Annotated in this window: 50 protein-coding genes and 2 pseudogenes (2 of these 52 only partly in view); 33 read left to right on the forward strand and 19 right to left on the reverse strand. The window is 71.6% G+C overall.

Features of this window, described 5'->3' with window-relative positions; translation table 11 throughout:
• The 3 genes in view from CRYAR_RS13015 to CRYAR_RS13025 are tightly spaced (each overlapping or abutting the next) and all read right to left on the reverse strand, a layout consistent with a single transcriptional unit that may run on beyond the window.
• On the reverse strand, window positions 1-705 hold the 5' portion of the coding sequence (locus CRYAR_RS13015) for an SDR family oxidoreductase (RefSeq protein ID WP_035850887.1). It extends 78 nt beyond the left edge of the window; only the first 705 of its 783 coding nucleotides appear in the window; its start codon is at window positions 703-705; its stop codon lies off the left edge, out of view.
• Window positions 702-1,901: a hypothetical protein gene (locus CRYAR_RS13020; RefSeq protein WP_051570101.1), complete on the reverse strand. Its 1,200-nt coding sequence runs from the start codon at window positions 1,899-1,901 to the stop codon at window positions 702-704. The genes CRYAR_RS13015 and CRYAR_RS13020 overlap by 4 nt, the downstream gene beginning before the upstream one ends.
• On the reverse strand, window positions 1,894-2,388 hold the full coding sequence (locus CRYAR_RS13025) for a nuclear transport factor 2 family protein (RefSeq protein WP_035850892.1): 495 nt from the start codon (window positions 2,386-2,388) through the stop codon (window positions 1,894-1,896). Before CRYAR_RS13025 ends, CRYAR_RS13020 begins: the two co-directional genes overlap by 8 nt.
• A gap of 57 nt (window positions 2,389-2,445) precedes the next feature.
• Between CRYAR_RS13025 and cysD the strand changes: the two genes are divergently transcribed.
• Complete coding sequence (gene cysD / locus CRYAR_RS13030) at window positions 2,446-3,357, forward strand: sulfate adenylyltransferase subunit CysD (RefSeq protein WP_035850895.1); 912 nt, start codon at window positions 2,446-2,448, stop codon at window positions 3,355-3,357.
• Entirely contained in the window at window positions 3,358-5,217 is a 1,860-nt protein-coding gene (gene cysC, locus CRYAR_RS13035; protein WP_051570102.1) for an adenylyl-sulfate kinase, read from the forward strand.
• Here the strand turns inward: cysC and CRYAR_RS13040 are convergent.
• On the reverse strand, window positions 5,146-7,149 hold the full coding sequence (locus CRYAR_RS13040) for a hypothetical protein (protein WP_157017624.1): 2,004 nt from the start codon (window positions 7,147-7,149) through the stop codon (window positions 5,146-5,148). The genes cysC and CRYAR_RS13040 overlap by 72 nt on opposite strands.
• 184 nt (window positions 7,150-7,333) lie before the next feature.
• Here CRYAR_RS13040 and CRYAR_RS13045 point away from each other — a divergent pair, with 184 nt between their 5' ends.
• From CRYAR_RS13045 to CRYAR_RS13090, 10 genes are all read left to right on the forward strand, one after another.
• Window positions 7,334-8,611: an MFS transporter gene (locus tag CRYAR_RS13045; protein WP_035850901.1), complete on the forward strand. Its 1,278-nt coding sequence runs from the start codon at window positions 7,334-7,336 to the stop codon at window positions 8,609-8,611.
• 135 nt (window positions 8,612-8,746) lie between these two features.
• The gene (gene frc / locus CRYAR_RS13050) at window positions 8,747-9,973 is read left to right on the forward strand and encodes a formyl-CoA transferase (protein WP_035850903.1); all 1,227 of its coding nucleotides are present in this window, start codon (window positions 8,747-8,749) and stop codon (window positions 9,971-9,973) included.
• Between the two features lie 11 nt (window positions 9,974-9,984).
• Window positions 9,985-12,108: an acetate--CoA ligase family protein gene (locus CRYAR_RS13055; RefSeq protein WP_035850907.1), complete on the forward strand. Its 2,124-nt coding sequence runs from the start codon at window positions 9,985-9,987 to the stop codon at window positions 12,106-12,108.
• 90 nt (window positions 12,109-12,198) lie between these two features.
• Complete coding sequence (locus tag CRYAR_RS13060) at window positions 12,199-13,575, forward strand: MFS transporter (RefSeq protein ID WP_051570103.1); 1,377 nt, start codon at window positions 12,199-12,201, stop codon at window positions 13,573-13,575.
• Between the two features lie 66 nt (window positions 13,576-13,641).
• On the forward strand, window positions 13,642-14,631 hold the full coding sequence (locus CRYAR_RS13065; RefSeq protein ID WP_035850908.1) for a 2-dehydropantoate 2-reductase: 990 nt from the start codon (window positions 13,642-13,644) through the stop codon (window positions 14,629-14,631).
• Between the two features lie 28 nt (window positions 14,632-14,659).
• Window positions 14,660-15,157, forward strand: a complete 498-nt coding sequence (locus tag CRYAR_RS13070) for an NAD(P)H-dependent oxidoreductase subunit E (RefSeq protein WP_084700427.1) — start codon at window positions 14,660-14,662, stop codon at window positions 15,155-15,157.
• On the forward strand, window positions 15,154-16,734 hold the full coding sequence (locus tag CRYAR_RS13075) for a formate dehydrogenase beta subunit (protein WP_035850910.1): 1,581 nt from the start codon (window positions 15,154-15,156) through the stop codon (window positions 16,732-16,734). Before CRYAR_RS13070 ends, CRYAR_RS13075 begins: the two co-directional genes overlap by 4 nt.
• Window positions 16,731-19,508: a formate dehydrogenase subunit alpha gene (gene fdhF / locus CRYAR_RS13080; protein ID WP_035850911.1), complete on the forward strand. Its 2,778-nt coding sequence runs from the start codon at window positions 16,731-16,733 to the stop codon at window positions 19,506-19,508. The genes CRYAR_RS13075 and fdhF overlap by 4 nt, the downstream gene beginning before the upstream one ends.
• Window positions 19,508-19,711, forward strand: a complete 204-nt coding sequence (locus CRYAR_RS13085; protein ID WP_035850912.1) for a formate dehydrogenase subunit delta — start codon at window positions 19,508-19,510, stop codon at window positions 19,709-19,711. Before fdhF ends, CRYAR_RS13085 begins: the two co-directional genes overlap by 1 nt.
• Before the next feature lie 116 nt (window positions 19,712-19,827).
• Complete coding sequence (locus CRYAR_RS13090) at window positions 19,828-20,544, forward strand: GntR family transcriptional regulator (RefSeq protein WP_051570104.1); 717 nt, start codon at window positions 19,828-19,830, stop codon at window positions 20,542-20,544.
• 15 nt (window positions 20,545-20,559) lie between these two features.
• Here CRYAR_RS13090 and CRYAR_RS13095 read toward each other — a convergent pair whose 3' ends face one another.
• Entirely contained in the window at window positions 20,560-23,505 is a 2,946-nt protein-coding gene (locus CRYAR_RS13095; RefSeq protein WP_035850913.1) for a DUF4062 domain-containing protein, read from the reverse strand.
• Window positions 23,506-23,576: 71 nt separating this feature from the next.
• On the reverse strand, window positions 23,577-23,816 hold the full coding sequence (locus tag CRYAR_RS45215) for a cold-shock protein (RefSeq protein WP_084701874.1): 240 nt from the start codon (window positions 23,814-23,816) through the stop codon (window positions 23,577-23,579).
• Between the two features lie 115 nt (window positions 23,817-23,931).
• Here CRYAR_RS45215 and CRYAR_RS13100 point away from each other — a divergent pair.
• Window positions 23,932-24,167: pseudogene (locus CRYAR_RS13100) on the forward strand (cold-shock protein).
• A gap of 51 nt (window positions 24,168-24,218) precedes the next feature.
• Here CRYAR_RS13100 and CRYAR_RS13105 read toward each other — a convergent pair.
• A complete protein-coding gene (locus CRYAR_RS13105; RefSeq protein WP_084700431.1) occupies window positions 24,219-25,988 on the reverse strand; it encodes a thiamine pyrophosphate-binding protein in 1,770 nt (589 codons plus the stop codon).
• A 172-nt stretch (window positions 25,989-26,160) separates the two neighbouring features.
• On the opposite strand from CRYAR_RS13105, the gene sucC reads away from it, so the two are divergent.
• The 6 genes and pseudogenes from sucC (at window position 26,161) to gcl (ending at window position 31,869) form a co-directional block, all read left to right on the forward strand.
• A complete protein-coding gene (sucC, locus tag CRYAR_RS13110) occupies window positions 26,161-27,312 on the forward strand; it encodes an ADP-forming succinate--CoA ligase subunit beta (protein WP_035850914.1) in 1,152 nt (383 codons plus the stop codon).
• A gap of 1 nt (window position 27,313) precedes the next feature.
• Entirely contained in the window at window positions 27,314-28,192 is an 879-nt protein-coding gene (sucD, locus tag CRYAR_RS13115; protein ID WP_035850915.1) for a succinate--CoA ligase subunit alpha, read from the forward strand.
• Window positions 28,193-28,234: 42 nt separating this feature from the next.
• Window positions 28,235-28,447: pseudogene (locus CRYAR_RS13120) on the forward strand (helix-turn-helix domain-containing protein); the annotation flags it as partial.
• Between the two features lie 64 nt (window positions 28,448-28,511).
• On the forward strand, window positions 28,512-29,309 hold the full coding sequence (locus CRYAR_RS13125) for a hydroxypyruvate isomerase family protein (protein WP_035850916.1): 798 nt from the start codon (window positions 28,512-28,514) through the stop codon (window positions 29,307-29,309).
• Window positions 29,306-30,175: an NAD(P)-dependent oxidoreductase gene (locus CRYAR_RS13130; RefSeq protein ID WP_084700433.1), complete on the forward strand. Its 870-nt coding sequence runs from the start codon at window positions 29,306-29,308 to the stop codon at window positions 30,173-30,175. The genes CRYAR_RS13125 and CRYAR_RS13130 overlap by 4 nt, the downstream gene beginning before the upstream one ends.
• Complete coding sequence (gcl, locus tag CRYAR_RS13135) at window positions 30,175-31,869, forward strand: glyoxylate carboligase (RefSeq protein WP_035850917.1); 1,695 nt, start codon at window positions 30,175-30,177, stop codon at window positions 31,867-31,869. Before CRYAR_RS13130 ends, gcl begins: the two co-directional genes overlap by 1 nt.
• A 19-nt stretch (window positions 31,870-31,888) precedes the next feature.
• On the opposite strand, the gene CRYAR_RS13140 is transcribed toward gcl, so the two are convergent.
• The 5 genes from CRYAR_RS13140 to CRYAR_RS13160 are packed head-to-tail and all read right to left on the reverse strand — an operon-like array spanning window position 31,889 to window position 35,535.
• Window positions 31,889-32,323 carry a hypothetical protein gene (locus tag CRYAR_RS13140; protein WP_051570106.1) on the reverse strand — a complete coding sequence of 145 codons (435 nt, stop codon included), beginning with the start codon at window positions 32,321-32,323 and terminating at the stop codon, window positions 31,889-31,891.
• A complete protein-coding gene (locus CRYAR_RS13145; protein ID WP_245620450.1) occupies window positions 32,320-33,519 on the reverse strand; it encodes a molybdopterin-dependent oxidoreductase in 1,200 nt (399 codons plus the stop codon). The genes CRYAR_RS13140 and CRYAR_RS13145 overlap by 4 nt, the downstream gene beginning before the upstream one ends.
• Complete coding sequence (locus tag CRYAR_RS13150; RefSeq protein WP_051570107.1) at window positions 33,516-34,157, reverse strand: methyltransferase domain-containing protein; 642 nt, start codon at window positions 34,155-34,157, stop codon at window positions 33,516-33,518. The genes CRYAR_RS13145 and CRYAR_RS13150 overlap by 4 nt, the downstream gene beginning before the upstream one ends.
• Window positions 34,154-34,855: a TIGR04282 family arsenosugar biosynthesis glycosyltransferase gene (locus CRYAR_RS13155; protein WP_051570109.1), complete on the reverse strand. Its 702-nt coding sequence runs from the start codon at window positions 34,853-34,855 to the stop codon at window positions 34,154-34,156. Before CRYAR_RS13155 ends, CRYAR_RS13150 begins: the two co-directional genes overlap by 4 nt.
• Window positions 34,852-35,535 carry a glycosyltransferase family 2 protein gene (locus CRYAR_RS13160; protein ID WP_051570111.1) on the reverse strand — a complete coding sequence of 228 codons (684 nt, stop codon included), beginning with the start codon at window positions 35,533-35,535 and terminating at the stop codon, window positions 34,852-34,854. Before CRYAR_RS13160 ends, CRYAR_RS13155 begins: the two co-directional genes overlap by 4 nt.
• Before the next feature lie 132 nt (window positions 35,536-35,667).
• Here CRYAR_RS13160 and CRYAR_RS46980 point away from each other — a divergent pair, with 132 nt between their 5' ends.
• Genes CRYAR_RS46980 through CRYAR_RS13175 form a run of 3 tightly spaced genes read left to right on the forward strand, consistent with a single transcriptional unit; the run spans window position 35,668 to window position 38,755 of the window.
• Window positions 35,668-37,041 (forward strand): hypothetical protein, encoded by a 1,374-nt coding sequence (locus CRYAR_RS46980; RefSeq protein ID WP_051570112.1) that lies wholly within the window; start codon window positions 35,668-35,670, stop codon window positions 37,039-37,041.
• A complete protein-coding gene (locus CRYAR_RS46985; protein ID WP_051572039.1) occupies window positions 37,038-37,727 on the forward strand; it encodes a response regulator transcription factor in 690 nt (229 codons plus the stop codon). The genes CRYAR_RS46980 and CRYAR_RS46985 overlap by 4 nt, the downstream gene beginning before the upstream one ends.
• Window positions 37,727-38,755, forward strand: coding sequence for a sensor histidine kinase (locus CRYAR_RS13175; protein WP_035850921.1), 1,029 nt, complete (start codon window positions 37,727-37,729; stop codon window positions 38,753-38,755). Before CRYAR_RS46985 ends, CRYAR_RS13175 begins: the two co-directional genes overlap by 1 nt.
• Here the strand turns inward: CRYAR_RS13175 and CRYAR_RS13180 are convergent.
• The 4 genes from CRYAR_RS13180 to CRYAR_RS13195 form a co-directional block, all read right to left on the reverse strand.
• Window positions 38,752-39,804, reverse strand: a complete 1,053-nt coding sequence (locus tag CRYAR_RS13180) for an NAD-dependent epimerase/dehydratase family protein (protein ID WP_035850925.1) — start codon at window positions 39,802-39,804, stop codon at window positions 38,752-38,754. The two genes, CRYAR_RS13175 and CRYAR_RS13180, sit on opposite strands and share 4 nt — an antisense overlap.
• A 70-nt stretch (window positions 39,805-39,874) precedes the next feature.
• The gene (locus tag CRYAR_RS43015; protein ID WP_051570114.1) at window positions 39,875-42,268 is read right to left on the reverse strand and encodes an ABC transporter substrate-binding protein; all 2,394 of its coding nucleotides are present in this window, start codon (window positions 42,266-42,268) and stop codon (window positions 39,875-39,877) included.
• Between the two features lie 34 nt (window positions 42,269-42,302).
• Entirely contained in the window at window positions 42,303-42,650 is a 348-nt protein-coding gene (locus CRYAR_RS13190) for a TraR/DksA family transcriptional regulator (RefSeq protein WP_035850927.1), read from the reverse strand.
• 4 nt (window positions 42,651-42,654) lie between these two features.
• Window positions 42,655-43,158, reverse strand: coding sequence for a mycothiol transferase (locus CRYAR_RS13195; protein ID WP_035850929.1), 504 nt, complete (start codon window positions 43,156-43,158; stop codon window positions 42,655-42,657).
• Window positions 43,159-43,212: 54 nt separating this feature from the next.
• Between CRYAR_RS13195 and CRYAR_RS13200 the strand changes: the two genes are divergently transcribed.
• Complete coding sequence (locus CRYAR_RS13200; RefSeq protein ID WP_035850932.1) at window positions 43,213-43,605, forward strand: DnaJ family domain-containing protein; 393 nt, start codon at window positions 43,213-43,215, stop codon at window positions 43,603-43,605.
• A gap of 73 nt (window positions 43,606-43,678) precedes the next feature.
• On the opposite strand, the gene htpG is transcribed toward CRYAR_RS13200, so the two are convergent.
• Window positions 43,679-45,487 carry a molecular chaperone HtpG gene (htpG, locus tag CRYAR_RS13205; RefSeq protein WP_035850935.1) on the reverse strand — a complete coding sequence of 603 codons (1,809 nt, stop codon included), beginning with the start codon at window positions 45,485-45,487 and terminating at the stop codon, window positions 43,679-43,681.
• A gap of 48 nt (window positions 45,488-45,535) precedes the next feature.
• Here htpG and CRYAR_RS13210 point away from each other — a divergent pair, with 48 nt between their 5' ends.
• The 5 genes from CRYAR_RS13210 to CRYAR_RS13230 all read left to right on the forward strand — a co-directional run bounded on the left by CRYAR_RS13210 (window position 45,536) and on the right by CRYAR_RS13230 (window position 49,955).
• On the forward strand, window positions 45,536-46,183 hold the full coding sequence (locus tag CRYAR_RS13210; RefSeq protein WP_035862163.1) for a TetR/AcrR family transcriptional regulator: 648 nt from the start codon (window positions 45,536-45,538) through the stop codon (window positions 46,181-46,183).
• A gap of 85 nt (window positions 46,184-46,268) precedes the next feature.
• A complete protein-coding gene (locus CRYAR_RS13215) occupies window positions 46,269-47,435 on the forward strand; it encodes a thiolase family protein (RefSeq protein WP_035850936.1) in 1,167 nt (388 codons plus the stop codon).
• Window positions 47,436-47,437: 2 nt separating this feature from the next.
• Window positions 47,438-48,199 (forward strand): 3-hydroxyacyl-CoA dehydrogenase, encoded by a 762-nt coding sequence (locus tag CRYAR_RS13220; RefSeq protein ID WP_035850937.1) that lies wholly within the window; start codon window positions 47,438-47,440, stop codon window positions 48,197-48,199.
• Window positions 48,196-49,191: an NAD(P)H-dependent flavin oxidoreductase gene (locus tag CRYAR_RS13225; protein ID WP_035850939.1), complete on the forward strand. Its 996-nt coding sequence runs from the start codon at window positions 48,196-48,198 to the stop codon at window positions 49,189-49,191. The genes CRYAR_RS13220 and CRYAR_RS13225 overlap by 4 nt, the downstream gene beginning before the upstream one ends.
• A complete protein-coding gene (locus CRYAR_RS13230; RefSeq protein ID WP_051570116.1) occupies window positions 49,188-49,955 on the forward strand; it encodes an enoyl-CoA hydratase-related protein in 768 nt (255 codons plus the stop codon). The genes CRYAR_RS13225 and CRYAR_RS13230 overlap by 4 nt, the downstream gene beginning before the upstream one ends.
• A gap of 34 nt (window positions 49,956-49,989) precedes the next feature.
• Here CRYAR_RS13230 and CRYAR_RS13235 read toward each other — a convergent pair whose 3' ends face one another.
• Together CRYAR_RS13235 and CRYAR_RS13240 are read right to left on the reverse strand one after the other, a co-directional pair.
• Window positions 49,990-50,916 (reverse strand): SMP-30/gluconolactonase/LRE family protein, encoded by a 927-nt coding sequence (locus CRYAR_RS13235; RefSeq protein WP_035850941.1) that lies wholly within the window; start codon window positions 50,914-50,916, stop codon window positions 49,990-49,992.
• Window positions 50,917-50,956: 40 nt separating this feature from the next.
• Window positions 50,957-51,931, reverse strand: coding sequence for a quinone oxidoreductase family protein (locus tag CRYAR_RS13240; RefSeq protein WP_035850943.1), 975 nt, complete (start codon window positions 51,929-51,931; stop codon window positions 50,957-50,959).
• An 85-nt stretch (window positions 51,932-52,016) separates the two neighbouring features.
• Between CRYAR_RS13240 and CRYAR_RS13245 the strand changes: the two genes are divergently transcribed.
• The 5 genes in view from CRYAR_RS13245 to hglS are tightly spaced (at most 52 nt apart) and all read left to right on the forward strand, a layout consistent with a single transcriptional unit that may run on beyond the window.
• Window positions 52,017-52,586: a TetR/AcrR family transcriptional regulator gene (locus tag CRYAR_RS13245; protein WP_035850944.1), complete on the forward strand. Its 570-nt coding sequence runs from the start codon at window positions 52,017-52,019 to the stop codon at window positions 52,584-52,586.
• A gap of 5 nt (window positions 52,587-52,591) precedes the next feature.
• Window positions 52,592-52,822, forward strand: coding sequence for an RtcB family protein (locus tag CRYAR_RS13250; protein ID WP_084700437.1), 231 nt, complete (start codon window positions 52,592-52,594; stop codon window positions 52,820-52,822).
• The gene (locus CRYAR_RS13255) at window positions 52,819-53,271 is read left to right on the forward strand and encodes an Lrp/AsnC family transcriptional regulator (protein WP_035850948.1); all 453 of its coding nucleotides are present in this window, start codon (window positions 52,819-52,821) and stop codon (window positions 53,269-53,271) included. The genes CRYAR_RS13250 and CRYAR_RS13255 overlap by 4 nt, the downstream gene beginning before the upstream one ends.
• A 52-nt stretch (window positions 53,272-53,323) precedes the next feature.
• Entirely contained in the window at window positions 53,324-54,652 is a 1,329-nt protein-coding gene (gene lat, locus CRYAR_RS13260) for an L-lysine 6-transaminase (RefSeq protein WP_051570119.1), read from the forward strand.
• A 2-nt stretch (window positions 54,653-54,654) separates the two neighbouring features.
• On the forward strand, window positions 54,655-55,994 hold the 5' portion of the coding sequence (gene hglS / locus CRYAR_RS13265) for a 2-oxoadipate dioxygenase/decarboxylase (protein WP_211247425.1). The gene runs 4 nt beyond the window's last position; the window shows 1,340 of its 1,344 coding nt (coding positions 1-1,340); it begins with the start codon at window positions 54,655-54,657; its stop codon lies off the right edge, out of view.

The raw sequence follows: 55,994 nt of genomic DNA on the forward strand, positions 1-55,994 counted from the left end.
CACCGCGTCGGCGATCTCGTCGGGTTCGGGCAGCCGGCGCAGGTCGAGGTCGGCCGCGGTCTCGTCGTACACCTCCTTCGACGTCACCCCGCGCTCGCCGGCGAGGTAGTCGAAGTACCACTTGAGGTTGTCGGCCCAGATGTAGCCGGGCGCGACCGAGTTGACCCGGACCCCCTGCGGCCCGACCTCGGTGGCCAGGTTCTGAGCCAGCGCGAGCAGCGCGGCTTTGGCCATCTTGTAGGGGCCGAACGTCAGCCGGGAGTGGCGGAGCACCGCCGAGTTGATGAAGACGACCGCGCCCGCGCTGTCCTGCAGCGCTGGGAGGAACCGCCGGGTGAGCGCGAGCGCGGCCAGCACGTTGGTCTCGAAGCCGCGCCGGATGCCGTCCGGGTCGACGTCGGACAATTTTTCCAGCGGCGGGATCGCGAACGCGTTGTTGATCAGCGCGTCGACCCGCCCGAACGCCGTCAACGCACCCTCGGCGAGGGCCTCGACGTCGTCGTCCTTGCGGATGTCGGTGCGGAACGTGACCGCGCGCCGCCCGAGGGCGGTGACCTCCTTGGCCACCTCGGCCAGGCGGGCCTCGGTGCGCGCGGCCAGCACGACGTCGGCGCCGGCGGCCGCGCTGCGCACCGCGATCGAGCGCCCCAGCCCCGGGCCGACGCCCGAGACCACGACGACCTTGTCCTGCAACAGGCCGCTCATCCGAGCATCCGGCGGTTCACGGCTGCCTGCCTTCCGGCGATCCGCGCGGCCCACGCCTCGGGCGTGATCCGCTGCTCCTGGTGGTACGGGACCCGATCGGCGAGCTCGCTCACCGGCACCAGCTCCACGGTGGGACCGTCCGCCGCGGTCATCGCGCGGGCCACCCGCTGCCAGCGCAGCTGCACGAACCCGCGGTCGTGCCCGGTGCGCTCGATCCAGTTCGTCAGCCCCGGGTCCTGCTCGCTGATCACGAACCGGATCAGCCCGTCGGGGTCGGCTTTCGCCTGGTCGGTGGTGAGGCTCGTCTGGTGGTTCTGGTAGTCGAGCGAGATGTACCAGCGGCTGCCGAGCTGCAGGCCCTGGTACGGCGCGTCCGACTTCGGCACGGTCACCACCATCGCGACGTCGTCGGGCAGCTCGTAGTGCCCGGCCGACGAGTACTGGGTGGACAACCCGCCGGGCGTGAGGCGGGGCTCGGTGAGCGTGTTCACCGGCAGCTTCAGGTAGAACCACTCAGGGAACTGCAGCCAGGTGCGTAACCGCGAGAGCAGCATCTTGCCGGCCACCGCGTAGCGCTTCTCCAGCTGCGCCGCGGTCGGCGGCGTCGGCGCCCCGCCCGCGGTGTCGACCCGGTGGATGCGGATCTCCCCGCGCGTCTCGGTGGCCCAGTCGCTGTAGACCTCGCGCACCGCGAGCATCGTCGCGCCCGGCGCCAGCGTCACGTAGTTCTTCCGCGCGGCGCCCGGCCCGAACCGCACCTCGAACGTGCCGTCCGCGGCCACGTCGATCGACCGGTCGTCGAACGCGGACGGGCTGTCGGGCACCTCGGCCGGTGAGTAGTCGCCGGAGAGCACCTGGAAACTCAGGTCCCGCGTGGTGCCCCGGCGCCCGGTGACCACGTACTCCGCCTCGGGGCGCAGGTGCGCGTTGAAGTAGAGCGTGTCGGGGTTGTCCAGCGCCATCTTCGTGTACGGCCCGGTGGACTGGGTGAAGAACGGGAACTCGCGCTCGTACGCCCACGCCATGTGCAGCGAGGCCTTGATGCTGCCGGCGAGGTAGTCGTAGCCCTCGAGCAGATCCTGCTCGGTCTTCACGTGCGGGGCGTCGGCGATGATCTTCTCGGCTTCGACGATGGCGTCGGCGAACGGCTGAGTGAACGCCGTCGCGCGCAAGAACTGGTTCTCGTTATCAGTCAACGGTGGCCCACCGGTTCGCCGTGATGCGGAACTTCGGGAGGTCGTCGAGCGAGAGCGTCGCCTCGTACGTGCGGTCGTAGCCGGTGCGGCTGATCCGCCAGGCGCCGTCGGTGTCGCGCGCGTACTCGTCCTGGTAGAACGCCGCGCCCTGGATCACGATCCGGTACTCCGGCGCGATGATCAGGTCGGTGAACGCCCACCGCCCGGTCGCGGTATCGCCGTTCACCTCGATCTCCGGCTGCCCGGCCGCGTGAACGCTGATCAGCCCCGGGCCGAGGTTCTCCTTCATGAACGTGATGATCGCGGCGCGGCCGGTCAGCAGTAACCGATCGCCCATCGCCGGCGTGCCGTAGTCGGCCACCGCGTCCACGGTCAGCGTGTCGGCTAGGTCGTCCCACGCTTTCTGGTCGACGCTGCGCAGGTAGCGGTACTTCAGCCGGCGGATGTCCTCCAGCGTGAGCAGGTGTTCCAGCGTGCGGCTCTCCATCCACACAGCCTGCCGCGTCCTGGCCTCCGACACAAGAACCTGTTCTAATTCTGACGCATGACGGTGTCCTACGAGATGACCCACCTGCAGGCCCTGGAGGCCGAAGCGGTCCACATCGTCCGCGAGGTCGCGGCGACGTTCGAGCGGCCGGTGCTGCTGTTCTCCGGCGGTAAGGACTCCGTCGTGATGCTGCACCTGGCCGTGAAGGCGTTCTGGCCGGCGCCGCTCCCGTTCGGTGTCCTGCACGTCGATACCGGCCACAACTTCGACGAGGTGCTGGCCTATCGCGACGAGAGCGTCCGCAGGCTCGGCGTCCGCCTGATCGTGGGGAACGTCCAGGAGGACATCGACGCGGGCCGGGTGGTGGAGGAGACCGGGCCCGGCGCCAGCCGCAACCGCCTCCAGACCACCACCCTGCTGCGGACGATCGGCGAGCACCGTTTCGACGCGGTGTTCGGTGGGGCCAGGCGGGACGAGGAGAAGGCGCGGGCCAAGGAGCGGGTGTTCAGCTTCCGCGACAAGCACGGCCAGTGGGATCCGCGCGGCCAGCGGCCCGAGCTCTGGAACCTCTACAACGGCAGGCACCGGCCGGGCGAACACATCCGGGTGTTCCCGCTGTCGAACTGGACCGAGCTCGACATCTGGCGCTACATCCGGGACGAGCGCATCGAGCTGCCGTCGCTCTACTACGCCCACCGGCGGCCGGTCGTCGCGCGGGACGGCATGCTGCTGGCCCACACCCGGCACCTGGCGCTGCTGCCCGGGGAGGAGCCGGTGGAGACGCTGGTGCGGTTCCGCACGGTCGGCGACGCGACCTGCACCGGGTGCGTGGAGTCGTCCGCGGCCACCCCCGACGAGGTCGTGACCGAGATCGCGGCCACCCGGGTCACCGAGCGCGGGGCCACCCGCGCCGACGACCGGATCTCCGCCGCCGGCATGGAAGACCGCAAGCGGGAGGGCTACTTCTAAATGAAGTCACTACGGGTAGCGACGGCGGGCTCCGTCGACGACGGGAAGTCCACGCTGGTCGGGCGTCTGCTCTACGACTCCAAGGCGACGTTCACCGACCAGCTGGCCGCGGTCGAGCAGGCCAGCCGCGACCGGGGCGAGGAGCTCAACCTCGCACTGCTCACCGACGGCCTGCGGGCCGAGCGCGAACAGGGCATCACGATCGACGTCGCCTACCGGTACTTCGCGACGCCGAAGCGCTCGTTCGTCATCGCCGACACCCCCGGGCACATCCAGTACACCCGCAACATGGTGACCGGCGCGTCCACGGCCGACCTCGCGCTGATCCTGGTCGACGCGGTGAACGGGCTCACCGAGCAGTCCCGGCGGCACGCGTTCCTGGCCAGCCTGCTCGGCGTGCCGCACGTGGTGCTGTGCGTGAACAAGATGGACCTGGTCGGGTGGTCCGCGGCGCGGTTCGAGGAGATCAGCGCCGACTTCACGAACTTCGCCGCCCGCCTGGAGGTGCCCGATCTGAGCGTCGTGCCGGTCTCCGCGCTGCTCGGCGACAACGTCGTCCACCGCGGCGCGAACATGCCCTGGTACGAGGGGCTCCCACTGCTGCACCACCTGGAGCAGGTGCACGTCGCGTCCGACCGCAACCTGATCGACGCCCGGTTCCCGGTGCAGTACGTGGTGCGTTCCCCGGGTTTCCGCGGGTACGCCGGGACGCTCGGCGGGGGTGTGCTGCGCCCCGGTGACGAGGTCGTGGCCCTGCCCGGCGGGTTCACCACCACCGTGCGGGCGCTGTGGGGGCCGGGCGGCGTCCGGCTGGACGAGGCGTTCGCGCCCCAGGCGGTCACCGTGCAGCTCGCCGACGAGATCGACGTCGGCCGCGGTGATCTGCTGTGCCGGCCGGGCAACCGGCCGCACGTCGGCACCGATCTCGACGCGCTGGTCTGCTGGTTCTCCGAGCGCGGCGCGCTCGACGTCGGCGGCCGGTACGTGCTGCGCCACACCACCCGGGAGACGCGGGCGCGGGTCGGGACCCTGGAGTACCGGCTGGACGTCAACACGCTGCACCGCGATCCGGACGCCACCGAGCTGCGCCTCAACCAGATCGGCCGGGTGCGGCTGCACACGCAGACGCCACTGAGCTACGACCCGTACCGGCGCAACCGGGCGACCGGCGGGTTCATCCTGGTCGACGAGGTGACGAACGAGACGGTCGCGGCCGGCATGATCACCGGTCCCGCGGTCGCGTCCTCGTCGGTGCGCTGGCACTCGTCCGGCGTCACCCGGGACGACCGGGCGACCCGCGGCGGCACCGTGTGGCTGACCGGGCTGCCGGCGTCCGGCAAGTCGTCGGTCGCGGTCGAGCTGGAGCGGCGCCTGGTCGCGGCCGGTCGCCCGGCGTACCTGCTCGACGGCGACAACCTGCGCCACGGGCTCAGCGCCGACCTGGGCTTCTCCCGGGAGGACCGGGCCGAGAACGTCCGCCGGGTCGGCGAGGTCGCGAAGCTGTTCGCCGACTCCGGCGCGATCGCGGTGGTGTCGCTGGTCAGCCCGTACCGCGCCGATCGCGACGCGGTCCGGGCCGCCCACCGGGAGGCCGGCCTGCCCTTCCACGAGGTGTTCGTGGACACGCCGGTCGAGGTGTGCGCGTCCCGCGATCCGAAGGGCCTCTACGCCCGGGGCGAGCCGGGCCTGACCGGCGTGGACGCCCCCTACGAGGCGCCGTTCACCCCCGAAGCCGTCCTCCGCCCCGGCGACGGCGACCCGGCCACCATGGCTGCCGCCATCGCCGACCTACTGGAGAACCAGCGCCTCCAGGCCGGGGAGGGGGCCGCCGATCAGCGTGGATCGCACCACGTCGAGTAGTTGGGGATGGGTGAGGCGGCCGGGTGCCAGCAGGGTTTCGGTGGCGCCGGTGCCGCGGTGGGCCAGGAGGCTCAGAGCGAACACGCCGGTGGTGATCTGCGGGTAGCCGTAGTGGGTCCGGATTCGGTCGGCCGTGGTCAGGGCCAGGGCCAGCTCCGGCGTCAGCAGCGTCCCGCCCCGGTAGGCCGGTGTGGGCGTGCGGTCGTAGTCGCGCGGGTCGACGGACTCCTTGAGCCCGGCCCCCGCCGGAGTGCCGGTCCGCTGCCACAGCTGCGCCCAGCCGGGCTGCGGGTCGACCCGGGCCAGCACGGCGAGCACCTCACCCGTGTGCAGGGTGACGACCCGTTCCTCGTCGGCGACGCGTAGTGCCTCGAGCACCGGCGGGCTGAACACCGCGTCGTCGTCCCAGCGGGTCGGCTCCACGGGCTGCCACACCGCCGGGTCGGCCAACTCCGTCCACGGCGTGGAGGTCGCGAGCCGGGTCAGGTAGTCGATGCGTCCGGTGATCGTCTTCGTCGAGGTGACGCCGTACTCGGCGACCATCAGGTAGCGGTCCTCGATCCACCACTCCGGGTGCTCGGCCACGGGTATCGCGTCGACGGCTCTGCCGAGGATCCGCGCCCCTCGCGTCGGCGGCACCGGCTCGGAGATCCGCACGTCGCCGCGCCAGTCCAGGCTGATGCCCGGTAACGCCAGCTCGGTGAGCGTGACGGGCGGCACCGGGACGGGCAGCGGCACCGACCAGACCGTCTGGATCGGATCGGTCATCAGCGGGCGTCGGCGCACCCGGTCGTAGACCGTGCATTCGACGCCGTGGGCGGTCGCCACCAGCACACCCTCGCCGGTCACGGTGCGCGCGCCGGTGGGGACACCGATGAGCTTGCTCATGGTCCGCAGACCCGCGACCGGAACCTGGGCGGTGTCCTCGTACCGCCAGCCGTACTGGCGCGCGAGGCTCTGCCGGCCACCCAGCCGCCGGGGTGCGGGGAGTCGGCGCCAGACCGCGCGCCAGGCGACCACCACCGCCGCTTCGAGCGCGATCACCGCGGTGGTCACGAGGACGAAGTTGGTCTCGAGCCGGCGGTTGGCCTCGATGATGAGGATCAACCCGGCGAGGCCGAAGAACACGCCGGCCGGCACCTTCAGCTTCGGGACGAAGAACGCCAGCCCGGCGACGATCAGCGCCACCGTGCCGTAACTGGCCGCGAGCGCGAAGCCGATCGGCACGCCGACCAGGAAGAACGGGAAGCTCAGGAACAGACCGCCGGGAACGCCCAGCACCCCGCAGGCGACGGCGATCCGTTTGTTGACCTTCTGTTCCTCGGGCAGGGGCGTGTCGGCGACGCTGAAGTCGACCGGCCGGTGCCACTCGGTGAGCGCCGCGAGGATCCGGTCGCGGAAGCCCTCGCCCCCCGCTCCGAACTCGAGTGTCGCCTCGCGGCCGTCGAGCGTGACCAGCCGGCCGCCGTGCGGATCGTGGCCCGCGACCGCGGTGGTAACCAGCCGGTCGACCTCCGCCCAGGCGGCCGTCTCGACGCGCCGGTTGTGCGTCCAGACCAGGCCGCCGCGGTAGACGTACGTCGCCCGGTAGCCGTCGATGAGCTGGAAGAACGCGTAGCCGACGACGAACAGGCCGCCGAGGATCACCAGGATCATGACGTACGCGAAGATCCGGAGCTCGGTGATGCGCGCCAGCCAGCCGAGCACCCACGCCACGCCGAACACGACCGCCGCGAAGATCAGGAATCCGAGGCAGGCGGCGATCGGGTTCGTGCCTTTGACCGCGTACTCGAGCGGCCCGAAGCCGCGGCTGGTGGCGGCCGACGTCACCCGCTCCGGCGGAGTTGCCGGTTCGGCCGGGACCGCGTTCTGCGGCTCGGTGGGAACACTGGGCGGCGGTGCGACATCCCTGGGCGGGTTATCCGGATTCATCCCCGTTTTCCGATCGTCGACGACGAGTCCCGCGCGATGTTAAAGACGCAGCGCAAGCACGACCGGGACGGACCGCGACGAGATCCCTAGTGGACGGGCGGTCCTCGGCCCTGGACAGAGCGGCGTGGCATGCGTCATAGTCGGTCGCGGCATACTGCATACAGTATGGCTAGGAGGTACCGCGATGAGCTTCACTCTCGTTTCCGACTTCCACGGCCGGCAGTACCGGGTGGGGGAGAACGCCACCGACCTGACCGGCCGGTCCCGGGCCTGGATGCTCCGCGCGTCGTTGGCCGCGATGGCCGCCGCCGGCCTGCTTCAGTACGGCCTGGCCGCGGCGCTGCCCGCGCTGGCCCGCGGCAACGGCTGGAGCAGCACCGACGTGCTGTGCGTCCTCGGGTTGTGGGTCGCGGGCCAGGCCGGGGTCGCGGCCCCGGCCACCGCGCTCTACCGCCGGGCCGGGACGCGGCTGTTGTTCCCGGCCGCGGTGCTCTGTGCCGCCGGGCTCGCGACGCCGGCCCACACCGGCAGCCTCACGCTCGTGCTGCTGGGCTACTCGGTGCTCGGCGGACTGGGGGCCGGGCTGGTCTACGTGGTGTGCATCGGGGTGGCCACCGAGTGGTTCCCGGAGCGGATCGCGGGCGTCACCGGCGCGGTGAGCGGCGCGTTCGGTTACGGCGCGGTGCCGTTCGTCGCGGTCGTGTACGTCGTGGACGCGGGCCCGATCCTGTTCGACGTCGCCGCCGTGCTGGTGGCGGTCGTCGTCACCGGCGCCGCGCTGGTGGTGCGCCGCCCGCCGGAGCGCTGGTGGCCGGCCGGGATCGACCCCCGGCTCTGGGCGCTCGACCGCCGCCTGAACCGCAGCATCCCGGCCAACGCCCCGGCGATCCGGTCGTACCGCCCGGCGGACGCCTGGCGCAGCGGGATGTTGCCGCTGATGTGGGCGCTCGTCGGCGTCATCGCCGCGATGGCGCTGTTCGACCTGGGCTACCTGGCCGTCTCCGGAAGTACCGCCGCGATCGGTGTGCTCGCGCTGGCCACCGGGCTGGCCCGGGTGGTCACCGGGCGGCTCTCCGACCGGCTCGGGCGCCGCCGGATGCTGATGGCCGCGCTGCTGCTCGGCGGGCTGGCCCAGTTCGGGCTGCTCGCCGGGGGAGAGCCGGGGCCGGTCGCGCTGTCGGCTGCGGTCGCCGGTGTCGGGACGGGCGCGGGGTACTCGCTGCTCGTCGGCCTGGTGCGCGACTGGTTCGGCGACGAGGCGACGCTGGTCAACTACGGCCTCGTCTACACCGGCAAGGCGGTCGGCGGGGTGGTGGGCCTGCTGCTGGTGGCGGCCAGTTCACCGGCCCGCGGCGAAATCGTCGCGGTCGTGGTGGTCGGTGCGCTCGGCGTCCTCGGGGCGTGCGCGGCGGGCCTTCTCCGCCGGCCCGGCCGCCCGGCCCTGCGCCTCCCGGGACGCTGACCCCACCGGCGTCCGACCAGCCACTTCGGATCGATTCCCGCAATCGGTGGACACCGCAGTGTGAACTGCGCCACCATACTGATCACGTCATACGGTATGCAATATGCAAGCGCCCGACGACGCAGGAGGACGACGATGGGTAAGGCACTCGACGGAATCCGAATCCTCGACATGACGCACGTCCAATCCGGACCCTCCGCCACCCAGTTGCTCGCCTGGCTGGGAGCCGACGTCATCAAGCTCGAAGCCCCGGGCCGGGGCGACATCACCCGCGGCCAGCTCCGCGACCTGCCCGACGTCGACAGCCTGTATTTCACGATGCTGAACTGCAACAAGCGCAGCATCACGGTGAACATGAAGTCCGACGACGGCAAGGAGATCTTCACGAAGCTCGTCGGCGAAGCCGACGTGCTGGTGGAGAACTTCGGACCGGGCGTCGTCGACCGCTTCGGGTTCTCCTGGGAGCGGCTGCAGGAGCTCAACCCCGGGCTGATCTACGCCTCGATCAAGGGCTTCGGCCCCGGGCGCTACGCCGGGTTCAAGGCCTACGAGGTCGTGGCCCAGGCGATGGGCGGCTCGATGAGCACCACCGGCTACGAGGACGGCCCGCCGACCGCGACCGGCGCCCAGATCGGCGACTCCGGCACCGGCGTGCACCTGGTCGCCGGCATCCTCGCCGCGCTCTACCAGCGCACGAGCACCGGTCGCGGCCAGCGCGTTCAGGTGGCGATGCAGGACGCCGTGCTCAACCTGTGCCGGGTCAAGCTGCGCGACCAGCAGCGGCTGGCTCACGGTCCGCTCGGCGAGTACCCCAACGACAACTTCGGAGACGAGGTGCCGCGCTCGGGCAACGCGTCCGGCGGCGGCCAGCCCGGCTGGGCGGTGAAGTGCGCTCCCGGCGGGCCCAACGACTACATCTACGTGATCGTCCAGCCCACCGGGTGGGCACCGATCGCGAAGCTCATCGGCCGGCCCGAACTCGCCGACGACCCGGCCTGGAACACCCCGAAGGCGCGGCTGAACAAGCTCGACAAGATGTTCGCGCTGATCGAGGAGTGGACCGAGAAGCACACCAAGTGGGCCGTGATGGAGGACCTGAACGCCCACGACATCCCCTGCGGCCCGATCCTGTCCACCCGTGAGCTGATCGAGGACGACACGCTCGCGCAGCTCGGCTCGGTCGTCGAGGTCGACCACCCGGAGCGCGGCGCGTTCAAGACCGTCGGCATGCCGATCAAGCTGTCCGATTCCCCCGTCGAGGTCGAGCGGTCACCGCTGCTCGGCGAGCACACCGACCAGGTTCTGGCCGAGCTCGGTCTGGCCGACCGCGCCGACGCGTACCGCGCCGCCGGCGCGATCTGAGGAGAGTTCCGATGGCTTACGACACCGACGCTGTCCGGCGCGTTCTCGACGCCGCGAAAGGTCGGGACTCGCTGACCGCCCCCGAAGGCCGGGCCGTCGTCGAGGCCTACGGCATCCGCACCCCCGGCGAGGGCCTCGCCACCAACCCCGAGGACGCGGTCGCGGTCGCCACTGCGATCGGCTTCCCCGTCGTGCTGAAGATCGTCTCCCCGGACATCCTCCACAAGACCGAAGCCGGGGGAGTGATCGTCGGGGTCGCCGACGGCGCGGCGGCCGCGGACGCCTACCGCACGATCGTGCGCAACGCCCGCGAGTACGACGCCGACGCCCGGATCGTCGGCGTCCAGGTGCAGGAGCAGCTCACCAGCGGTCACGAGGTGATCGTCGGCGCGGTCACCGACCCGACGTTCGGCAAGATCGTCGCGTTCGGACTCGGCGGCGTGCTGGTCGAGGTGCTCAAGGACGTGACGTTCCGGCTGGCGCCGACGTCGCTGGAGACCGCCCGTTCGATGGTCGACGGCATCAAGGCGGCCGAGATCCTGCGCGGGGTGCGCGGGGCCGAGCCGGCCGACCCCGAGGCGCTCGCGGACCTCATCACGAAGGTGTCCGACCTGGTCACCGACTTCCCGGAGATCGCCGAGGTCGACCTCAACCCGGTGCTGGCCACCAGCACCGGCGCCACCGCCGTGGACGTCCGGATCCTGGTCGACCCGGCGGCGGCGAAGACTCCGGTGCGCTTCGGGCGCGACGAGATCCTCGCGTCGATGAACCGGATCATGCGCCCGGCCGCCGTCGCGGTCATCGGGGCGTCCGGCGAGGACGGCAAGATCGGCAACTCGGTGATGAAGAACCTGGTCAACGGCGGATATCGGGGTCGGATCCACCCGGTGAACCCGAAGGCGGCCGACATCCTCGGGTTGCCCGCCGTGAAGAGCATCACCGACGTCCCGGGCGACGTCGACGTGGCGATCTTCGCGATCCCGGCGAAGTTCGTGCCGCAGGCTCTGGAGGAGGCCGGGGCCAAGGGGGTCGCCGGGGCGATCCTGATCCCGTCGGGCTTCGGCGAGACCGGCAACCACGATCTCCAGGACGAGGTCGTCGAGATCGCCCGCAAGCACGGGGTACGCATCCTCGGGCCGAACATCTACGGCTACTACTACACCCCCGAGCACCTCTCGGCGACGTTCTGCACCCCCTACGACGTGCCGGGCGGCGTCGCGCTCTCCTCGCAGAGCGGCGGCATCGGGATGGCGATCCTCGGCTTCAGCCGCTCGGCCCAGATGGGCGTTTCGGCGATCGTCGGGGTCGGCAACAAGGCCGACATCGACGAGGACGACCTGCTGACGTTCTTCGAGGACGACCCCCACACGCACCTGATCGCCATGCACCTGGAGGACCTCAAGGACGGGCGGGCGTTCGCCGAGACCGCGCAGCGTGTGTCGAAGCGCAAGCCGGTGATCGTGCTGAAGGCCGGCCGCACCTCGGCGGGGGCGCGGGCGGCCGGTTCGCACACCGGCGCGCTGGCCGGTGACGACGCGGTCTACGACGACATCCTGCGCGAGAGCGGCGTGGTCCGGGCACCTGGGCTCAACGACATGCTCGAGTACGCCCGGGGCGTACCGCTGCTACCCACGCCGCAGGGCGAGAACGTCGTGATCATCACCGGGGCCGGCGGCTCCGGGGTGCTGCTCTCCGACGCCTGCGTCGACAACGGGTTGTCGCTGATGCACATCCCGGGCGACCTGGACGAGGCGTTCCGCGCGTTCATCCCGCCGTTCGGCGCGGCCGGCAACCCGGTCGACATCACCGGCGGCGAACCACCGTCCACGTACCGGAACACGGTCGCGCTGGGCCTCTCCGACCCCCGGATCCACTCCCTGATCCTGGGTTACTGGCACACGATCGTGACGCCGCCGATGACGTTCGCCGAGCTCGTCGTCGACGTCGTCGAGGAGTTCCGGGCCCGGGGGATCCACAAGCCGGTCGTGGCCTCGCTCTCCGGTGACGTCGAGGTCGAGGAAGCGAGCGAGTTCCTCTACCGCCACGGGATCGTGGCCTACCCCTACACGACCGAGAAGCCGGTGGCTGTCCTCGGCGCCAAGTACCGATGGGCCCGCGCCGCGGGCCTGCTCTGACCTGGTTTGTGAGCCAACTCAGTACGGCGGTGAACAGCGGCACCCGTTCCGAACCCCTGCTCCTGGAGGTCCAGCGTGAGTACTTCCGAAATGTCCAAGCCCGACGGACAGACTGATGGGTATCGAGAAGTAAAGGACGTGAACGGCCGCGTCTACCGGGTCGGGGAGACCGATCAGCAGATCCTGGGTCGCTCCCGTCGGTGGATGGTCATCCTGCCCTGGTTCGCCATGATGGCGATCAGCTCGTCGGAGTACGCGTTCACCTCCGCCGAGGAGACGCTGTCCAGTGCGCACAACTGGCACGGCTCGCACATCTTCTGGTTGCTCGGCGTCTGGGTCTTCTTCCAGGCGGCGGTCGCGTTCCCGGTCGGCAAGCTCCGGGAGAGCGGCCGCCTCCCGGTGAAGGCCGCGATGATGCTGGGTGCGATCGGGACCGTGCTGGGCTATGTGGCGCTCGCTTACGCACCGAACGTGTTCTGGGCCTACCTGGGCTTCGGGTTCTTCGGCGGCACCGGCGCGGGCATCGTCTACGCGACCTGCGTCAACATCGTCGGGAAGTGGTACCCGGAGCGGAAGGGCGGCAAGACCGGCTTCGTCAACGGCGGCTTCGCCTACGGATCGGTGCCGTTCATCTTCCTGTTCAAGTCGTACATGGACACCAGCAACTACAGCGGCCTGCTGCTCGTCGTCGGTCTGTTCCTGGCGTTCGCGGTCGCGGCCAGCGGCTTCTTCATGGCCGACCCGCCGAAGAACTGGTGGCCGCCGCACGTCGACCCGCTGCGTGCCTCGGCCGATGACCCGCGGATCCGCCGGTCGCTGGAGATGAACCCGCCCGCGGTGAAGCAGTACACGCCGATGGAGGCCGTCCGGACCGGCATCCTGCCGCTGATGTGGTTCTGTCTGCTCTGCACGGCAGGTATCAACATCTTCGGCATCGCGTTCCAGGTGCCGTTCGGCGACGAGATGGGCTTCGCCGGCGGGATCGTGGCGCTGGCGATGAGCCTGAAGGCGATCGTCAACGGCACCGGCCGGGGCGTCATCGGCTGGATCTCCGACCGGTACGGCCGGCGCCGGACGCTGATCTTCGTCTGCTTCGTGCTCGGGCTCTCGCAGTACGCGGTGTACTTCTCCGGCTCGATCGGGAGCCTCCCGCTCTTCCTGCTCGCCTCGATGGTGTCCGGCTTCGGTGGTGGTGCGATCTTCCCGCTGTTCGCGGCGATGACCGCGGACTACTTCGGGGAGAACAACAACGCCTCCAACTACGGCCTGGTCTACAGCTCGAAGCTCGTGTCCGGCCTGGTCGGATCCGGTCTCGGCGCGGTGGTCGTCGCGACCTGGGGCTACGGCGGCGCGTTCATCCTGGCCGGCTCGATCGGCCTTGGCGCCGGCTGCCTGGCGTTCTTCCTCAAGCAGCCCGGACGCAACCTGCGCGACCTGCGTCAGGAATCAGTTGCCCTGTCTGCCTGATCGCCCCCGCGTGGCCGCGCCGGCGGAATCCGGCGCGGCCACGCGGACCCATCCGTGAGGAGCAGTATGAGGATCGCCGTGCTCGGCGCCGGTGCGATCGGTGCGTACGTGGGCGCCGCCCTGCATCGCGGGGGCGCCGAGGTGCACCTGATCGCCCGCGGACCCCACCTGGCCGCCCTGCGGGAACACGGGGTGCGCGTGTTCAGCCCCCGGGGCAACTTCACCGCCGCCGCCTCCGCCACCGACGACCCCCGCGAGGTCGGCCCGGTCGACTACGTCTTCCTGGGTCTGAAGGCCCACCAGTACGCCGGGTGCGGATCGCTGATCTCCCCGCTGCTCGGTCCGGACACCGCGGTGATCGCGGCCCAGAACGGCATCCCCTGGTGGTACTTCCACGGGTTGACCGGGCCGCTGCGCGATCGCCGGATCGAAGCCGTCGACCCGGGCGGCACGGTCTCCGAGGTCCTCCCGGTCCGCCGCGCGATCGGCTGCGTCGTCTACTGCTCGACCGAGATCGAGTCGCCGGGCGTCATCCGGCACCTCGAGGGGACGCGGTTCTCGATCGGTGAGCCGTCGGGCGAGGTCTCCGACCGGTGCCGCGCGTTCAGTGACGCGATGGTGGCCGGGGGTCTCAAGTGTCCGGTCGAGTCGAATCTGCGTGACGACATTTGGGTCAAGCTGATGGGTAACGTCGCATTCAACCCGCTGTCTGCCCTGACCAGGGCTACCATGATCGAGATGTGCGGGCACCCTGGTGTCCGTGGCCTGATCGCCGAGATGATGCGGGAGACGGTCGCGATCGCGGGCGCGACCGGGTGCCATCCGTCGATCTCGATCGACCGCCGGATCGCCGGTGCCGCCCGCGTCGGCCACCACAAGACGTCCACTCTCCAGGATCTGGAAGCGGGCAAGGAACTCGAGCTCGAGGCGATCATCGGCGCGGTCGTGGAGATCGCGACGCTGACCGGGGTTCCCGCGCCCACCCTGCGCAACGTCTACGCCGCGGTCGATCTGCTGGCGCGCACCGTGACCGGGCCTCGCGTCCCGGTCGCGTGACCCGCCCGGACCGCAACAGGAGGCACCGATGACACGGACCGACGAGTCACGCGCCGCGCTGGAGCCACCGGCGTTACGCCGCAGGCGCCGTACCGAGCCCGCGAACCCGCTGGCCGGCCTCGATCCGCAGCTGGTGCTCACCGTGCGCAGAGTGGTGGAGGCCCACCGCGACTGGCGCGGGCCGCTGCTGCCGGTGCTGCACGCGTTGCAGGACGAGCTCGGGTACCTGCCGGCCGACGCGACACCGATCCTGGCGCACGAGCTGAACCTCTCGCGGGCCGAGGTGCACGGCGTGATCACGTTCTACACCGACTTCCGGTCCGAGCCCGGCCCGACCAGAACCGTGCGCATCTGCCGGGCCGAAGCCTGCCAGGCGGTCGGCGCGGAGTCGTTGGTGGAGGCGGCCGGCGGCCGCGCCGAGCAGGTGTTCTGCCTGGGCAACTGCGCGCTCGGCCCCTCGGTGGAGGTCGACGGCCGGGTACTCGGCCGGGTCACCCCGGAGAAGCTGCGCGAGGTGCTGTCGTGACCGTCTACGTTCCGCGTGACTCCTCGGCCCGGTCGGTCGGCGCCGACGACGTGGCCGACGCGCTGACCGGGCTCGGCGTCGACGTGGTGCGCAACGGGTCGCGTGGGATGTTCTGGCTCGAGCCGTTCGTCGAGGTGGACACGCCGTCGGGCCGGGTGGGCTACGGCCCGGTGGCCGCGGCCGACGTCCCCGGGCTGCTGGCGGCCGGGATGCCGGACGGCGGCGCCCACCCGCTGCGTGTCGGCCTCGTGGACGACGTTCCCTGGCTGGCCCGGCAGAACCGGATCACGTTCGCGCGGATGGGCGTGGTCGACCCGTTGTCGCCGGACGACTACGAGGCCCACGGCGGCCTCGCCGGCCTGCGTCGCGCGTTGTCGCTGTCGCCGGCCGAGGTGGTCGAGGAGGTCACCGAGTCCGGTCTGCGCGGCCGCGGCGGCGCGGGCTTCCCGGCCGGCATCAAGTGGAAGACCGTGCTCGGCTGCGACGGCCCGCTGAAGTTCGTGTGCGCCAACGCCGACGAAGGCGACAGCGGCACGTTCGCCGACCGGATGATGCTCGAAGGCGACCCGTTCGCGCTGATCGAGGGCATGACGATCGCCGCGCACGCGGTCGGTGCGACCGAGGGGTACGTCTACATCCGCTCGGAGTACCCGGACGCGGTGGCGACGTTCCGGACGGCGATCGACCTGGCGTCGTCGCGGGGTTGGCTCGGAACCGGGATCCTCGGGAGTTCGCTGGACTTCCAGCTCCACGTCCGGGTGGGTGCGGGGGCCTACATCTGCGGCGAGGAAACCTCGATGCTCGAGTCGCTCGAGGGCAAGCGGGGCATGGTGCGCGCCAAGCCGCCGATCCCGGCGATCGAGGGCCTGTTCGGCCGGCCGACGGTCGTCAACAACGTGCTGACGCTGGCCACCGTGCCGGCGATCCTGGCGTCCGGAGCCGCCGCGTACCGGAAGCTCGGGATGGAGCGGTCCCGGGGCACGCAGGTGTTCCAGCTCGGCGGCAACGTGGCCCGCGGCGGCATCGTCGAGACCGCGTTCGGGCTCACGCTCGGCGAGCTCGTGCACGACTACGGCGGCGGCAGCCGCTCCGGGCGCCCGGTGCGTGCCGTCCAGGTCGGCGGACCGCTCGGCGCCTACGTCCCGACGTCGCAGTTCGGGCTGCCGCTGGAGTACGAGTCGTTCGCCGCGGCCGGCGCGATGCTGGGCCACGGCGGTGTGGTCGTGTTCGACGACACCGTGGACATGGCCTCGCAGGCCCGGTTCGCGTTCGAGTTCTGCGCCGAGGAGTCGTGCGGCAAGTGCACACCCTGCCGCGTCGGCGCGGTCCGCGGCGTCGAGGTGATCGACCGCATCCGCACCGGGGAGGACCGGGAGAAGAACCTGGTCCTGCTGGAGGACCTGTGCGTCCTGATGACCGACGGCTCGCTCTGCGCGATGGGCGGCCTGACGCCCATGCCGGTGCGTAGCGCACTCAACCATTTCGCCGAGGACTTCGAGCCCCCGGCACCGGGCCCGGTCGAACCGGTCCCGGAGAACGCCGCGAAGGCCGGATCCCGCACGGAGGTCTCCTCATGACCCTGCTCAAAGAACCCGATTTCGGGACGCCTGCGAAGCCGGGGGACCCGACCGTCACGGTGGAAGTGGACGGGTTGCCGGTCGCGGTGCCCCCGGGCACGTCGGTGATGCGCGCGGCCGCGCAGGCCGGCGTGAACGTCCCGAAGCTCTGCGCCACCGATTCGCTGGAGGCGTTCGGCTCCTGCCGGCTGTGCGTCGTCGAGATCGACGGGCGCAAAGGCACCCCGGCCTCCTGCACCACCCCGGTCGGCGACGGGATGAAGATCCGCACGCAGTCGCCGCACCTGGAGCGGCTGCGCCGCGGCGTCATGGAGCTCTACATCTCCGACCACCCGCTGGACTGCCTGACCTGCCCCGCCAACGGCGACTGCGAACTGCAGGACATGGCGGGCGAGGTCGGCCTGCGCGAGGTGCGCTACGGCTACGAGGGCGAGAACCACCTGGACGCCCCGACCGACACCAGCAACCCGTACTTCGACTTCGACGAGTCCAAGTGCATCGCGTGTTCGCGCTGCGTGCGGGCGTGCGACGAGGTCCAGGGCACGCTCGCGCTGACGATCGCCAACCGCGGGTTCGCCTCCAAGGTCGCGCCCGGCCCGACGTCGTTCCTGGACTCCGAGTGCGTCTCCTGCGGCGCGTGCGTCCAGGCCTGCCCTACCTCGACGCTGCAGGAGAAGTCCGTCGTCGAGCTGGGCATGCCGTCGCGCACGGTGATCACCACGTGCGCGTACTGCGGCGTCGGCTGTTCGTTCAAGGCCGAGCTGCGCGGCACCGAACTGGTGCGGATGGTGCCGCACAAGGACGGCGGCGCGAACGAGGGCCACTCGTGCGTGAAGGGCCGGTTCGCGTTCGGGTACGCCACCCACCCCGACCGGGTGCTCAACCCGATGGTGCGCGAGTCGATCACCGATCCGTGGCGCGAGGTCTCCTGGGACGAGGCGATCTCCACGGTCGCGCGGGGGTTCCGCTCGATCCAGGACCGCCACGGCGCGGGCGCGATCGGCGCGATCTCCTCGTCGCGCTGCACGAACGAGGAGGTCTGGGTCGTCCAGAAGATGGTGCGGGCGGCGTTCGGCAACAACAACGTCGACACCTGCGCGCGGGTCTGCCACTCGCCGACCGGCTACGGACTGAAGCAGACGTTCGGCGAGTCGGCCGGGACGCAGGACTTCAAGTCGGTGGCGCTCGCCGACGTGATCGTGGTGATCGGCGCGAACCCGACCGACGGGCACCCGGTGTTCGCGTCCCGGATGAAGCGCAGGCTGCGCGAGGGCGCGCAGTTGATCGTGATCGACCCGCGGCGCATCGACCTGGTGCGCTCCCCCCACGTCGAGGCGGCCCACCACCTGCAGCTCACCCCCGGCACCAACGTCGCGATCGTCAACGCGCTCGCGCACGTCGTGGTCACCGAGGGGCTGGTCTCCGACGACTTCGTGGCGTCGCGCTGCGAGGGCTACGACGAGTGGGCGGAGTTCATCGCCGCGCCCGAGAACAGCCCGGAATCCGTGGAGCGCATCACCGGAGTGCCGGCGGCCTCGGTGCGCGCGGCGGCCCGCCTGTACGCGAGCGCCGGTAACGGGGCCATCTACTACGGCCTCGGCGTCACCGAGCACAGCCAGGGCTCGACGATGGTGATGGGCCTGGCCAACCTCGCGATGGCCACCGGGAACGTCGGCCGCGACGGGGTCGGCGTCAACCCGCTGCGCGGGCAGAACAACGTGCAGGGCTCCTGCGACATGGGCTCGTTCCCGCACGAACTACCCGGCTACCGCCACGTCTCCGACGACGTCGTGCGCGGCCAGTTCGAGTCGCAGTGGGACGTGTCGATCCGGCCCGAGCCCGGGCTGCGCATCCCGAACATGTTCGACGCCGCGATCGACGGGTCGTTCCGCGGGCTCTTCGTGCACGGCGAGGACATCGCGCAGTCCGACCCGAACCTGCAGCACGTGAGCGCGGCGCTCTCGGCGATGGAGCTGGTTGTCGTGCAGGACCTGTTCCTCAACGAGACCGCGAAGTTCGCGCACGTGTTCCTGCCGGGGGCGTCGTTCCTGGAGAAGGACGGGACGTTCACGAACGCGGAGCGGCGGATCAACCGGGTGCGCGCGGTGATGCCGCCGAAGACCGGCAAGGCCGAGTGGGAGATCGTCTCGGAGATCGCGACCGCGATGGGCTATCCGATGGCCTACTCCCACCCGTCCGAGATCATGGACGAGATCGCGGCGATGACGCCGACGTTCGCCGGCGTGTCGTTCGAGGCGCTGGACAAGCTCGGCAGCATCCAGTGGCCGTGCAACGCGTCCGCGCCGGAAGGAACGCCGATCATGCACGTGGAGTCGTTCACGCGCGGGCTCGGGAAGTTCGTGCGGACCGCGTTCGTGGCCACCGAGGAACGCACGACGCGCCGGTTCCCGCTGGTGCTCACCACCGGGCGGATCCTGAGCCAGTACAACGTCGGCGCGCAGACCCGGCGTACCGGCAACGTGGCCTGGCACCCGGAGGACCTGCTGGAACTGCACCCCCACGACGCCGCGGAGCGGGGGATCGGCGAGGGCGACCGGGTGACGCTGGCCAGCCGGGTGGGCGAGACGACGCTGCGGGCGACGATCTCCGAGCGGATGCCGGTCGGCGTCGTCTACACGACGTTCCACCATCCGATCACCGGGGCGAACGTGGTGACCACCGAGCACTCCGACTGGGCCACGAACTGCCCGGAGTACAAGGTGACCGCCGTCCAGGTGTCGCTGTCCGCCCCGATCCCGGCCGGGGTCGATTGATGTCGGCGGTGGTGCCGGAGCGGCGGTTGATCGACGACATCGCACGGCAGTTCGGGCACCTGCCGCCGGACGCCGCGGCGGACGCGATCGCCGATCACGTCCGCCGGTTCTGGGATCCGCGGATGCGGGCGCGGCTGCTGACGCTGGCCGACGACGAGGGCCTCGACCCGCTCCCGGCCGCCGCGGCGGCCCGCCTGCGCTGAACGAACACCAGTGGCCCGCGCCGTAGCGCGGGCCACTGACCTGCGCATGCGGTATCCCACCGACTGTATGCTAGAAACCGAGGACTCACTTCACCGCCGGAGGATCGATGAGCGAGATGAGCCCGGCGGGCCGGCGGGCTTCCCGGCGCAAGCCGCTCGAACGGCCGGCGCCGCTGCGTCAGGTGGTCACCGACGAGATCGCGGACATGATCATCACCGGCGAGCTCCAGCCGGGTGAACACCTCGTCGAGCAGGAGCTCGCGGCGCAGCTGGGCGTCTCGCGCCAACCGGTGCGCGAGGCGCTGCAACGCCTGCACTCCGAGGGCTGGGTCGACCTGCGGCCTGGCCTCGGCGCGTTCGTGCACACGCCCACCGCCGACGAGGCCGACCAGCTGCTCGCCACCCGCACGCTGCTCGAGGCCGAGTCCGCCCGGCTCGCGGCCGCGAACGCCACCCCGGCGCTCGTCGAGCAGCTCTGGCAGCTCCAGGCGGTCGGCGAACAGGCCGTCGCCGCGGACGACGACGCCGGCATGGTCGCCGCGAACGCCGCGCTGCACCGGCAGATCATGGAGATGTCCGGCAACACGGTGCTGGGCGAGCTGATCGCGCTCGTGGACAGCCGGGTGCGGTGGTACTACCGCCCGATCGCCCGCTCGCGCGGCCGCGAAGCCTGGGACGAGCACCGCGAGCTCATCGAGACAATCGCCGGCGGCAACGCGCGCAAGGCCGGCGAACTGATGCGCAAACACACCGAGCGCACCCGCAAGACCTACCACGTGCGAGCGGCCGACGCCGAGAAGACGCCCGCGTCACCGGTGGAAAAGGGCGCGTAGCCGCTTGGTCGGTGTCTACCGATCAAGCCATCCCTGAAGGCGATCAACCAATGTCGTCCGCGGAGTCGTCGCCGGTCGGACCTGTGTGGCGGCGGTCCGCCGCCTGGCCTCCAGCCATTCCCGCAGTCTCGGCTCGTGTGGAATGGTGGCCGCGCTTGATGCGCGCAGAACGGGAGCGGGTGCGCCGAGCGAGGCGAGAAGTTGCTCGGCGCGTCGCAAGTTCCACCGATGGGAGAACGGCGGGCCGTCGCCCCATGCCTGCCGATAGCCCTGGAGGGCGTGCTGCCTCGCCTCCTCGTCCCGACCGAGCAACGAAAGCGTTCGGGCCACGAGCTGATGCGGCCGATCGTAAGGATGCAGGCGCGGTAGTCGGGCGAGACTCTGGCCGAGTGTGGCTTCCGCGTCGCGGGTTCGTCCCAGGGCGGCGAGGGCCCACGCGCTCTCCGCCGAGATCGCCGTCTGTCCCCCGACCCGGCGCAGACGGTCGACGTCCTCGGCCGCCTTCAAGGCGGCGTCGAGGTCGCCGTGGCGCATGGACACGTCGAAACTCAGGAGACGAAGCCTGAGCTTCATTCGCCAGTCCGATGCCGACTGCTCCGCATCGACGAGCCGATCACCTACTTCTGGATTTCCGGCCCAGTTCTCCAAGGCCAACGTCCAGTACTGGACATCGTCGGCGAGCCAGGGGTAGCGCTCCGCGGCCGAGCGCTCGTTGATCCGGGTGAGTGCCGAGCGAGCCGCTTCGACTTCTCCCGTCGTGGCGGCGAGAATGGCCCGCCGAAGGAGTAGATCGGCGAGATCCTGGACGTCGGCACCAGCGGTGGTCTGGCTCATGAAATCGAGGGCTTTGGAGTAGAGCGCGAAGCCACCCGTCGAGCGGTAGTGCGTAGAGAGCCGACCCAGCGAGAGCCTGATCTCCGGCAGTTCGGGCCGAGGCTGGTTGAGCAGGTATGCGAGAAGCCCGGCCTCGACGGCCACACCCCGGTCGTGTTCCGCAGCGAGATGGAGGGCGATCGACAGATCCGCTCGAAGGATGACGATCGTGCTGTTCTCATAGGGCTGGAGGAGTTCCGTGACCGTGGCGTTGGCGCCGAGTCTCACCAACAGCGGTTTGGCAAGTTGCCCGTTCCATAGGGACACGACGCGTCCGTGATTGCCGGACCCGGTGAGAGCGCGGAACAGCGTGATGGTCGGTTGGAGGTCTTCGACGCTCGTGACCTCGTTGGGTGTTTCCGGCGGAAGCGCCGCGAAGTGATCGCGGATCTGCTCGTTGGCGGTGACCCGCTCGGTGGCGTTCAGCCGGTCGTACGAAAATGCCCGGACAACCGGATGCATGTCGTACGTATTGGCTTGGCGGTCCCACCAGAGCAGTCCGCGAGCCTCAAGATCGCGGAGTGCCGCGTCGAGCGCCGCACCTGCCTCCGCGGTCGAGAGGTCGGAGTCGTAACCGAAGGGATTGACGTCCTGCACCAATCGCCATCCCACCGAGCCGGACAGGGCCGAAAGCCAGCTCAGCAGCCGGGCTGTCTGGGGGTCGAGATTCTGAAAGGCGGCGTCGAGAATGTGCCGCTGTTTGGCGGCCAGGTCGACCGCACCGATGGAGAACGGCTGATGTTCACGCCAACTGTCGAAGTCTCCCGGCGCCAACCGGTGGTCGCGCACCAGCCCGGCGACGATAGCGATGAGCAGCGGGTGATTGTCGAGCGGACGGAAGAAGCTCTCGATGTTTCGTGCGCCTCCCGAAACGCCGAGCTTGGTCAGCAGCGAGCGCACCGCGCTGTCATCGATTCCGGGAAGCCGGTACCGATACACGCCCGGCAGCAGACTTCGTCCTGGACCCTCCAGGGCGTCCGGTGCCATGCGCGTCGTGACGATGACTTTGGAGGGTGAGGTTCCCACGAGCGCCCGCACGAAGTCGTACCCGACTCCATCGATCATCGAATGCTTGTCCGCCCGCGCGTCCGCTTCCACGATCGTGTCGGTCACTTTCGACGGATCGTACTGGTGATACGCCATGAGCAGACGCTCAAAACCGTCCAGTGCGAGGAGGATCGGACGCCGGCGGAGCTCGGTGAGAACGAGTTCGGGAAGCTCCTCGCGCGGGATGCGACTGACCTGCCACGCGGTGGATGCGGTCAGGTACCCCAGCAGTTGCTGGAGAAAGCGATTGATCGATGCCGACCCGTCGTAGAAGCTCCACCAGAAACGGCCGGCTAGACGAGGGATCGCCGCCTCGGCGTGATTATCGAACCATTCCCAGGTCAGTGCGCTCTTACCGGTACCACCGATCGCCTCGACGACGGCCACCGGGGCCGCGGACGAGGCCCATCGGGTGAGCAGCCGCAGCTCTTTCCGGCGGCCGGTGAACGGCGATCCGCCGACGTAGGCGGGGATGGCGTACGGCTGCGGAGCTGAGGGAAGCGTGCGCCGGTTGGCGTGCCAGGAGGCCTGGGTTACGGCCTGGGCGTGAGTCAGGCGTCGATCGGGATCGGGTGGCCGGTTGAACTCGAGTGCTCGGTACAGGTCGTTCCGGAACGTCTCGATCTCGTTGAAGAACTTGACCGTGTGATGTGCTCGTACTTTCTCGACGAACTTTGCCAGATCCCCGAGCTCCCGATACTCCGCATACGTATGGGTGCGAACGTGAGCAGCCAGGTACCGGTCGTCGGCAATGAACGGAACGATCGGCGTGCCATGTTTGGCCGTGGCCCACTGATACTCGAGCTCGGTGTACGAGAGGTCTTCCCCGGGTGGACGATCGCCGTAGCGATCGGCGATGAGTAACACAAAGATGTCGCTTTTGCTGACTTCTCGGCGACACACCTCAAGTGGGGGAGCGGTCTCCGGGTAGAAGTTCTCCATCGCCACTGGTTCCATGCCCAGGCGGTAGCACAGTTCGATGGCGATCTGCCGGTACGGACGCAAGGTGCCGCTCGCGCTGGAGATGAAGACCCGAGTCACAGGCGGCATGGTAGTCGGCGCTTCGCCGATTCCACGGCCCCCTTGCCGCGGTCAGCGTAGAGGCGAGAGTGTCATGCGATTCCCCACGTCGTGCCGCGTTCCGCCGTGGAACTGACTAGTTGAACGTTTTCCGCTTGAGGTCCTTTAGGTCCCTGTGTAACCAGAAATTCGACACGTTGTCCGTCTTCCAGCGCCTTATAGCCGTCCATGAGTATCGCCGAATAATGCACGAAGACGTCTGCGCCGCCATCTATCGCTATGAATCCATAGCCCTTTTCGGCGTTGAACCATTTCACGGTGCCTTGTGCCATCGAATCCTCCGCGTCCTCTTCCGGCCTATGGGCGCCTCCAAGGATGCTAGTGGATCTGGTGTGCAATGCTGTCTCCATGGTGAGGCCCATAGCGGAGCGGGCCGGGGGAGGGACGATGGAAACGGGTGTGGTGAAGTGGTTCAACAACGAGAAGGGCTTCGGGTTCATCGCTCCGGATGACGGGGGGCCGGATGTCTTTGCCCACTATTCGGCAATTCAGGTTCAGGGTTACAAAGAGCTGGCGGACGGTCAGTTAGTTCAATTTGACATCACCCAGGGACAAAGGGACCCCAGGCGGCGAATATTCGGCCGTTGACTGACGCGCCTTTGCGCTCTCGCGGTATCGCGTGACCCGGTGATCGCGTGGCGGAGCGATCCGGGCCGCCACGCGATCGGCCGACCCTACTTGTACATCGTCTGGTTCATCGTTCCCGGCGCGTAGGCGTCGGGGTCGACCCACACGTTGATCAGGGACGGCAGGCCCGATTCGCGGGCCCGCCGGAGCGCGGGCCCGATGTCCGCGGGGTCGCGGACCTCCTCGCCGTAGCCGCCGAGCATCCGGGCGAACTCGTCGTAGCGCACGTCGCCGAGCGTGTTCCCCACCCGCTGGCGGGCCTCGCCGTACTTGCGCATCTGCCCGTACCGGATCTGGTTCATCGACGAGTTGTTGCCGACCACGCCGACGAACGGCAGGTCGAACCGGACCAGCGTCTCGAAGTCCCAGCCGGTCAGCGAGAACGCGCCGTCCCCGAAGAGCGCCACGACCTCCTTGTCGGGCCGGGCGTACTTCGCCGCCAGCACGAACGGCACACCGACGCCGAGCGTGCCGAGCGGCCCCGGGTCCATCCAGTGCCCGGGGGTCTTCGGCTGCACCACGCCGCCGGAGAACGTCACGATGTCGCCGCCGTCACCGATGTAGATCGAGTCCTCGGTGAGGAACTCGTTGATCTCGTGCGCGAGGCGCAGCGGATGGATCGGGGAGGCGTCGGAGAGCTGCCGGGGCAGCCGCTTCTGGTAGGCCGCCGACTCCTCGGCCCGCAGCTCCTCGAACCACGCCCGCCGGTTCGGTTTCGCCAGCCGCCCCGACGACGCCGCGGTCACCGCGGCCAGCACCGCCCCGGGGTCGCCGACGATGCCCAGGTCGATGTCCCGGTTCTTGCCGACCGTGCGGTAGTCCATGTCGATCTGCACGACCGTGGCTCCCGCGGGCAGCCGCCGCCCGTAGCCCATCCGGAAGTCGAACGGCGTGCCGACGATGATGATGACGTCGGCGTTGTTGAACGCGTACCGGCGCGAGAGGTGGAAGTGGTGCGGGTCGCCGGGCGGCAGCGAGCCGCGGGCCGAGCCGTTCATGAACACGGGGATGTCCAGCGTCCGCGCGAAGTCGATCGCCGCGTCGGTGCCGCGCCCGGTCCAGACCTGGGATCCCAGCAGGACGGCCGGCTTCGACGAGTGCGCCAGGACGTCGGCCAGCCGCTCCACCGCCGCCGGGTCGCCTGCGCTCTTCGTCGACACCCGGTAGCGTCCCGGCTCCGGGATCGTGCAGTCCTTCAGGTCGACCTCGGCGTCCAGCACGTCGCGCGGGATCTCCAGGAACGACGGCCCGGGCGCGCCGGCGTAGCACTCGCGGAACGCCATCGAGACCATGTCGGCGCTGCGCGTGGTGTGCGGCACGGTCGCGGCGAACTTCGTGATCGGCGTCATCATGTCGACGTGCGGCAGGTCCTGCAGTGAGCCCATCTTGTGCTGGCTCAGCGCGCCCTGGCCGCCGATGAGAAGCATCGGGCTCTCGGCGCGGAACGCGTTCGCGACGCCGGTGACCGCGTCGGTGGTGCCGGGCCCGGCGGTGACGACCGCGACGCCGGGCTTGCCGGTGACCCGGGCGTACCCGTCGGCCGCGTGTGCGGCGACCTGCTCGTGCCGGACGTCGACCACCGCGATGCCCTCGTCGACACAACCGTCGTAGATGTCGATGATGTGCCCGCCGCAGAGGGTGAAGATCACGTCGACGCCTTCGGCTTTGAGCGCCTTCGCGACCAGGTGACCACCGGAGATCCGGTCCGGGTCACCGCTGCGCGCCCGCAGGATCGCCGCGGTGGCGCCCGACTCGCCGTCCGTTTCCGGAGAGGACCCAGCCGCTGCCGCGGGGGGTTCCGTCGTGGTCTGACTCATGATTCCTCAACTCCTCGATCGTTGCCGCGGATTGAAGACTGCATACCGTATGCGGCGCCCCTATGGTCCCTCCGCGAGGGAGGGCTGTCCAGAGCAGATTGTCGACGGGAATATTGCATACAGTATGGCATCACGGTTACGCTGGGGTTCCCTCAACCGGAGGACGATGGCTGTGGACCTGTACGAGTACCAGGCACGCGATCTGTTCGAGGCCCACGAAGTCCCGGTGCTACCGGGAGTCGTGGTCACCACCCCGGAGGCCGCGCGGGCGGCCGCGGCCGAGCTCGGGTGTTCGGTCGTCATCAAGGCCCAGGTCAAGACCGGTGGGCGCGGCAAGGCCGGCGGGGTGAAGCTCGCCGCCGACGCCGACGAGGCCCGGGCGAAGGCAGACGACATCCTCGGCATGGACATCAAAGGTCACCGGGTGAACCGCGTCCTGGTCACGACCGCGACCGACATCGCCGACGAGTACTACTTCTCCTACCTCCTCGACCGTACGAACCGGACGTTCCTCGCGATGGCGTCGCTGGAGGGCGGGGTCGAGATCGAGGAGACCGCGGCCACCAACCCCGAGGCACTGGTCCGGGTGCCGATCGATCCGCTGACCGGCGTCGACTCCGCCAAGGCGCGGGAGATCGTCGCGGCGGTCGGGCTGCCGGAGCAGGCGGCCGAGGCCGTCGAGAGCCTCTGGTCGGCGTTCGTCGCCGAGGACGCGCTGCTGGTGGAGGTCAACCCGCTGGTGCGTGACGCCGGCGGGGCGATCGTCGCGCTCGACGGCAAGGTGACGCTCGACGACAACGCCGGGATCCGGCACGTCGCCCACGCCGGGCTGCGCGACCACGACTCGGCCGACCCGCTCGAGGCCCGGGCCCACGCGAAGGACCTGAACTACGTGCGGCTCGACGGCCGGGTCGGCGTGATCGGCAACGGTGCCGGCCTGGTCATGTCCACGCTCGACGTCGTCGCGCTGGCCGGGGCCCGGCCGGCGAACTTCCTCGACATCGGCGGCGGTGCCTCGGCCGAGGTGATGGCGAACGGACTGGAGATCGTGCTGGCCGACCCGGCCGTGCGCAGCGTCCTGGTGAACGTCTTCGGTGGCATCACCGCGTGCGACGCGGTCGCCGACGGCATCGTGCGAGCGTTCGCGCTGCTGGCCAGCCGGGGTGAGCCGGTGGACCGGCCGGTCGTCGTCCGGCTCGACGGCAACCGCGCGGACGAGGGCAGGCGCATCCTCGGCGCCGCCGGGCTCCCCGGCCTCGAACTCGTGGACACGATGGACGGCGCGGCCGCCCGGGCCGCCGAACTCGCAGGCCGGGAGGCATGAGATGGCGATCTTTCTGACCGAGAAGAGCCGGGTGCTCGTCCAGGGCATGACCGGCGCCGAGGGCATGAAGCACACCCGTCGGATGCTCACCGCCGGCACCACCGTCGTCGGTGGCGTCAACCCGCGAAAAGCCGGAACCACGGCGGATTTCGACGGGATGAGGCTGCCGGTCTTCGCCGGGGTGGCCGAGGCGATGGGTGAGACCGGTGCGGACACCACGGTGATCTTCGTGCCGCCCGCGTTCACGCTGGCCGCGGGACTGGAGGCGATAAGCGCCGGGATCGGCCTCGCGGTCGTGATCACCGAGGGCGTGCCGGTGCACGACACTGCGGCGCTGTGGGCGCACGCGGTGGCGGCGGGCAACACCACACGCATCATCGGCCCGAACTGTCCCGGGCTGATCAGCCCGGGGAAGTCCAACGCGGGGATCATCCCGGCCGACATCACCGGCCCGGGGCGGGTGGGGCTGGTGTCGAAGTCCGGCACGCTCACCTACCAGCTCATGTACGAGCTGCATGACCTCGGGTTCTCCACGTGCGTCGGGATCGGCGGCGACCCGATCGTCGGGACGACCCACGTCGACTGTCTGCAGGCCTTCCAGGACGACCCGGAGACCGACGCGATCGTGATGATCGGCGAGATCGGCGGCGACGCCGAGGAGCGGGCCGCCGACTACGTCGCCGCCCACGTGACGAAGCCGGTCGTCGGGTACGTGGCGGGTTTCACCGCGCCCGAGGGCAAGACGATGGGGCACGCCGGCGCGATCGTCAGCGGATCGTCGGGCACGGCCGAGGCGAAACAGAAGGCGCTGGAAGCCGCCGGGGTCCGAGTTGGACGAACTCCTACGGAGACGGCGAAATTGCTTCGAGCGTTGCTATAACGTTCGTTTCCGGCGATCTCTCGACGGCGAGGGGAGCGTGCGGTGCGGTGGAATCTGCGGTGGGTAGCCGCGAACGCTGACATCTGGCGTCCGGCGGATCTGCTGCAGGCGTGCCGCGCCGCCGGGTACTCGCCGTCGCTGAGCAAGGTCGCTTCCTGGTGGAACGGGACGCCGAGCACGGTGCGACTCGACGAGCTCGACATGATCTGTACGGCGCTGAACTGCAAGATCGCTGATCTTCTCGAGGCCGAGCCGCCGTCGTCGTGACGGAGATGGAGAACGGCTTTTTTCTGTCCGCCGACTGCATACAGGATTCAATATGCGATACGACGTCAACCTGTCCCTTCTCTTCACCGAGTTACCGCTGCTGGAACGGCCGGCGGCCGCGCGCGACGCCGGGTTCGACGCGGTCGAGTTCTGGTGGCCGTTCCCGGACGCGGTGCCGTCCGACGCCGAGGTCGATCGGTTCGTCGCCGCCGTGCGCGACGCCGGTGTCCGGCTCGTCGGGCTGAACTTCTTCGCCGGCGACATGCCCGGCGGCGACCGGGGCGTGCTCTCCTGGCCCGGCCGCACCGGCGAGTTCCTCGACAGCGTGAACGTCGCCGTCGGGATCGGCGCGCAGCTCGGCTGCCGGGCGTTCAACGCGCTCTACGGCAACCGCCTCGGCGGGGTCGACCCGGGCGAGCAGGACGACGTCGCGGTGGAGGCGCTGGTGCTCGCCGCGCACGCGGTCTCCCGGATCGACGGCACCGTCCTGATCGAACCGCTGTCCGGGACACCTCGGTACCCGCTGCGGACGGCGGCCGACGCGCTCGCGGTGATCGACCGGCTGCCCGGACGGGCCAACCTCCGCCTGCTCGCCGACCTGTACCACCTCGCGGTCAACGGCGACGACCTCGACGCGGTGATCGAACGGCACACCGCACGCATCGGCCACGTCCAGATCGCCGACGCGCCCGGCCGCCACCAGCCCGGCACCGGTTCGCTGCCGCTCGCACGCCACCTGGAGCAGCTCACCGCCCACGGCTACGACGGCTGGGTGGGCCTCGAGTACATCCCGGAGGGCCCGAGCGCCGACAGCTTCGCCTGGCTCCCGCGGGCGGGGGTGGCGTCGTGAGCACGATCGGGTTCGTCGGGCTCGGTGTCATGGGGGCGCCGATGGCGCGGCACCTGGTGACGGCCGGACACGACGTCACCGGGTTCGACGTCCACACGCCGGCGGTGGACGCGTTCGCGGCGGACGGCGGCGCCCCGGCCACCTCGGTGGCCGACGCGGTGCGGGGTGCGGACGTCGTGATCACGATGCTGCCGAACCATCCCCAGGTCGAGGAGGTCGCCGCCCAGGTGCTCCCGGCGGTGCCCCCGGGCACCCTGTTCGCCGACATGAGCTCGATCCGCCCCGAGACGTCGGTGCGTCTGGCGGCCGAGGGCGCGGCGACCGGCGTCCGGGTGATCGACGCGCCGGTCTCCGGCGGTCAGACCGGTGCCCGGCAGGCCACGCTCTCGATCATGGTCGGCGGCGACGAGGTCGCGTTCGCGGCCGCCCGCCCGGTGCTCGAGGTGCTCGGCACACCCCGCCACGTCGGCGGGGCCGGCGCCGGTCAGGTCGTCAAGGCGGCGAACCAACTGGTCGTGGCCGGGATCTACGCGCTGGTCAGCGAAGCGATCGTGCTGCTCGAAGGCTCGGACGTCGGCGCGAAGACCGGGCTCGACGTCCTCGCCGGTGGCCTCGCGGCCAGCCGCATCCTCGACCTCAAGCGCGAGTCGATGCTCGCGCGCGAGTTCACGCCCGGCTTCCGCATCGACCTGCACCACAAGGACATGGCGATCGCGCTCGACGCCGCCCGCGACGCCGGTGTCGCGCTGCCGGTCACCGGGCTGGTCGCCCAGTTGGTCGCGGCCGCCCGCGCGATGGGCCACGGCTCGCTGGACCACTCCGCGCTCCTGAAGGTCACCGAAACCCTCTCCGGCCGGGAGGCCTGATGCCCACCGTTCCCGCGATGCAGGCGGTCGTCGAGATCCTCGAGTCCGAGGGCGTCGACACCGTCTTCGGCTGCCCCGGCGCGGCGATCCTGCCGCTCTACGCGGCGCTGCAGAACCACGGCGGCATCGAGCACCTGATCGTCCGCCACGAAGAGGGCGCCACCCACATGGCCGACGGCTGGGCCCGCACCACCGGCAACGTCGGGGTCGCGATCGGCACGTCCGGCCCGGCCGGCACGAACATGATCACCGGCCTCTACACCGCGCAGGCCGACTCGATCCCGATCCTCTGCTTCACCGGCCAGGCCGTCTCCAGCAAGCTGCACCAGGAGGCGTTCCAGGCCGTCGACATCGTGGAGATCGCGAAGCCGGTCACGAAGTGGGCCGTGCAGGTCAAGGAAGCCGCGCAGGTGCCGTGGATCGTGCGCAAGGCGTTCCAGGTGGCGCGGGAAGGGCGTCCCGGTCCGGTGCTCGTCGACCTCCCGCTCGACGTCCAGAAAGAGCTCATCGAATGGGACGCGACGATCGACGCGCCGCTGCCCGTCACGCCGGTCGTCCCGCACGGGCCGCGGGTGGAGCGCGCGCTGGACCTCCTGCTCTCGGCGCAGCGGCCGCTGATCCTCGCCGGTGGCGGCGTCATCCTCGCCGACGCCTCGGCCGAGCTGCGCGAGCTGGCCGAGTACCTGCAGGTGCCGGTGCAGGTGACGCTGATGGGCAAGGGCGCGCTCGACGACGACCACGGCCTGCACGCGGGGATGACCGGGATCCAGACGTCGCAGCGCTACGGCAACGCGTCGTTCCTGGAGTCCGATCTGGTGCTCGCGGTCGGCGCGCGCTTCGGTGACCGGCACACCGGCGCGCTCGACGTGTACCGCGGCGACCGGGTGTTCATCCACGTGGACGTCGAGCCGACCCAGATCGGGAAGGTGTTCGGGCCCGACCTGGGGGTCGTGTCGGACGCCCGGCTGTTCCTGCGGGCGCTGCTCGAGGCCGCCCGGGCCCGGCACGCGAAGCGACAGCCGAACGGGTGGGTGACGCGGGTGCAGCACCTGCGCCGGTCGCTGACCCGGCGCGAGGACTTCGACGACGTCCCGGTGAAGGCGCCGCGGGTCTACCGGGAGATCAACGAGGCGTTCGGGCCGGACACGTACTTCGTGACCGCGATCGGGCTCTACCAGATCTGGAGCGGGCAGCACCAGAAGGTGCACGAGCCGCGGCGCTACCAGGTGTGCGGCCAGGCCGGTCCGCTCGGCTGGGAGATCCCGGCCGCGATCGGCGTGAAGAAGGCGGCGCCGGACGCCGAGGTCGTCGGCGTGGTGGGCGACTACTCGTTCCAGTTCCTGGTCGAGGAACTGGCGGTGGCGGCGCAGTACGACGTGCCGTTCGTGCTGATCATGCTGAACAACGAGTACCTCGGGCTGATCCGACAGGCCGAACTCCCGTACGGCATGAACTACGAGGTGGACATCCACTACGACGCGGTCGGCACCGACAACGTCAAGATCATGGAGGCGTACGGCTGCTCCGGACGCCGGGTGACCCGCCCCGAGGAGATCCGCGACACGATCGAGTGGGCGCGCAAGGAGGCCGCGCGCACGAGCCGCCCGGCCCTCGTCGAGATCCTGATCGAGCGCGAGGCGAACACCCCCCACGGCCCCGCGATCGACGCCGTGGCGGAGTTCGAGCCGAGCTGATGGGGGTCGCGGCACCGGCTCAGCGCCGGCGGAGCAGCACGGCCACCGCGACGCCGACGCCGAGCCATCCGGCCGCGAGCAGCAGCACCAGGCCGCGGCCGTAGTCCAGGGGCAGGGCGGACGGGACCGAAGCGTCCCGTCCGCCGCCGTCGACGAGCGGCAGCGCCACGAGCGTCAGCACGCCGCTGACCGCGGCCGCGGCGCCCACCAGGACCCGCACCGCCCCGCGCCGGCCCGGCCGGTCTCCGGGCCGATCCGGCAGCAGGCGACGCAGCAACCGCCCGGCGGCGATCACGACCGGGGTGAGCACCGCGTCGACCGCGAGCCAGCCGACAACCACGACGAGAAGCCACCGGCCCAGCGGCGACGGACCGGACGCCCCGAGCAGGCCGAGCATGCCGTAGAGCAGGATCGCGGTGCCGAGGAGAGCCGGCACCGCCCGGACGAGCCTCATCCGTGCGCACCGATCCACGCCACCCACTTGGTCTGCAGCACTCCCGGCCGGTTGGGGGCGATGAGCCGGCACGGGTAGCCGTGGTCGAGGTCGAGCGTCTCACCGTTGAGGCGCAGCGCGACGAGCGTCAGTGGGTCCTGGGCGAAGGCCGCAGGCAGCGTGCTCACGCGGTAGGCGCCGGAGCGCTGCAGGGACTCGATCCGGATGTCCGCCCCGGGCGCCACCCCGGCCTCGGCCAGCAGGTCACGCAGCCGGACCCCGGTCCAGCGCGCGGTCGCGCTCCAGCCTTCGACGCACGCGATCGGCAGCTCGGCGGTGTGCTGGGGGAGGGCGGCGAGCGCGTCGCGCCCGAGCCGGAGGGGCCGGGGGCCGGCCACGACCAGCCGGTAGTCGTCGCGGGTCGCCGCGGCGACCACGCCCGCACCGGCCGCGGACCGGTTGACGGGCAGGCCCTGGGGGCCGAGGCCGGGCCGGCGCGGAGCCAGCACCGACAGCTTGCTGAGCGGACGGACGGTCTGGCCCACGGTCGCGAGCGTCACGACCCCGGCCGCCGCGGCCACGGTGGCGACGACCGCCCGCCGGGTGACCACCGCGCCGTCGACCGGCGCGGGGGTCGCGGAGCGGCTCTCGCGGAGGACGCGGCGGACCACGGTGGCTTGTGCTCCGATGTGGATCACCAGGGCACCGGTCGTGATCCAGGCGGTCCAGTAGTGCGCGGCCGGGAACCCGAAGCCCAGCACCGCGTACTGGCGCGCGGTGTTCAGCACGCCGCTCGCCAGCTGGAACACCGCACCGGCGACGAGCACCAGCAGCGCGGCCCGGGAGAGCAGGTCGGCGCCGTTGCGCACCGGCGGCCACCGGAACAGCGTCGGGTACACCGCCCAGAGCTTGGCCAGCAGCAGCGGCACGGTGGCCAGCCCGGTCGCCACGTGTAGTCCTTGCGTGACCCGGTAGAGCGACACCGGCCTCCGCGGCCAGACGAACCAGTCCGGCGGGTGCTGGATCCCGTGACTGATCAGCCCGGTGACCAGGCAGATCCCGAACGCCGCCCCGAGCCAGAGGCCGAGCCGGGCGGAGAGCGCGGCCGAGCGCCCCGCCGGCCGGATCGCCCCGGGCGCGAACGGTCCGCGGCGCAGCACGTCGGGCGGCTCCGGGAAGGGCCGCCGCCAGAGCGGTACCCGGCGCGGGGCGCTCACCGGCGGACCAGGGTCGCGAACCATCGTCCGGCGGTCACCCACTCCTCGTCGACGACGAGCCCGGCGGCGGCTCCGACCCGGTGGACCTCGTCGGCCCCGAGGTCGGCCCACGGCACCCATTCGCTGTAGCGGCGGTCGTGTTCGAGGCGGAACCGGTAGCGGCGGCCCGCCCCGGGCGGGGCCAGCTCCACGACGACCCTCCCGGCGGCACCCATCAGCGCGGCCACCCGCCGCAGCAACCGCACCGGGTCACCGCCGATCCCGATGTTGCCGTCCGCGAGCAGCACCGACGTCCACCGGCCGGCTCCGGGAACCCGGCCGAACACCGACCGGCGGAGCGCGGCGGCACCTCGTCGGCGGGCGGCGGCGACGGCCGCCGGGACGATGTCGACCGCCAGCACCGGCCGACCGGCCAGCGCGAGGGCGGCGGCCAGCCGGCCCGGCCCGCAGCCGGCGTCGAGCGTCGAGCCGGCGCACCGCGCGAGCAGGCTCCGGTCACCGGGCCGGGCCGGGCGGTGCCAATCGTCCAGCGCGAGCGGCGCGAGGCCGCCCCGCTCGTGCCGGATCAGCAGCCGGTGCGGCCGACCGGCCTCCAGTGCGGTGATCCCCTCGCCGTACAACCGCGCGGCCGACGTCATGAGACACCGGCCTTCGCCCGGGCCGCGGTCCGGGTGTCGGTCCGGGTGTCCTTCGCCCGGGCCGTGATCTGCCGCCAGGCCGCCGCGAAACCGGATTCGGGCGCGGCCGCGGCCGCGGCTGCGGCGTCGGCCGCGGTGTCGACGTCACGCTCGACGGGCGCGGCGGCGATCCGCAGACCGGCCGCGCGCAGCGCGACCCGGGTGGCGTTGCCGGTGTCCGGGCGCGACATCGGGACGTCCCGCAGGAGATCGGCGTGACGCGGATCGTGCAGGCCCAGCGTCCACCAGCCGCCGTCGCGCGCGGGGCCCAGCACGGCGTCGACGCCGACGTGGACGAGCCGGGCGCCGACCGCCGCGAGGCGGTCCGGCCCCACCTGCGGGGTGTCCATGCCGACGAGCACCGTCGCCAGGCCGGGCGCGGCGGCGTCGGCGAACGCGGCGGCGATCCGCGTGGCCAGCCCCGGCCCGCGCTGCGTGATGACCTCGAACCCGCGGAGGGAGAGGTCGCCCAGTTCGCCGGGGTGGTCGATCGCGAGCACCCGGCGCTGCGCCGGGGTCGCCCGCACCGCGTCCAGAGTGTCCTGGAGCGCCGCGCGGGCGAGCGCGGCCGCCTCCACCGGGGTGCACGGTGGACAGAGGCGGGTCTTCACCCGGCCCGGCACCGGGGCTTTCGCGAGCACGAGCAGTTGGACGTTCATCGGGTCAGCACCCGCCCCATGTCGACGACCGTGCGCACCGTCCCGCCGAGGGTGCCGGTGACCTTCGACGTGCTCCCGGCGGTGCGGGGCGCGTAGGCCACGTCGACCTCGGCCACGCGCAGCCCGGCCCCGGCGGCCGCGACGACCGTCTCCAGCGGGTAGCCGAACCGCCGATCGGCCAGATCCAGCCCGCGGAGCGCGGCCCGGCGTCCGGCGCGCATCGGGCCCAGGTCGTGCAGGCGCAGCCCGGTCCGCCGCCGGAGCCGGGCGGAGAGCACCGCGTTGGCCCAGCGGGCGTGCGCCGGCCAGGCCCGGCGCGCGGTGGGGCGGCGGCGGCCGATCACCAGGTCGGCCTCGTCGCGCGCCACCGGGTCGGCGACCCGGGGCAACTCGGCCGGGTCCAGGGATCCGTCGGCGTCGCAGAAGCACACCACGTCCGCGGTGGACGCCTCGAGCCCGGCGTGCGCGGCCGCGCCGTAACCGCGGACCGGAACCGCGAGCACGGTCGCGCCGAGCTCGCGGGCGAGGTCGGCCGAGCCGTCCGTGGAACCGTTGTCGGCCACGATCGCGCGGTAGCCGTCCGGCAGCCGCCCGAGCAGCCAGGGCAGGGAGAGCGCTTCGTTCAAGCAGGGGAAAACCACGTCGACCGCAACCGGCCGATGAGCTTCTGGCTTCGACATCTGCCGACCGTAAAACCGCTCCGGCCTGCGAAGACCTTACGGTCTGCGAACGTCGGCGGGAGTTCTTACGGTTGTCGAACGGCTGGTGCGACGCGCCCGGAACCGACCGGCCGGCGGCCTAGCGTCCGGTGGATGACCGTCTCTCTGCGTCGCCGTCCGCTGCCGTCCGAACGGTCCCGGGACGACGCCGGTGGCCCCGGGCGGTCGGGGCCGGGCGCCATCGGCGCGGTCGCCGGAGCGGCGCTGCTGGTGGCCGGTGTCGCCGGGTGGGGTGCGTGGCTGACCGCGCGCGGCGTCGACCTCCACCTCTCCGGTGGACAGCCGCTGACCGGCCGGCTCGACGTCCGGCTGGGTCCGGCCCTGCTGCTGCCGGTGGTGGTCGGGGTCGGGTTGATCGCCGCCGGGCCGGTCGCCGCGGCCCGGTGGCGGTGGCCGGTCCTCCTGGCCTGGACCTGGGCCGCCGGAGCGGGGTGGGCCGTGTCGCTGGCGCTCGTCGACGGCGTCGGGGCGCTCGGGGCTCCGCTGGCCACCCGCTGGGAGTACCTGCACGACGTCGACCGGGTCGCCGCGGTGCCGGAGTTTCTCGGCACGTTCACCGACCACGTCCTCGGCGGTTCGCCCGGCTTCCAATGGGTGACGCACGTGTCCGGGCACCCACCGGGTGCGCTCCTGGTGTTCGCCGGGCTCGACCGGCTCGGCCTGTCCGGCCCGGGATGGGCGGCCGCGCTGTGCGTCGCCGCCGGTGCGTCGGCCGCCCCGGCGGTGCTGGTGACCGTCCGGAGCCTCGCCGGGGCCGACGTCGCGCGCCGGGTCGCGCCGTTCGTCGTGCTCGCGCCGACCGCGCTGTGGATAGCTACCTCGGCCGACGCGCTGTTCTGCGGCGTCACCAGCTGGGGGATCGCGGCCCTGGCGTCGTCGGCGGCGGGGCGCGGACGGGCCGCCGACGTGCGTGCGGCCGCCGGCGGCCTCGCGCTCGGCGCCGCGCTGTTCCTCTCCTACGGCCTAGTGCTGATCGGGGTGCTCGCGGTCGTCGTGGTCGCGGTCCGGAGGCGGGTGCGTCCGCTGCTCGTGGGCGGAGCGGTGGTGGTCGCGGTCGTCGCTTCGTTCGCCGCGCTGGGCTTCTGGTGGTGGGACGGGTTCCTCACGGCCGCCGACCGGGTCCGCGAGGGCTCGGCCTGGATCGACCGGCCGACCGGATACTTCGTGGCCGTGAACCTCGCCGCGGTCGCGGTGTGCGTGGGGCCGGCCGCCGTCGGAGGTCTCACCGTTCTGGCGCGGGGCGGGTTGGCGCGAGCCTCGGCGTTGCCGTTGACGGCGGGCGCCCTGGTGCTGGCGGCCACCGCGAGCGGCCTCGCCAAAGGCGAGGTCGAGCGGATCTTCCTGCCGTTCGCGGTCTGGCTGCTGGTCGCGGCCGGTGCGCTGCCGGCGCCCGAACGGCGGCGTTGGTTGGCGGCCCAGGCCGTGGTCGCGCTCGCCGTCCAGCTGGGGTGGATGCTGAAGTGGTGAGCCGAGTGCTGGTGGTGGACGACGATCCGACGGTCAGCGAAGTCGTGGGCCGGTACCTGCGACGGGCCGGGTTCCTCGTCGACCTGGTCGGCGACGGCCCGGCGGCGCTGCGTGCGGCGGCCGCGGCGGCGCCGGATCTCGTCGTGCTCGACCTGATGCTCCCCGGCATGTCGGGGCTCGAGGTGTGCCGCCGGCTGCGTGCCCACGGGGACGTGCCGATCGTGATGCTCACCGCGCTCGGCGACGAGGCCGACCGGGTGGTGGGCCTCGAGACCGGTGCCGACGACTACGTCACGAAGCCGTTCTCGCCCCGTGAGCTGGCGCTGCGGGTCCAGTCGGTGCTGCGGCGCGCGGGCGGGTCGCGTCCGGGTGCGTCCGTGCCGGAGCTCGAGGACGGCGATCTGCGGGTGAACCCGGACGCGCACCTGGCCTTCCGGAACAACACGCAGCTGCCGCTGACCGTCCGCGAGTTCGACCTTCTGGTGCACTTCCTGCGCCATCCGGGCCGGGTCTTCACCCGCGCCGACCTGCTCGAACAGGTGTGGGGATGGACGGTCGGCGACCAGGCGACGGTCACCGTCCACGTGCGCAGGCTGCGCGAGAAGATCGAGGTCGACCCGGCCCGTCCGGCCCGGATCGTCACCGCGTGGGGTGTCGGCTACCGCTACGAACGAACGGGCCACTGATGCGCGACGTCCTGGTCATCTGTGCTCTGGCGCTGGGTTCGTCCGGCGCGGTGGCGTCGTTCGGGCTGGCCGCACTGCGGATCCTGCGGGGCCGCTCGGTCACCGCGCACCTGGGCGTGCTGCTCGCCGTGACGGTGGCGTCGGTGGTCACCGGCGTCGTGGTGGTGGCCGAGGCGATGTTCCTGAGCGCCCACGACCTCGGTGTCGTCGGGATGGTGCTGATCGTGTCCGGAGTGGTGAGCCTCGGCTTCGCGCTCGTCGCCGGCCGCCGGCTCGCCCGGGCCAGCGTCTGGGCGGCCGAGGCGCGGGCCCGGGAACAGGCGCTCGAACGCAGCCGCCGCGAAGTCGTCGCCTGGGTCTCGCACGATCTGCGCACCCCGCTGGCCGGCCTGCGTGCGATGGCCGAAGCGCTGGAGGACGGGATGGTCGAGCCCGACGGCGTGCCCGGCTACCACCGGCGCATCCGGTTGGAGGCCGACCGGATCACCGCGCTCGTCGACGATCTGTTCGAGCTGTCCCGGATCAACGCCGGAGCCCTGCGGCTGACGCTCGACGCCGTCCCGCTCGGCGAGGTCGTCTCGGACGCCGTGGCGAGCGCGACGCCGGTGGCGCGGGCGAAGGGTGTGCGTCTGGTGGCCGACCACTCGTCCTACGGCGTGGTGCGCGGGAGCGAGCCGGAACTGGGGCGGGTGCTGGGCAACCTGCTGGTCAACGCGATCCGGCACACCCCGCAGGAGGGCATCGTGACCGTGGTGGGCGGCTCCGACGAGGGAACGGGCTGGGTCGCGGTGAGCGACGAGTGCGGCGGCATCCCGGCGGACGACCTGCCCCGGGTCTTCGACACCGCCTTCCGGGGCGAGAGCGCACGCACACCGGCCGCGGCCGGGGATCCGCTGGGGTCGGGCGGCGGGCTGGGGCTCGCGATCGCCCGGGGGCTGGTCGAGGTCCACGGAGGACGGATCGCGGTCGACAACACCCCCGGCGGCTGCCAGTTCACCGTCCGCCTCCCGGCCGCCGCCGCACGCTAGCCCCGCAGCGGGGCCCGGGCGAAGTGGGTGACCCCGTCGGTGAACGGCACGGCGGCGACGAAACCCAGGCGGGCGGCGGCGCGCGCGGGGGACGCGACGACGTGCCGGACGTCGCCGAGGCGGTAGTCGCCGGTCACCACCGGAGCGGGCCCGCCGAACGCCGCCGCCAGCGTGCGCGCCATCTCCCCGATCGACCGCGGCTCACCGGAGGCGACGTTGCACGGCAGAAGCGAGCCGTCGGCGAGGGTGGAGAGCGCCCGGAGCGCGGCGACGTTCGCGGCCGCCACGTCCGTGACGTGCACGAAGTCACGCCGCTGGGCGCCGTCCTCGAAGACGCGGGGTGCCTCACCGCGCTCGAGCGCGGAGCGGAACAGCGAGGCCACGCCCGCGTAGGGAGTGTCGCGCGGCATCCGGGGGCCGTAGACGTTGTGGTAGCGCAGCGCCACGACCCGCGCCCCGGTGTCGCGTGCCCAGGCCGCCGCGAGGTGCTCCTGCGCGACCTTCGTCGCCGCGTACACGCTGCGCGGATCCAGCCGGGTGTCCTCGTCCACCAGGCCGGGTTCCAGCGTCTGTCCGCACCGCGGGCAGGTCGGCTCGAACCGGCCGGCGGACAGGTCGGCCGCCGCGCGGGGGCCCGGGGACGTCGTGCCGTGCCGGGCACAGCGGTAGCTGCCCTCCCCGTAGACCACCATCGAGCTGGCCAGGACCAGCCGCCGCACCCCGTGCTCGGCCGCCGACGCCAGGACGACGGCGGTGCCGAGGTCGTTGTCGGCCACGTACGCGGGCAGGTCGGCGACGTTCACGCCCAGGCCGACCCGCGCCGCCTGGTGGACGACCGCGTCGACACCGCGGACGACCGCGGACATCGCGTCGGCGTCGCGGACGTCGGCCCGGACGATTTCGTGGCCGTCGAGCACCGCGGGGGCGCCGGCCGGGTGGAGGTCCGGCGCGAGCGAGTCGACGACGACCGGGTGGTGCCCCGCCCGCGCCAGGCTCTCGACGACGTGTGATCCGATGAAACCGGCGCCGCCGGTGACGAGCACTCGCATGGGTCCGACGGTAGGACCGGTGCCCGTCGGGACCGGCTCGAAGCGCCACCGCGTAAGGGAACCGTGAGATCTACGTCGGCTTGCGGCTCCCGAGCGAGCGGAACACCCCGCCGTCGACCTGGTAGAACCAGATCCTGGCGGCGTCGGGGTGCAGTTCGCCGTCGTCCTGGAAGCGCAGCCGGCCGAACGTGCCCTCGCCGCGGTAGTCGTCGACAAACGTACGCATCGCGGTCCGGTCGCCGGCGCCGGCGTCGAGGCCGGCGATCAGGATGCGTGTCGCGTCGTACCCGGCCGGGGAGAGGACGCCGGGCTCGACCGCGAACGCCGAGCGGTAGGAGCGGCGGAAATCCGGGGGCGCGGACTCCTGCGGGAAGCACGGGCAGGTCACCACGGCGCCCTGTGCGTACGGAGCCCCGGCGCCGGTGATGAAGCCGCTGTTGTCGGAACCGGCGTTGCCGACGAACCTCGCGGTGACGCCGGCTTCGCGAAGTGCGCGCAGGAGCGGGCCGCCGACCGGGTACCCACCGGCGAACACGACGGTGTCGGGCGTGGCGTTCCGCGCGGCCGTGACCACGGCGGCCGGGTCCTGCTCCAGGATCGGGGCGTCGATCACGGTGAGCGAACCACGCAGCTCGGTGCGGATCGTGGTGATCTCCGACGTGCTGGCGGGCCGGCCGTCGGAGACCAGCAGGACGCTGCGCGCTCCGGTGTCGCGCAGGTGGGCGGCGATCGCGCGGGCCTCGGCGCGTTCGCCCGGCACCATCCGGTGGAACGTGCGCCAGCCCTGGCGGGAGAGGGCGTCGGAGGTGGCCATCGGGGTCAGGAACGGGAGGCCGGCCTCGTCCAGCACCCGGCCGGCTTCGGCGACCTCGCCGTCGAACAGCGGGCCGACGACGCCGACGACCTCGGCGCGGTCGGTGAGGGTGCGGGCCAGGGCGGCCGCGGTGAGCGGGTCGCCCTGGGTGTCGAGGACCTCCAGGCGGACCGGGCAGGCCGGGCGGGCCCTGGTGCGCTGGTCGGCGGCGAGCCGGGCGGCGTCGCGGATCTGCGCGGTGACGCCGGCGCTCTGGCCGGTCTCCGCGCCGAGCACGGCGATGACCCGATTGCAGGCCGCGGCGGGGGTCGTCCGTGTCGACGGGTCGTCGTCGAACCGCCCGGTTCCGTTGGCGACCGCCACGACCAGCGCGGCGACGAGCACGATCGCGCCCGTGACCGTCCCGACCAGGGCGCGCCGGCTGCGCCGCGGCGAGCCGCTCCCGCCGTCCGGTCGGCCACCCCGAGCGCCGTGGTCCGGTGCGCCGTGGTCCGGTGCGCCGCGGTCCCGAGCACCGTGCTCCGGCGCGCCGCCGACCCCAGCGCCGTGGTCCGGTGCGCCGGGTTCGTGCGTCCCGGGTGGTGGTGCGTCGGCGGCGGGGGTGAGGAGGAGGGCTCCTTCGGCGACCACCAGTTCGGGCTGTTCGACGGTGGTGGGGGCGAGACCGAGGGCGCGGTGGAGTGCGGTGGCCACCAGCGGGAAGCGGGAGCCGCCGCCCACCAGGTACACCGCGTCCGGGGCGCCGGCTCCGGCCGCTCGCAGGGTCGCCCCGACCGTGGCGACCGTCCGCGCGATCAGCGGCGCCGCGAGCGCGTCCAGCTCCTCGCGCCCGAGCGGCACCTCCACCCCGATCAGCGGCAGCACGATCTGCGTCGACGCGACCCTCGACAGCATCTCCTTCGCGCGCTTGACGTCGTCCCAGAGCTGGCGGTGCGCGCGCCGGTCGTCGGCCGTGGACGGTGTGGTCAGCCGCGCCCACGACCCCGGGTCGGGGTGCGCGGCCCGGAGATGCGCGACGATCGCCGCGTCCACGTCGAGCCCGCCGGTGTCGGGCAGGCCGTCGGTGGCCAGCACCCCGTACCCGTCCCACTCGCGCCGCACGACGCTCACGTCGAAGGTCCCGGCGCCGAGGTCGTAGACCACCGCGATCCCACCCGGCGGTAACGCGGCCGCATGCACCGCGAACGCCCTCGCCGCCGCCACCGGCTCCGCCACCAGCACCGGCGAACCGATCCCGGCCCGGGTCGCGGCGGCGCGCAGGACCGCCCGGCGGGCCGGGCCCCAGGCCGCCGGGTGCGTCAGCAGCACCTCCGCGGGCGGTTCACCCGCGGTGCGGACCGCTTCGGTGAGCACCCGACGCAGCACCGCCGCGATCAGTTCGACGACCGGGACCTCACGCGGCCCGAGCAGCACCCGGCCCTCGTCGACGTGCAGTTTCGGGTTCGGTTCGAAGCGCTCGGGGCGGCTGCGTGCCGCGTACTGGGCGTCGGCGCCGACGAGCACGTCGTCGGGGTCGGCGAGCACCGCCGACGGCAGGATCGGCGAACCGTCGAAGAGCAGCGGCCGCACCCGCCCGTCGGGCCACCGCAGCATCGCGATCGTCGTCGACGTGCCGAAGTCCACCGCCAGCCGCGGGCGGGCCTGTCGCATGCCGACACCCTATTGGGACGGTCGGGCCGCCCCGTCACCGTCCCTTCGCGCTCGCGCACGCGATGCAGAACGCGGTCGACGGGCGGGCGGCGAGGCGTTCGGGGGCGATCGATCCGCCGCACGACTCGCAGCGGCCGTAGTCACCGGACGCGTGCCGCGCGAGGGCGTGGTCCAGCTCGTCGAGGCGGCCACGCGCGGACGACAGCAGCGCGGCGGTGTGCGCGCGCTCGTAGGCGATCGTGGTGCCTTCCGGGTCGTGCTCGTCGTCGGTGTTGCTCATCGCGGCGGCCTCGATGATGCCGTCCAGGTCCGCGCTGAGCGCGCTGACCTGGGCGGCGGTGTCCGCGCGTTCGTCGGTGAGCGCGCGGTGCACGTCGTCCACGACGTCAGGGCAGCAGGCCGCGGACGTAGGCGGCCTGACCCGCGTGCTGCGCGTCGTCGTCGTAGACGCTCACCAGCCGGACGCCGAGCGTGACCGGCGGATCCCAGCGCTCGTCGACGACCCGGTCGAGGTCGGCCCCGGAGAGCCCGCCCAGGTACTCGAGCGTGCGGGCGTGCACCGCGTCGTAGTACTCGATCAGGGCCCGGTCGCTCTCCGGGCGCACGCCGGCCACCTCGGCGGGGGTGTGTCCGTAGCCGGTGTCGGACGGGTCGGACTTCACCCCGAAGCGGGCACCCCAGTTGCCGGTGACGTACTCCTGGTCGTCGTCGCGCAGCTCGGACACGTGGTGGTCCTGCACCCGGGTGAGGTGCCAGATCAGCCAGCCGATCGAGTTCGCTCCCGGGCCCGGCGCCCAGCTCAGCTGCTCGGCGGTCAGGCCCTCCCCGGCGGCTCGCACCAGTTCGGGCAGGCGTCCGTAGGTCTCGATGAGAAGCTCGTTGACGTTCATCAAAGGGCGTGTTCCCCCCGTTCGCGCCGGATAATCGCGGGGCACACTGGAGGCATGGCACAACCCACGGGACCCATCGAGTCGTGGGTCGAGCGGCAGATCAGCGCCGCGATCGAACGCGGCGAGTTCGACGACCTGCCCGGCGAGGGCAAACCCATCCCGGGCATCGACGACCCGCCGGACCCGCTGTGGTGGATCAAGCGCAAGATGAAGCGCGAAGGCCTCTCGGTCGTACCGCCCTCGCTGGCGTTGCGCAAAGAGGTCGAGGACGCGCTGGAGAAGGCGGAAGCGGCGCACCGGGAGCAGGAGATCTGGGATCTCCTGGAGCCGATCAACAAGAAGATCCGCGCGGCGATCCGGGTCGCGCCGGTGGGCCCCCCGCTCAACCTGATGCCGATCGACATCGACCGGGTGGTCCGCCGCTGGAACGAGCGCCGCGCGCGCTGAGCCCGCGGATCACCGGGCCTACGACGAGCAAGCGGGCCGCGTAGGCCCGGGAGCTCGTCGTAGGCCCGGAAACTCAGAGCGTCTTCGTGAGCCGCTCCGCGAGCAGCCGCGAGAAGCGCGCGGGATCCGCGAGCTCCCCACCCTCGGCCAGCAGCGCCATCCCGTAGAGGAGCTCGGCCGCCTCGGCGTCCTGCGTCCCGGCCGCGAACGCGTCGCGCAACCCCGTGACCAGCGGGTGCGACGGGTTCAACTCGAGGATCCGCTTCACCGACGGCAACGGCTGGCCCATCGCGCGGAACATCTTCTCCAGCGTCGGCGTGAGGTCGTCCGCGTCACCGACGACGCACGCGGGGGAGTCCACCAGCCGGGTGGAGAGCCGCACCTCCTTCACCGACTCCGCGAGCGCGCCCGACATCCAGGTCAGGAAGTCCTCGAAGCCGGCCGGGGTCTCGGCCGCGGTGTCGCCCAGGTCCACCTGGCCCTTCGCCACCGACTTCAGCGGGATGCCGTCGTACTCGGTGACCTGGTCGACCCACACCTCGTCGACCGGGTCGGTGAGCACCAGCACCTCGTAGCCCTTGGCGCGGAACGCCTCCAGGTGCGGCGAGTTCTCGATCGTCGCCCGGGAGTCGCCGGTGAGGTAGTAGATCTCGGTCTGGCCCTCCGGCCGCCGCTCGACGTACTCGCGCAGCGTGGTCAGTTCGGAACCCCGCGTCGACGAGAACGACAGCAGGTCGAGGATGATCTCGCGGTTAGCGGCGTCCTCGATCAGGCCCTCCTTGAGCGCCCGCCCGAACTCGGCCCAGAACGTGGCGTACTTCTCGGCCGGCAGCTCCTTGATCGTGCCGAGCACCTTGCGGACCAGGCGGCGGCGCACCGCCTGGATCTGCCGGTCCTGCTGCAGGATCTCCCGCGAGACGTTCAGCGAGAGGTCGGCCGCGTCCACGACACCCTTGACGAAGCGCAGGTAGGACGGGACCAGCGCCTCGCAGTCGGCCATGATGAAGACGCGCTTGACGTAGAGCTGCACGCCGCGCTGGGCGTCGCGCGAGTACAGGTCGAACGGCGCCCGGGACGGCAGGAACAGCAGCGCGTCGTACTCGAACGTGCCCTCGGCCTTCATGTGGATGGTCTCGAGGGGGTCGGTCCAGTCGTGGCTGACGTGCTTGTAGAACTCGTTGTACTCCTCGGCGGTGACCTCGCTGCGCGGGCGGGCCCAGAGCGCTTTCTGCGAGTTGATCGCGGTGCCGTCGAGGCGGATGGGCCAGGCGATGAAGTCCGAGTACTTCTTGACGATCGACGTCAGCACGGCCGGGTCGGCGTAGTCGTGCAGCTGGTCCTCGGCGTCGGCCGGCTTGAGGTGCAGCGTGACCGCGGTGCCCTGCGGGGCGTCGTCGACGTCGTCGATCGTGTAGGTGCCTTCGCCGGTCGACTCCCAGCGGGTGCCGGTGGACTCGCCGGCCTTGCGGGTGACGAGCGTGACCCGGTCGGCCACCATGAACGACGAGTAGAACCCGACGCCGAACTGCCCGATCAGGTCGGCCGACTCGGCCGAAGCCTCACGCAGGGTGCGCAGCAGCTCCGCGGTGCCCGACTTCGCGATCGTGCCGATCAGCGACACGACCTCGTCGCGTGTCATCCCGATGCCGTTGTCGCTCACGGTCAGCGTCCGTGCGTCGGCATCCGGGGTGAGCGCCACGTGCAGGTCGGAACGGTCGACGTCGAGGTCGGAGTCGACCAGGCTCTCGATCCGGAGTTTGTCCAGCGCATCGGAGCCGTTCGAAATCAGTTCGCGCAGGAAGATGTCCTTGTTCGAGTAGATCGAATGGATCATCAGCTGCATGAGCTGCCGGGTCTCGGCTTGGAACTCGAGCGTCTCCACTACTTTCCCTTTCTCGTCGGGGTCGGACGGAATCGTATGCTCGACCGCATGTCCAGCACGCCGGATGCACCGCCGTCCTCCGCGAGCGCGGCGCGGCGACCGCAGGCCGAGCGCAGTCAGGAGACCCGCACGCGGATCCTCGACGCTGCGGTCGAGCTGCTCGTCGAGGAGGGCTACGCCCGCGCCAACACGCTGGCGATCCAGGCCAAGGCCGGGGTGTCCCGCGGGCGGCTGCTGCACCAGTTCCCCTCCAAGGAGGAGCTGCTGGTGGCCGCGGCGCACCACGTCTGGCAGAAGCGGCGTTCGGCGTCGGCGTCCGGCGAGCCACTGCCCGACGACCCCGGGGCACGCATCGACGTGGTCGTCGAGGGCCTCTGGCTGTCGTTCAACGAGCCTCAGTTCTGGGCCGCCACCGAACTCTGGGTGGCCGCCCGCACCGAACCGGCGCTCGCGGACGTGATCCGCCCGGCCGAGCGCCGGCTGGGCCGGGAGATCTGGGCGTCGATGGACGCGCTGTTCGGCCCGGCGCTGACCGCGCACCCCATGTACCAGGTGGTTCGCCACACGCTGTTCACGAGCATGCGTGGGGTCGCGCTGACCTACGCGTTCGACAAGCGTGACCCGTCGACCGAGCCGAGCCTGGCCAACTGGAAGCAGCTGGCCAAGGCGATCCTGCTCAATGACGTGGATCACTGACGCTTATTTCCGGTCCGCCTTGACTGTTTCTGTGCGCCGCGACGAGACTCGGCGGTGACAGGCGGGTCAGCCAAGGGAGGCACCTGTGCGTGACGCGGTGATCGTCGAAGCCGTCCGAACTCCGTCCGGTAAGGGCAAGCCCGGGGGCGCGCTCTCCGGTATCCACCCGGTCGACCTGCTCTCCGGCGCGCTCACCGCGCTGCTGGAGCGCACCGGGATCGACCCCACCCAGATCGACGACGTGATCGGTGGCTGTGTCGGCCAGGCCGGCGAACAGGCGCTGAACATCACCCGCAACGCGGTGCTCGGCGCGGGCCTGCCGGAGTCGATCCCCGCCACCACGATCGACCGGCAGTGCGGTTCCAGCCAGCAGGCCGCGCACTTCGCCGCGCAGGGCGTCATCTCGGGCGCGTACGACGTGGTGATCGCGTGCGGCGTCGAGTCGATGAGCCGGGTGCCGATGGGCACGTCGACGGCGGGCCAGAACCCGTTCGGCACCGGCGTACCGAAGCGGTACCCCGAGGGCCTGGTCAACCAGGGCGTCTCGGCCGAGATCATCGCGGGCCGCTGGAAGTTCGGCCGGGAGCAGCTCGACGAGTACTCCGCGACCTCGCACGCCCGCGCGGCCGCCGCGATCGGGGCCGGTGCGTTCGACCGCGAGATCATCCCGGTCGGTGAGTTCACCACCGACGAGACGGTCCGCGCCTCCACGACCGCGGAGAAGCTCGCCGGCCTCAAGCCCAGCTTCTACCACGAGAAGCTGGCCGAGCGGTTCCCGGAGATCGGCTGGCACATCACGCCCGGCAACTCCTCGCCGCTCACCGACGGCGCGTCGGCGGTGCTGATCGTCTCCGCGGAGAAAGCGAAGGAACTCGGCCTCAAGCCCCGCGCCCGGTTCCACTCGTTCGCGGTCGTCGGCGACGACCCGCTGCTGATGCTCACCGGCCCGATCCCGGCCACCCGGAAGATCCTGGCCAGGTCCGGGCTGAGCATCGACGACCTCGACGCCTACGAGGTCAACGAGGCGTTCGCGCCGGTGCCGCTGGCCTGGGCGCAGGAACTCGGCGCCGACCCGGCGAAGCTCAACCCGCGCGGCGGGGCGATCGCGCTGGGCCACGCGCTCGGTTCGTCCGGCACCCGGCTGCTGACCACGCTCGTCAACTACCTGGAGGACACCGGCGGCCGCTACGGCCTGCAGACCATGTGCGAGGGCGGCGGCATGGCGAACGCGACGATCATCGAGCGGATCTGAGCATGAAGTTCACCGAGAACGACGTCGCGCTGGTCACCGGGGGTGCGTCCGGGCTGGGGCTCGCGACCGCCGAGAAGCTGGTCGCCGACGGGGCCAGGGTCGTGCTCCTCGACCTGCCCGGCTCGGACGGGGCCGCGGTGGCCGAGAAGCTCGGGGTGATCTTCGCGCCGGGCGACGTGACGTCCGAGCAGGACGTGGCGAACGCCGTGCAGGCGGCGACGGAAATCGGCACGCTGCGTGCGGCGATCAACTGCGCCGGCATCGGCAACGCGATCAAGACCGTGGGCAAGGAGTACAAGCCTTTCCCGCTGGACGGGTTCCAGAAGGTCATCCAGGTCAACCTGATCGGCACGTTCAACGTCATCCGGCTGGCCGCGGCGCAGATCGCGCAGGCCGACGAGGTCGACGGCGAGCGCGGCGTCATCGTCAACACCGCGTCGGTGGCGGCGTTCGAAGGGCAGATCGGGCAGGCCGCGTACTCGGCGTCCAAGGGCGGCATCGTCGGGATGACGCTGCCGATCGCGCGTGACCTCGCGTCGCTCAAGATCCGGGTCTGCACGATCGCGCCGGGCCTGTTCGACACGCCGCTGCTGGGCGGGTTGCCGGAGAACGTCAAGACCGCGCTCGGCGCCCAGGTTCCGCACCCCTCGCGGCTCGGCTCGCCGGTCGAGTACGGGCTGCTCGCGTCGCAGATCATCGCGAACCCCATGCTCAACGGCGAGGTCATCCGCCTCGACGGGGCGATCCGGATGACCCCCCGATGAGCGTGCTGACGACCCGCTTCACCGAGCTGTTCGGCGTCGAACACCCCGTGGTGCAGGGCGGGATGCAGTGGGTGGGGCGGGCCGAGCTCGCGGCCGCGGTGTCCGAGGCCGGTGGCCTGGGGCTGATCACCGCGCTGACCCAGCCGACCCCGGCCGACCTGGCCAAGGAGATCGAGAAGGCACGGACGCTCACCGACAAGCCGTTCGGCGTCAACCTCACGATCCTGCCGACGATCACGCCGCCGCCGTACGACGAGTACCGGCGGGTCATCGTGGACGCGGGCATCACGATCGTCGAGACGGCCGGTTCGAATCCCGAACCGCACATGGACCTGTTCAAGGCGAACGGCGTCAAGATCCTGCACAAGTGCACGAGCGTGCGGCACGCGCTCAAGGCGCAGCGGATCGGCGTGGACGCGGTCTCGATCGACGGGTTCGAGTGCGCCGGGCACCCGGGGGAGGACGACGTCCCGGGGCTCGTGCTGATCCCGGCCGCGGCCGACAAGCTGACGATCCCGTTCATCGCGTCCGGCGGGTTCGGTGACGCCAGGGGCCTGGTCGCCGCGCTGGCGCTGGGAGCCGACGGCATCAACATGGGCAGCCGGTTCATGTGCACGGTGGAGTCACCGATCGACCAGGCCGTGAAGCAGGCCATCGTGGACGCCGACGAGCGCGACACCGAGCTGATCTTCCGGCCGCTGCGCAACACCGCGCGGGTCGCGAAGAACGCGGTGAGCGTCGAGGTGGTCCGGATCCTGAACGAGGGCGGTCAGTTCGCGGACGTCCAGCACCTGGTGGCCGGCGCCCGCGGCCGGACGGTCTACGAGAACGGCGACGTCGAGGCCGGGATCTGGTCGGTCGGTATGGTGCAGGGCATCATTCACGACATCCCGGCCGCGGGTGATCTGGTGCGTCGTATCGTCACCGAGGCGGCGGAGATCATCCAGGGCCGTCTGGCATCACTGGTGACTGCGGTGGGAGTGGCCTCATGAGCGACATCACGGTGAGCCGCGACGCCGCGGTGCTGACCATCGCGATCAACCGCCCGGAGCGGTTGAACTCGGTCACCACCGACGTGCTGAACGATCTCGCCGACCTGATCCTCGAGGCGGGGGCGGATCCCGACGTGCGGGTCATCACGCTGACCGGCACCGGCCGGGCGTTCAGCTCCGGCGCCGACCTCAAGTCGGGTGCGGGCGGCAAGCCCGGCACCGACACGATCATGGCCGCCAACCGGCTGATCCGGGCCGTGCGCGACGCACGTCAGCCGACCGTCGCGGTCGTCAACGGCCCCGCGGTCGGGGTCGGGTGCTCGCTGGCGCTCGCCGCCGACCTGGTGCTGGCGTCGTCGAACGCGTACTTCCTGCTGTCGTTCACGAGCATCGGCCTGATGCCCGACGGCGGGGCGACCGCGCTGGTGCCCACCGCGGTCGGGCGGGCCAGGGCGATGGCGATGGCGCTGGTCCCGGAGCGGATCCCGGCGTCCGAGGCGGTCGCCTGGGGTCTCATCTACCAGGCCGTCGACGCCGAGGAGCTGGACGCCGCGGCCAAGGCGCTCACCGATCGGCTCGCGACCGGGGCGCCACTGGCCCTCGCGGCGGCCAAGAAGGCGGTGAACGCGGCCACGCTGACGTCGCTGGAGGGCGCGCTCGGGCGCGAGCTCGAAGGCCAGGGCCACCTGCTCCGGACCAGCGACGTGGCCGAAGCCGTCGTCGCGTTCGGGGAGAAGCGCCCGCCGAAGTTCACCGGGGCCTGAGACCGGGGCCGCCCGCGGGCGGCCCCGGTTCGCCTCACGGCAGGGGGACGCTGACCGCGGTGTACGGCGTGGTCGGGGTGGGCGTGGTCGTGAAGCGCGCGTTCGGGGTGTAGAGCCGCCCCCGGTAGAGCGCGAGCGTCGTCGGCACGTCGAAGCGCGGGTCGGTGATCGCGCCGACCACCGTGCCGCGCGTGCCGTCCAGATTCACCACGGCGATCGAGTTGTCGCGGTTCCGGACGACGAACAACGTCTGCCCGAGCGTCAGCAGACCGTCCCCGTTGGTGAGCGGGAACTCCTGGCCGTCCTTGGTCACCGCGATCTTCGTGGTCCGGCCGCTCGCCGGGTCGACGTGGAACAGCCCGCCGGTGTTCGACTGGACGATGATCAGGCCGCGTCCGTCCGGCGTCCGCGTGATGCCGTTGGCGTTGTTGCCTTCGCCGTAGACGATGTCGCCGGTCAGCGGGATCGTCGTGACGTCCTTGCGGGTGGGCACGCCGCTGCGCGGGATCGCCACCCGGTACAGCTGCTTCTGTCGCGAGTCGGTGAAGTACGCGGCCGTGCGGGTGAGCACGACGTCGTTGACGAACGTGTCGGTCGCCGTGGTCAGGCGCAGGTTCGCGAGCGTCTTCCCGGACTTCGTGTCGACGACCCGGGCCGTTCCGGCGGACTGGCCGGCCACGAACAGGCGGCCGCGCTGGTCGAGCTTGAGCCCCACCGACGCGGTGCCGGGCCCCTGCGCGATGACCTTCGAGCGGCCGGTGCGCAGGTCGACGCGGAGGATGTCACCGTCGGCCAGCGAGCCGAGGTAGGCGACGGGTTCGCGCCCGATCGTGATGCCCTCCGGGCGGAAACCGGCCGGGAGCTGGTAGGTCGTGGGGCTGGGGGCCGGGTTCGCGACCGCGGGGGAGGCGGTGAGCGTGATGCCAGTGAGCAATGCGGCGGCGAGTGCTATGGCTTTCATGCGGCCCAGGTTATCTACTACAACATCTTGTAGTGAATCCTTACGGAACCAGCAGTACCCGACCGTGCTGTACCCGGTCGTCGAGGATTCGATGCGCTGCGGCCGCGTCGGCCAGCGGTAACCGCGCGTGCACGGCCGCACGGAGACGGCCGGCCCGTGCGTCGCGCGTCAGTTCGGCGATCACGTCGCGGGCCTGCGCGGGTGCCGCGGCCCGCCAGGCCAGGTACGAGAAGCCGAGCACCGCGCGCAGGCCGAACAGCGACGTCACCGGAACGCTCGTCAGCTCCCCGCCGGCCGCGCCGTACACGACCGCACGCCCGAACGGCGCGAGCAGATCGACGCTCTGCCGCAGGACGTCCCCGCCGATCGCGTCGACGACGAGGTCGACGCCGCCGGGAGCGGCGGCACGCACCTGCTCGGGCCAGTCCGCGGCGGTGTGGTCGACGCCGGCGTCCGCGCCGAACGACCGCGCGAACTCCAGTTTGGACGCGCTGCTCGCGGTGGCGATCACCCGGGCTCCGCGCTGCCGCGCGAGTTGCACGATCAGGTGCCCGATGCCTCCGGCGGCGGCGTGCACGAGCACGGTCTCGCCGGCGGCGAGGCGGCCGAGGCGGAGCACCCCGAGCGCCACCGGGGCGGTGGAGGCCAGCGTCGTGGCGGTTCCGTCGTCGACGCCGTCGGGGATCGGGACGAGGTCGTCGGCACCGGCCAGGCTGTACTCGGCGTAGGCGTCCTCGGCGACGAGCGCGCCGACCCGCCGCCCGGCCAGCGACGCGTCCACGCCGGGGCCGATCGTGTCGACAACGCCGACCACGTCCCCGGTCGGGCGGCCGGGGAGCGGGCGGGCGAAGAGCGCGCCGCCGGCCGGGCCGAGCCGGAACCGGGTGTCGACGAAGTTCGTGCCGATGACCTCGGCCCGGAGCCGCACCTGGCCCGGGCCCGGCTCCGGGATCCCGGCGTCCTCGACCCGCAGCACGTCGGGGCCGCCGTACTCGTAGTAGCGGACACGGCGCATGGGCACCTCCCGTAATCTGGACCGGTGGTCAACTTTCTTGACCGTACTGGACCGCTAGTCCAGTTGTCATCCCGATCGGAGGCGCATGGAACGTCGAGAACGGGCCGACGCGGCGCGTAACCGGCGCGCGATCCTGGACGCGACCGAGGCGCTGCTCGCCCGGCAGCGTCCCGAGACGATCTCGATGGAGCTCGTCGCGGCCGAGGCCGGTGTCGGCAAGGGCACCGTGTTCCACCGGTTCGGCAGCCGGATGGGGCTGATGGTCGCGCTCGCGCAGGAGCGCGCGCTCGGACTGCGTGAGGCGGTCGAGAGCGGTCCGCCCCCACTGGGCCCCGGGGCGTCGCCGGCCGAGCGTCTACCGGCCTTTCTCGACGCCGCGGTCGACGTCGTCGTGCGTAACAAGAACCTGCTGGCCGCGCTGGGCCACGCCGAGGCCTCCGCCCCCCACGACCACGGCGACCTCGCCGACCACCCGGTCTACCGGTTCTGGCACGCCCACGTGGTGTCGCTGCTGACCGGCGACGACACCGACGCGCTCGCGCACGTGGTGCTGGCCGGGCTGCGCAGCGGACCGGTGATCGCGATGATCGACCGCGGTGAGGCGGAACGGGTGAAGCGGGCGCTGCGGACGATCGTGTCGGGGTTGGTCGGATAACCCGCTTGCGCCCGCGTCCAGTGCGAGTGGTGTGCGGCGACCGGCAACGGCTCTTCGGGGAGGCGCCGACGGCCTACAAGCGCATCGACCGGGTCGTCGGCGACCTCGTCGACCACGCCCTGGTCACCCCGATCCTGACCACCCGGCCCGTGGTCACCTACAAGACCGCGGAGGCCGCTCCCCGTCGGCGCACACCGCGCCGGTGGGCTCCGGACCCGGTACCGTCCGACCGGTGACCTCGCCACTCGACGACGACGTCGACCGCACGCTGGTGACCGTGCTGGCCGCCGACGGCCGTGCCACGCTCTCGACGCTCGCGGCCGCGGCCGGGCTGTCGGTGTCCGCCACCCAGTCGCGCGTACGCCGACTCGAGCAGCGGGGGGTGATCCGCGGGTACGCCGCCGACGTCGACCCCGACGCGCTGGGGCTGCCGCTCGCCGCGTTCGTGAGCATCACCCCGCTCGACCCGGCCCAGCCCGACGAGGCCCCCGCCCAGCTCGCCGCGCTCGACGCGGTGGAGGCGTGCTACTCGGTGGCCGGTGAGGCGAGCTACCTGCTCCTCGTCCGGGTGCCGACACCACGCGCGCTGGAGGAGCTGCTCCGGGAGATCCGGATCGTCGCCAACGTCCGGACCCACACCACAGTTGTCCTACAAACGTTCTACGAAAGGCGTCCGCGCCCGTAAAATTTCCGGTCTGGCCGTTGTGAAACCGTAAAGATCGTCTTAGCGTGGGGTCATGACCCAGATCGTGGACGCTCCCGGGACGGTCCGAGCGGGCAACGTACATGCCGTTATCGCCAAGCACCTCCTCGCCGACGGTTTCGACTTCGTACTCGACCTCGAGGCCTCGCAGGGCTCCACGCTGGTGGACGCCCGCGACGGCCACGAGTACCTCGACCTGTTCACGTTCTTCGCGTCGTCGGCGCTGGGGATGAACCACCCCGCGCTCGCCGACCCGGCCTTCCGCGCCGAGCTGCTGCGCGCCGCCACCAACAAGCCGAGCAACTCCGACGTCTACACCGTCGAGATGGCACAGTTCGTCGACACGTTCGCCGAGGTGCTCGGCGACGAGCGGCTGCCGCACCTGTTCTTCATCGAGGGCGGCGGCCTCGCCGTCGAGAACGCACTCAAGGTCGCGTTCGACTGGAAGAGCCGCTGGAACGAGGCGCACGGCCACGACCCGGCGCTCGGCACCCGCATCCTGCACCTGGAACACGCGTTCCACGGCCGCACCGGCTACACGATGTCGCTCACGAACACCGACCCGAACAAGGTCGCGCGGTTCCCGAAGTTCGACTGGCCGCGGATTCCGGCGCCGTACACCCGTGAGGACGCGGACATGGACGCGCTCGAGGCTTCGGCCCTCCTGGCCGCCAGGGCCGCGTTCGAGGCCCACCCGCACGACATCGCCGCCGCGATCATGGAGCCGATCCAGGGTGAGGGCGGCGACCACCACTTCCGCCCGTCGTTCGTCCGGGCGCTGCGCGACCTCTGCCACGAGTTCGACGCGCTGTTCATCCTCGACGAGGTGCAGACCGGCGTCGGCCTCACCGGCACCACCTGGGCCTTCCAGCAGCTCGACGTCGTCCCGGACATCGTCGCGTTCGGCAAGAAGACCCAGGTGTGCGGCATCATGGCCGGCGGCCGCGTGGACGAGGTCGCCGACAACGTGTTCGCGGTGAGCTCGCGCCTCAACTCCACCTGGGGCGGCAACCTCACCGACATGGTGCGGGCCCGCCGGATCCTCGAGGTCATCCGCGACGAGAAGCTCGTCGCCCGCTCCGCCACCCTCGGCGAGCACCTGTACGAGAGCCTGCGGACGCTCGGCGAGAAGCACCCCGGGGTGAGCAACGTCCGCGGCCGCGGCCTGATGTGCGCCTTCACGCTCACCGACACCGCACTGCGCGACGCTCTGCTGAACGGCCTGCACCAGGACGAGAGCGTGCTGATGCTCGGATGCGGCAGCCGGAGCGTCCGCTTCCGCCCGGCCCTGACGATCAGCGAGGCCGACCTGGACAATGGTGTCGCGGCGATCGATCGGGTGCTGAGTCGCTTGGGAGTCTGACCTTGCAGCAGTGGGAGTTGCGGGCCGCGTTCGCCCGCTCGCTGTCGGAGATGTACGGCACCGAGGTGCCGGCGTACACCACGCTGCTGCGGGTGTCGGCCGAGGTCAACGCCGACGTGCTGGCCGAGCGCGGCGCGGAGGCCCAGCGGCTGGGCAGCATCGAGCGGGTGACCGCGGAACGGCACGGGGCGATCCGGGTCGGGACGCCCAGCGAGCTGCGGCAGGTCGGCCGGATCTTCGCCGGGTTCGGGATGCACCCGGTCGGGTTCTACGACCTGCGCGACGCGTCGGCGTCGTCGGTGCCGGTGGTGTCGACCGCGTTCCGGCCGCTGGAGGCGGACGAGCTGGCCCGCAACCCGTTCCGGGTCTTCACGTCGGTGCTGGTCGCCGACGACCGGCGGTTCTTCGACGCGGACCTGCAGGCGCGGCTGGAGACGTTCCTCGGGCGGCGCGAGCTGTTCCCCGCGCGGGTGCTCGAGCTCGCGGCCCGGGCCGAGTCCGACGGGGAGCTGCCCGACGCGGACGCCGCGGAGCTGCTGGCCGGGGCGACGGCCTGTTTCGCCCTGTCCCGGGAGCCGATCGACCGGGCCTGGTACGACGAGCTCGCGCGGATCTCCGCGGTGGCCGCCGACATCGGCGGGGTCACGTCGACGCACATCAACCACCTCACCCCGCGCGTGCTCGACATCGACGAGCTCTACCGGCGGATGAGCGGGCTCGGCATCACGATGATCGACGAGATCCAGGGGCCACCGGCCTGGGACGGCCCGGACGTGCTGCTGCGCCAGACGTCGTTCCGCGCTCTCGCCGAACCCCGGCGGTTCACCGACGGACCGGGGGAGCTGCGCGTGCGCTTCGGCGAGGTCGAGGCCCGCGGCGTCGCTCTCACCGCCGCCGGCCGGGCCCTCTACGACCGGCTGCTGGCCGACGTGGACACCCGCCGCGCGTCGAGCGGCCGCCCGCGGGCGGAGGTGGCGGCCGAGGTCTGGCGCGAGCACCTCCCGGCGACCGAGGAGGCCCTGGACCGCGCGGGCCTCGGCGCCTTCACCTACCGCGCCGTGCCCGGCGTGCCGCGCCCCGGCAGCTCCGACGTCCACGAGTGGGTGCGGGCCGGCGCCGCGGTCCGGGAACCGATCGTCTACGAGGACTTCCTGCCGCGTTCGGCCGCGGGAATCTTCCAGTCCAACCTCACCGACGCCGGCCGGAGGGACGACGCCCACACCGGCGCCGCCCGCGATGCCGGCTGGATGAGCGACGCGCTCGGCCGCGAGGTCGCCGACCCCATCGTCCGCAACGAAGAATTGACGCGCGCCTCGCTGCAGGCGCTCAACCTGGAGATCTC

It is taken from the genome of Cryptosporangium arvum DSM 44712, assembly GCF_000585375.1.
GTDB lineage: Bacteria > Actinomycetota > Actinomycetes > Mycobacteriales > Cryptosporangiaceae > Cryptosporangium > Cryptosporangium arvum.

What these genes read in the sequence shown, in the direction of transcription:
- CRYAR_RS13025 (WP_035850892.1), bottom strand. Translation starts at nt 2,388, where the DNA reads ATGGAGAGCCGCACGCTGGAACACCTGCTCACGCTGGAGGACATCCGC.
- cysD (WP_035850895.1), top strand. Translation starts at nt 2,446, where the DNA reads ATGACGGTGTCCTACGAGATGACCCACCTGCAGGCCCTGGAGGCCGAA.
- cysC (WP_051570102.1), top strand. Translation starts at nt 3,358, where the DNA reads ATGAAGTCACTACGGGTAGCGACGGCGGGCTCCGTCGACGACGGGAAG.
- CRYAR_RS13040 (WP_157017624.1), bottom strand. Translation starts at nt 7,149, where the DNA reads ATGAATCCGGATAACCCGCCCAGGGATGTCGCACCGCCGCCCAGTGTT.
- CRYAR_RS13045 (WP_035850901.1), top strand. Translation starts at nt 7,334, where the DNA reads ATGAGCTTCACTCTCGTTTCCGACTTCCACGGCCGGCAGTACCGGGTG.
- frc (WP_035850903.1), top strand. Translation starts at nt 8,747, where the DNA reads ATGGGTAAGGCACTCGACGGAATCCGAATCCTCGACATGACGCACGTC.
- CRYAR_RS13055 (WP_035850907.1), top strand. Translation starts at nt 9,985, where the DNA reads ATGGCTTACGACACCGACGCTGTCCGGCGCGTTCTCGACGCCGCGAAA.
- CRYAR_RS13060 (WP_051570103.1), top strand. Translation starts at nt 12,199, where the DNA reads ATGTCCAAGCCCGACGGACAGACTGATGGGTATCGAGAAGTAAAGGAC.
- CRYAR_RS13065 (WP_035850908.1), top strand. Translation starts at nt 13,642, where the DNA reads ATGAGGATCGCCGTGCTCGGCGCCGGTGCGATCGGTGCGTACGTGGGC.
- CRYAR_RS13070 (WP_084700427.1), top strand. Translation starts at nt 14,660, where the DNA reads ATGACACGGACCGACGAGTCACGCGCCGCGCTGGAGCCACCGGCGTTA.
- fdhF (WP_035850911.1), top strand. Translation starts at nt 16,731, where the DNA reads ATGACCCTGCTCAAAGAACCCGATTTCGGGACGCCTGCGAAGCCGGGG.
- CRYAR_RS13085 (WP_035850912.1), top strand. Translation starts at nt 19,508, where the DNA reads ATGTCGGCGGTGGTGCCGGAGCGGCGGTTGATCGACGACATCGCACGG.
- CRYAR_RS13090 (WP_051570104.1), top strand. Translation starts at nt 19,828, where the DNA reads ATGAGCCCGGCGGGCCGGCGGGCTTCCCGGCGCAAGCCGCTCGAACGG.
- CRYAR_RS45215 (WP_084701874.1), bottom strand. Translation starts at nt 23,816, where the DNA reads ATGGCACAAGGCACCGTGAAATGGTTCAACGCCGAAAAGGGCTATGGA.
- CRYAR_RS13105 (WP_084700431.1), bottom strand. Translation starts at nt 25,988, where the DNA reads ATGAGTCAGACCACGACGGAACCCCCCGCGGCAGCGGCTGGGTCCTCT.
- sucD (WP_035850915.1), top strand. Translation starts at nt 27,314, where the DNA reads ATGGCGATCTTTCTGACCGAGAAGAGCCGGGTGCTCGTCCAGGGCATG.
- CRYAR_RS13125 (WP_035850916.1), top strand. Translation starts at nt 28,512, where the DNA reads ATGCGATACGACGTCAACCTGTCCCTTCTCTTCACCGAGTTACCGCTG.
- gcl (WP_035850917.1), top strand. Translation starts at nt 30,175, where the DNA reads ATGCCCACCGTTCCCGCGATGCAGGCGGTCGTCGAGATCCTCGAGTCC.
- CRYAR_RS13140 (WP_051570106.1), bottom strand. Translation starts at nt 32,323, where the DNA reads ATGAGGCTCGTCCGGGCGGTGCCGGCTCTCCTCGGCACCGCGATCCTG.
- CRYAR_RS13150 (WP_051570107.1), bottom strand. Translation starts at nt 34,157, where the DNA reads ATGACGTCGGCCGCGCGGTTGTACGGCGAGGGGATCACCGCACTGGAG.
- CRYAR_RS13155 (WP_051570109.1), bottom strand. Translation starts at nt 34,855, where the DNA reads ATGAACGTCCAACTGCTCGTGCTCGCGAAAGCCCCGGTGCCGGGCCGG.
- CRYAR_RS13160 (WP_051570111.1), bottom strand. Translation starts at nt 35,535, where the DNA reads ATGTCGAAGCCAGAAGCTCATCGGCCGGTTGCGGTCGACGTGGTTTTC.
- CRYAR_RS46980 (WP_051570112.1), top strand. Translation starts at nt 35,668, where the DNA reads ATGACCGTCTCTCTGCGTCGCCGTCCGCTGCCGTCCGAACGGTCCCGG.
- CRYAR_RS13175 (WP_035850921.1), top strand. Translation starts at nt 37,727, where the DNA reads ATGCGCGACGTCCTGGTCATCTGTGCTCTGGCGCTGGGTTCGTCCGGC.
- CRYAR_RS13180 (WP_035850925.1), bottom strand. Translation starts at nt 39,804, where the DNA reads ATGCGAGTGCTCGTCACCGGCGGCGCCGGTTTCATCGGATCACACGTC.
- CRYAR_RS43015 (WP_051570114.1), bottom strand. Translation starts at nt 42,268, where the DNA reads ATGCGACAGGCCCGCCCGCGGCTGGCGGTGGACTTCGGCACGTCGACG.
- CRYAR_RS13195 (WP_035850929.1), bottom strand. Translation starts at nt 43,158, where the DNA reads ATGAACGTCAACGAGCTTCTCATCGAGACCTACGGACGCCTGCCCGAA.
- CRYAR_RS13200 (WP_035850932.1), top strand. Translation starts at nt 43,213, where the DNA reads ATGGCACAACCCACGGGACCCATCGAGTCGTGGGTCGAGCGGCAGATC.
- CRYAR_RS13210 (WP_035862163.1), top strand. Translation starts at nt 45,536, where the DNA reads ATGTCCAGCACGCCGGATGCACCGCCGTCCTCCGCGAGCGCGGCGCGG.
- CRYAR_RS13220 (WP_035850937.1), top strand. Translation starts at nt 47,438, where the DNA reads ATGAAGTTCACCGAGAACGACGTCGCGCTGGTCACCGGGGGTGCGTCC.
- CRYAR_RS13225 (WP_035850939.1), top strand. Translation starts at nt 48,196, where the DNA reads ATGAGCGTGCTGACGACCCGCTTCACCGAGCTGTTCGGCGTCGAACAC.
- CRYAR_RS13230 (WP_051570116.1), top strand. Translation starts at nt 49,188, where the DNA reads ATGAGCGACATCACGGTGAGCCGCGACGCCGCGGTGCTGACCATCGCG.
- CRYAR_RS13235 (WP_035850941.1), bottom strand. Translation starts at nt 50,916, where the DNA reads ATGAAAGCCATAGCACTCGCCGCCGCATTGCTCACTGGCATCACGCTC.
- CRYAR_RS13240 (WP_035850943.1), bottom strand. Translation starts at nt 51,931, where the DNA reads ATGCGCCGTGTCCGCTACTACGAGTACGGCGGCCCCGACGTGCTGCGG.
- CRYAR_RS13245 (WP_035850944.1), top strand. Translation starts at nt 52,017, where the DNA reads ATGGAACGTCGAGAACGGGCCGACGCGGCGCGTAACCGGCGCGCGATC.
- lat (WP_051570119.1), top strand. Translation starts at nt 53,324, where the DNA reads ATGACCCAGATCGTGGACGCTCCCGGGACGGTCCGAGCGGGCAACGTA.